The sequence below is a fragment of the Sphingobium sp. genome (assembly GCF_003248505.1).
GTDB lineage: Bacteria > Pseudomonadota > Alphaproteobacteria > Sphingomonadales > Sphingomonadaceae > Sphingobium.
On record NZ_QFOA01000016.1, the window covers coordinates 1 to 55,272 of the forward strand.

The following is a 55,272-nucleotide window of genomic DNA, read 5'->3' on the forward strand; positions in this document are numbered from 1 at the left end:
GCCTGCGCCGGGGCGGGCGCCATCAGCGCCAGAGCGATCGACCCCAGGAAAGCGGAAAGGATACGGTTCTTCATGATGCGCCCCGTTGGATTGCAAATGCCCATCTAGCAGGGCATGGCTGGCCTTGCCATGAACAAACATATCGCCGCAGCTCTGCTGTCCGCCCTCGCCCTGCTCGCCGCCTGCAATATGGGCGCGGGGGGGCATGCTTCCGGCGACAGCGCAGTCGGGGAACTGGCCGGAGCGAAGATCGGCGCGCCCTTCACCCTCACCAACCAGGACGGCAAGCCGACCCGCTGGGACGATTTCAAGGGCCAGTGGCGCATCGTCTATTTCGGTTATACCTATTGCCCCGATATCTGCCCGGTCGACCTGCAACGGATCATGCAGGGCTTCGCGCGGTTCGAGAAGGAAAAGCCCAAGCTCGCCGCCAAAGTGCAGCCGATGCTGATCAGCGTCGATCCCCAGCGCGACACGCCCGCCGTGCTCAAGACCTATGTCGCCGCCTTCCACCCCCGCCTCATCGGGCTCACCGGCACGAAGGACGAGATCGCGAAGGTAGCAAAGGATTTCGTCGTCATCTATTCGCCCGAGCAACAGAAAGGCGCGAGCGAATATCTGGTGAGTCACAGCCGGACGCCCTATCTTTTCGATCCCGATGGCAAGCCGGTCGCTCTTGTGCCCGTGGACGATCCGGCGACGGCGGACGTGGACGAAGGCGCGCCGGACAAGGTGCAGGCATTTCTGGACAAATGGATCAAGTGACCGCCTTCTGGGAAAAACCGTTGGACCAGCTCGACCGCGGGGAATGGGAAGCGCTGTGCGACGGATGCGGCAAATGCTGCCTGCACAAGGCCGAGGATGAGGATACGGGCCGCATCTATCCCACCAACGTCGCCTGCCGGCTGCTCGACCGCCAGAGCGGGCAGTGCTGCAACTACAAGGACCGGCGCAAGTTCGTGCCCGATTGCGTCCGGCTGACCCCGGCGAAGGTGCGGCAGATCGGCTGGCTGCCCCGGACCTGCGCCTATCGGCTGCGCGGCGAGGGATTGCCTCTGCCGCAATGGCATTATCTTGTCTGCGGAGATCGGGAGGCTGTGCATCGTGCGGGCGAATCGGTGCGCGGCTGGACGGTGGCGGAGGCCGATGCGGGCGACTGGGAGAATCATCTTGTCGACCGCGAGCTTTGAGAGCGCGGCGAGCATCCTGATCGACGGCGTGGCGATGCCGGTGCGTGTGCGGCGATCGGCGCGCGCACGCTTCTATCGGCTGACGATCGACAGTGCGCGCGGCGAGTTGCGGCTGTCCCTGCCGACGCGGGCGAACCTTCAAAAGGCGCTGGGCTGGGCGCAGGACCATGAAGGATGGGTCCGCGCGCAAATGGCGCGGCAGCCGGTCGCGACCCGGCTGGTGGACGGCGCGACCTTTCCGCTGGAGGGTCGGGAGGTGAGGATATGCTGGGCGGAGGGCGCGACGCGCACGATCCGGCTGGAGGGCGACCGGCTGACGCTCGGCGGGGCGGCGGAGTCCGTGGGGACGCGGGTCATGCGCTGGCTGCGCACGCGGGCAAAGCAGGTTCTGGACAGCGAAACCCGGGCGATGGCGCGGGACAACGGCCTGATCGTCGCGTCGGTGGGGGTGGGCGATCCGCGCAGCCGCTGGGGCAGTTGCACTGCGACAGGGGCGATCCGCTACAGCTGGCGGCTGATCCTCGCCCCGCCGGAGGTCCGCCGCGCGACCGTGGCGCATGAACTCGCGCATCTGCTCCATATGGACCACAGCCCCGCCTTTCATGCTGCCCATGCGCGCATCCTGGGTCACGACCCCCGCCCCGCCCGCGCCTGGCTGCGCGCGCACGGCGGGGGGCTTCATCGCTACAGCGAGTGAGACAGGTGGCGCGCCGCAAACGCTTCCTCACCGCGACCATGCCCGATGGCTATGTGAAGCGGATCGGCCCGACCGCCGATCCGCTGACGCATTATTGGCGCATCGTCGCCGTGCTGGAGAATGGAAAGACCGAAGTCTTCTGGGGCCACACGCGGTCGCTGGCGGAGGCGAAACGGTTGCAGGGCCCCGCTGCGCAAGGCGCGCGGATGCGCGGCTGGACCAGCTATGCGTTCGAGATCGCCGAGCTGGTCGAAAGCGACGCCTAAGCCTGCCCGTACCTTTCAGGAGCGGTGCGGCCAGGCGCCGTCACCGGGGCAGTCATGCGCCGCGTCGCGCGGGTGCGGCAGGCCGCATGCCTTGCAGGTGACATGATCGCCCGGCACCAGCCCATGGCCCACGCTCACCCGTTCGTCGAAGACATAGCATTGGCCCTGCCATCGGCTGTCGCTTGGCGGCATTTCCTCCAGATAGCGCAGGATGCCGCCGTTCAGGTGATAGACCTCGTCGAATCCGCGCGCCTTCACCAGCGCAGTGGATTTTTCGCAGCGTATGCCGCCGGTACAAAACATCGCGATCCTGGGATTGCGCCCCTGCGCGCGCAAGTCCCGGGCGAAAGCGTCGAACCATGCGGGAAAGTCGCGGAACGACCGTGTGGCAGGGTCGATGGCGTTTTCGAACGTACCGCAGGCGACTTCATAGGCGTTGCGGGTATCGATGACGACGGTATCCGGATCGGCGATCAGGGCGTTCCAGTCCACCGGGTCGAGATGGATGCCCGCATGCCGTGCCGGATCGAGATCGCCCGCGCCCAGCGTTACGATTTCCGCCTTCACCTTCACCTTCATGCGGGCGAAGGGGGCTTCGTCGCTGTGGCTGTATTTGACGTCGAGATCGGCGCATCCGGGCAGCGCTTTGATATAAGCGACCAGTCTGCCGATCGCATCCGCATCGCCAGCCACGGTGCCGTTGATCCCCTCCCCCGCGACGATCAGCGTGCCGCAGGTGCCGAGCGCCGCCGTTGTCGCGCGCAGGTCGGCGGCGATTGCGTGCGGATCGGCGAAGCGGGCGAAGCGATAGAGGGCGGCGATGGTAAAAGCGGGCATGGCCGCCCTATAGGCCGAGCCGCGCCCTCTTGAAAGGCACGGCGGACAGGCCCATAGGCAGGGGATGGTTCCCCTTTCGTTCGCTGGCCGGGATTTTCTGGCGCTGCCAGAAGCGGCGCTCTACTGGCCCGCCGAACAGGCGCTGCTGGTCGCCGATCTCCATTTCGAGAAGGCGAGCTGGTTCGCGCGCTTCGGGCAATTCCTGCCGCCCCATGACAGCGCGGCGACGCTCGACCTTATCGAAACGCTGGTGGCGCGCACGGGTGCGCGGCAGGTCTGGTCGCTGGGCGACAGCTTTCACGATGCCGAAGGCGCGGCGCGGCTCGACACGCGCTCGCGCGATCGGCTGGCGGCGCTCACGGCGCGATGCGAATGGGTTTGGATCACCGGCAATCACGACGCGGGCGTGGCGGCGATGCCCGGCGGGCGGCGCGTGGTCGAAGCGGAGGTGGCGGGCATCCGCCTGCGCCATCAGGCCGATCCGGCCGACCCGATGCCGGAGATTTCAGGCCATTTCCATCCCAAGCTGCGCCTGTCGCTGCGCGGGCGGCATGTGTCGCGACGCTGCTTCGTGGGATCGGCGACGAAGCTGATCCTGCCTGCCCTCGGGGCGCTCACCGGGGGGCTGGATGCGGGCCATGGCGAGATTCGGCGAGCCGTAGGGCCGGGTGCGGCTGCGTTGGTGCCGGTCGCCGACCGCCTGCTGCGCTTTCCGTTGGCGTAAACTTCCCCTACGGAAATCTTGCATCCATTTGTTGCAATCTAGCAACATATGTTTGCTATAGTTTTCCGCAACAGCGTAAAAGCCGCGGAAATGCGTGGCTCTTGCGTTCTGTCCTCTGTGTCAGCATAATCACCCCTTATCCCCGACCCGACACAAAGTCGTGCGGGGCAGGAGAGGATGGAAAGAGCATGACCGACAAGAGTCTCTGGCTGACGACCGTAGCGGCGATGGCGCTGGGCGTGGGCGCTCCGGCCTTCGCGCAGGACGATGCCGCCGCGCAGGCGACCGACGACAGCGGCGATGCGCAGATCATCGTCACCGCCACCCGCCGCGCCAGCCCGCTGTCCGACGTGCCCATCGCGGTATCGGCCGTGTCCGCGCAGGCGATGCAGAATAGCGGCGCGAGCGATATCCGCACCCTGAACCAGCTCGCCCCCTCGCTGCTGGTATCCTCCACCGGATCGGAAGCCAATGCGTCGGCCCGTATCCGCGGCATCGGCACGGTGGGCGACAACCCGGGCCTCGAAAGCTCGGTCGCTGTGTTCATCGACGGCGTCTACCGCTCGCGCACGGGCGCCGGGCTGAACGAGCTGGGCGAGATCGAGCGCGTCGAGGTGCTGCGCGGGCCGCAGGGCACGCTGTTTGGCCGCAACGCGTCGGCGGGCCTCATCAACATCGTCAGCAAGGCGCCGGAAAAGACATTCGCCGCGCGCGGCGAGGTCACCTACGGCAATTATGATTACTGGCGCCTCGCAGGCCGTGTGACCGGGCCGATCAGCGACAGCATCGCGCTGGCGCTCGACGGCGTGTGGAGCAAGCGCGACGGCTTCTACAAGCTGGTCGACAATGCCGGGAACAAGGTTGGCGACACCAATGACCGCGACCGTTATTTCCTGCGCGGACAGGCACTGATCGAACCGAACGATGCGTTGTCGATCCGACTGATCGGCGATTATACCAACCGCGACGAAAGCTGCTGCGGCGCGGCCTATGTCGAAACGCGCGAACGGCGACCGGCGGGCGGCAACGCCTACAGCACCGCGCCGTTCAATCGCATCGCCGCGATCCTCGCCGGGCAGGGCGGGATATTTCCCGCCGACCCCTACGACCGTGAGCTTTCGATCACGCCGGGGCGCGACTATGTCAGCAAGCTCAAGGACTGGGGCGTATCGGGCGAGGTCAATTACGATTTCGGCAATGCCAAGCTGACCAGCATCACCGCCTATCGCGACTATCGGTCGCGCGATTATGGCGACTATGACTATAACCGCGCCGACCTGCTCTATCGCGATCCCAACACCCAAAGGCAGTTCAAGACCTTCACGCAGGAGCTGCGCCTGCAGGGCAGCGCGTTCGGCGAGGTGCTCGACTGGCTGGTGGGCGGTTATTATGCCGATGAAAAGCTGACGCTTCAGGATAATATCCGGTTCGGGGCCGACTATGGCCGCTTCGCCGCCTGCCGCCTGATGGCGGGCGCAGCCGTCAACAGCAACTTCACCGCGCAGCAACTCGCCGCCTGCGGGAGCGGTGCGGCGACGCAGGCGCTCATCACCGGAACGCAGGCGCAGCTCAATGCCGGACTCGCGCCCGCGATCCGCTCCGGCCTGATCGCGCAGGGCATCCCCGCAGCGCAGGCGACCGCTATCGCGAACGGCCAGGCCGCGGCAATTTCCGGCGGTCTCGGCAACGGGCTGCGCGCGCTGGCGGCGATCCCGTCGGGGACGGGCGATACCGGTTCTCTTTATTACCAGCGCAGCAAGAACTGGGCGCTGTTCACGCACAATATCGTTCATATCACCAGGCGGCTCGATCTGACGCTGGGCCTGCGCTACACGCATGAGAGCAAGCGTTTCTCCGCCGATCTCAACAACAACAATGCGACCTGCGCGGCGCTTCAGCCCGCGCTCGCGCCGATCGCCACCAATGCGGCGCTGGGCAGCGCGGCGGCGCTTGCCGGGGGCATCCTGACATTGGGGTGCCTTGGCAACGCATCGACCAGCCTCAATGCGCTGGACCTCAACGACCGCATCAGCGATGGCCAGTTCAGCGGCACGGCGGTCCTGTCGTGGAAGCCCATCGACGATCTGCTGCTCTACGGCAGCTATTCGAAGGGCTACAAGGCGGGCGGCTACAATCTCGACCGATTCCAGCTGGGATCGACCGGTCTCAACGCAGTACCCGCCGTCTTTGCGCCGCGCACCAATGCGGATGCAGCCAGTCTGCGCTTCGCCCCGGAAAAGGTCGACGCCTTCGAAGTCGGCCTCAAATACGCGCAGCCCAAATGGAGCGTCAACGTCGCGGCGTTCCGGCAGGAGTTCAAGAATTTCCAGCTGAACACCTTCAACGGCACGAGCTTCGTCGTGCAGAGCATCAACGGGTGCGACAGCGCGCTCTCAGCCACGCGGACCTGCTCCAGGGACGATGTTGCGCCCGGCCTCATCAGCCAGGGCGTCGAGTTGGAACTGACCGCCAGCCCCGCGCGCCATGTTCGCCTGTCGGGCGGCATGACCTATGCCCGTGCCAAGTTCGCCAACCGGCTGGTCGGCAGCAGCGACGGTGGCGTGCCGCTCGACCCGGCGCTGTTCCTGCTGCCCGGCTCGATCAACTCCAACGCGCCGCAGGTGGTGACGACGGCGAGTGCATCCTGGACGCCTGAAATCGGGTCGAGCGGCCTGTCGGCGCTGTTCTACGTCGATGGACGCCTGACCAGCGATTTCAACACCGGGTCCGACCTGTTCCCGGAAAAGCGGCAGGACGGTTTTGCGGTGGTGAACGCGCGCGTGGGCATTCGCGGGCCTAACCAGCGCTGGGCTGTCGAATTCTGGGGTCAGAACGTCTTCAACGAAAAATACAGCCAGGTGGCGTTCTCCAGCCCGCTTCAGTCGAGCAGCCCGGCGACGTCGACCACCGGCCAGTTCGCCCTGGGCGCGCCGATGGCGAACCAGCTGATTTCTTCCTACCTCGCCGAACCGCGCACCTACGGCATCACCGTGCGAGGGAGTTTCTGATCATCCCCCGCCCGCTTCCCGGCACCGGGCGCGCGGGCGGGGGGCGGTCGCCGAACAGGGCGCTGCCGGCACGAATGTCGGTCGCACCCAGCATGATCGCGGTTTCATAGTCCGACGACATGCCCATCGACAGGCGCGGGAGGCCTTCTTCCCGCGCCATTTTGGCAAGCAGCGCAAAAAAGGGTGCGGGCTCCACATCGGCGGGCGGCACACACATGAGGCCGAGCAGCGGAATGTCTGCCGCGCGCGCCGCTGCGATGAGGGCGGGCGTCTGCGCGATCGGACACCCGCCCTTCTGCTCTTCCGCGCCGATATTGACCTGGATGAAGCAGGGCACGCGCCGATCCGCCTTGTCCATCGCGCGGGCGAGCGCGGAGAGAAGCGAGGGACGGTCGAGGCTGTGGATCGCATCGAACAATGCGACGGCGTCGGCAGCTTTGTTCGATTGCAGCTGCCCGACGAGGTGCAGTTCGATATCGGCATGATCCTCGCGCAAGGCGGGCCATTTGTCCTGCGCCTCCTGCACGCGGTTTTCGCCGAAGACGCGCTGTCCCGCTTCGATCAGCGGGCGGATGGCGGGGGCGGCGTGCGTCTTGGACACAGCGATCAGGCGGATATCCCCGCCCCGCCGATCCGTCAGGCGGGCGGCGCGATCCACGCCCTCGTGCACGGCGGCAAGGCGGTCGGCGGCTTGATGGGTGTCGGTCGTCATGCGCGCTGCTATAGGCGAGGGCCATGGACGCCCGCCACCGCAAAAATCCGCCTCTCCTCTGGTTGATGACCGACGAGCGGGTCGACATGGCGACGCTGATCGCGGCGGCACGGCGATTGCCCAAGGGGGCGGCGGGCATCGTCTTTCGCCACTACCGCACCCCGCCGCCCGAGCGGCGCGCGCTGTTCGCGAAGTTGCGCCAGATCGCGCGCCGGCGGCGGCTGGTGCTGCTCCTCGCCGGTCCTGCACGGCAGGCGGCGGCGTGGCGTGCAGACGGCGCGCACGGGCACGATCCGCGCCGCGTCAGCCGCCCGCTGCTGCGCAGCCGGCCTGTGCATGACGAGCGGGAAGCGCTGGCCGCGCGGCATGCGGACATCGCTTTCGTGTCGCCGCTGTTCCCCACCCGCTCGCATCCGGGCGGGCGGGCGCTCGGCCCCGTGCGGTTCGCCGCGTTGGCGCGCCGGGTCGAACCGATGGTAGTCGCCCTTGGCGGTGTCGGGCCGCGCCATCGCCATCGGCTGCGCGGGATCGGTGCGGCCGGGTGGGCGGCAATCGACGGGTTGACGCGTCAGGACCAGTCGACGCGGCGCCAACCCCTTGCCGCCGCCAGCCGGGCGAGCGGCTTGTGCGGATTGGCCGCAAACGGCATGTCTGCGAATTCCAGCATCGGCGCGTCCGACACATGATCTGAATAGGCGCGGATATGGGCATGGTCGCGGTCGATCGCCTCGCCCGCCATCCACGCCTTGATCATGCGCAGCTTGCCGGTGTCGTAGCAATTTTCGCCCGCAATCCGCGCACGCACATAGCGCAGGTCCTGGCTCAGATGATCCGTCGCGATCACCGCGTCAAAGCCCAGCCGCCGCGCGATCGGTTCGACATAGAGGCGGTAGGATGCGGTCGCGAGCACCAGCCTGTATCCGTCCGCCCGATCCTGCGCGATCTGTGCCAGCGCGCCTTGCCGCATGTTGGTGTCCATCACCTTGTCGGCATAGCTTTCGACATGGGGCATCAGCTTCGCACGCTCGACGTTGAAGCCGATCATCAGCGCCTGGTTGAGTTCCTTCAGCCGTTGGCGCGTGACGAGTTTCAGCACATAGGCGAGCATCAGCAGGACGACGCCGGGGAACAGCGCCAGCCGCCACGGAGCCATGCGCCGCGCGACGTGGATCAGAAAGCCGGTATAGGTGCCGGTCACCGTTACCGTGCGGTCCATGTCGTAGATCGCCAGTTTATGCGCCATCATGCCGTTTCCGAAACTTTTTCGCTTACCCTTCGTTCTGGCTTGCGGATGGGCCGTTTCGGCTTGCCGTGCAACCGATAATGGACCACTAATCCCACCGCATGAACAAGGCCGCCGAACTTGCCGAAGAAGTGCGCGAAGGCAGCAATGTGCTTCGCCTGTCCGGTTCGCTTGCTATCGCCTGCCTTCACGACCTGCCCGACCGGCTCGACGCCGTAAACGGCCCGGTCGCGGCTATCGACCTGAGCGGCGTCACGCACATGGATACGATCGGTGCGTGGACCGTGCACCGCACGGCGGGCCGCCTGGGTAGCGAGATTACCGGCGCGAACGAGGATACCAAGCGCCTGATCGATGCCGTGGGCGGGCTGGGCGATCCGGTGTCGATCCGCCCCGACCATGTCCCCGCGATCAGCCGCGTCGTCGGCCAGATCGGCGAGGCGGTGATCAATTCTTTCACGACGCTGCTCGGCCTGCTCGGCTTCTTCGGCGGAACGCTGGTCGCATCCTGGAACATTATCCGGCATCCGCGCCGGTTCCGCCTCAACGCGGTGGTCCAGCGGTTCGAGGTCGTGGGCGTATCCGCGCTCGGCATCGTCGGTCTCATGAGTTTTCTGATCGGTATCGTGATCGCGCAGCAGGGATCGGTGCAGCTGCGCCAGTTCGGGATGGAAATGTTGACGATCAACCTCGTCGGCCGCCTGACCTTCCGCGAACTGGGCGTACTGATGACCGCGATCATGGTTGCCGGGCGGTCCGGTTCCGCCTTCGCGGCGCAGCTTGGTACGATGAAGCTGACCGAGGAAGTGGATGCGATGCGGACCATCGGCGTGTCGCCGATGGAGGCGCTGGTTCTGCCTCGGACGCTGGCGGTGGTCGTGATGATGCCGTTGCTGGGCTTCTATGCATCGATCATGGCCGTCATCGGCGGCGGCTTCCTGTGCGCCGTGGCGCTGGAAATCCCGCCCATCACCTTCATTCAGCGGCTTCGCGAAGTCGTGCCGATCACGGACCTCTGGGTCGGCCTTATCAAGGCGCCGGTGTTCGGTATCATCATCGCACTTGCCGGCTGCTTCCAGGGTTTGCAGGTCGAGGGCAATGCCGAGGAAGTGGGCCTGCGCACCACGGCTGCGGTGGTGCAGGCCATCTTCCTCGTCATCGTCATCGATGCTTTCTTCGCGGTGTTCTTCACCTGGGTAGGGTGGGTGTGATGAGCGAAGACGAACAGCGCCGGGTCGAGGAGGAGCGGGTCGAGCACGCCATCGAGGCTGAGCAGATCGCGATCAAGGTGCGCGGTCTGCGCAACAGCTTCGGCGATCAGGCCGTGCACGAGAATCTCGATCTGGACGTGCGCCAGGGAGAGATATTGGGCGTGGTCGGCGGATCGGGTACCGGCAAGTCGGTGCTGATGCGGTCCATCATCGGCCTCCAGACACCCGATGCGGGCGAGATTCACGTCTTCGGCGAATCGATGATCGGCAGGCTCGATGACGAGGCGCTGGCGGTGCGCAAGCGCTGGGGCGTATTGTTTCAGGGCGGTGCGCTCTTTTCGACGCTGACGGTCGCCGAAAATGTCGAGGTGCCGATCCGCGAATATTATCCCAACATCGGGCCGCAGCTGCGCGACGAGATCGCCGCCTACAAGATTCGCATGACCGGCCTTCCCACCGAAGCCGGACCCAAATTTCCTTCCGAATTGTCGGGCGGCATGAAGAAGCGCGCCGGGCTGGCCCGCGCGCTGGCGCTGGACCCCGACCTCCTGTTCCTGGACGAGCCGACGGCGGGTCTCGACCCCATCGGTGCGGCTGCGTTCGACGATCAGACACGCAAGCTGCAACGAACGCTCGGCCTTACCGTTTTCCTCATCACGCATGACCTGGATACGCTGTATTCGATCTGCGACCGGGTGGCGGTGCTGGCGGACAAGAAAGTGATCGCGGTCGGCACGATCGAAGAACTGCTGGCAACGGACCATCCGTGGATCCAGGAATATTTCAACGGCCCGCGCGGTCGGGCCGCGACGGCTGCGGTTGAGCGTCAGAAGAACAGGGCGGCAGACGGTCCGCCGGATGGAAGGCGATAGCATATGGAAACCCGCTCCAACCACGTGCTGGTGGGCACCGTCACGCTGCTGCTGATCGCGGCGATCATGGCTGCTGCCTTCTGGTTTTCGCGCCTTTCGCAGGGGGACAACCAGGAATATGACATCTTCTTCAAGCAATCGGTGAACGGCCTCGCAAAGGGGTCGTCGGTGAACTATTCCGGCGTGCCGTCCGGGCAGGTCGAAAAGATCGAACTGTGGAAACGGGACCCGAGCTTCGTGAAGGTGCGCATTTCCGTGAAGGAAGGCACCCCCGTGCTTCGCGGCACGACTGCGACGATCTCCGGCGTGGGCTTTACCGGCGTCAGCGAAATCGTGCTGGACGGCGCGATCAAGGGCGCACCGCCGATCCTGTGTCCGGTCGACAATGTCCTTTCGGCCTGCCCCGACGGTGTCCCGGTCATCCCGACCAAGCCAGGCGCACTGGGCGAACTGCTCAACAATGCGCCGCAGCTGCTGGAGCGTTTGTCGACGCTGACCGAGCGGTTGACCGAATTGCTCAACGACAAGAACCAGCAATCGATTGCGGGCATCCTCGCCAATGTCGAACGGGTGTCGGGCGCGCTGGCGGATCGCAGCCCTGAAATCGCCTCGACCCTCGCCGAGGCGCGTATCGCGGTGCAGCGTACCGGCATCGCCGTCGAGCAGATCGGCAAACTTGCCGACACTACCAACACGATGCTCAACGAAGAAGGTCGTCCGCTGATGGGCGACCTGCGCAAGAGCGTTCAGGCGGCGACCCGCAGCATCGAAACGCTGGACAAGACCATTGCCGAAGCGCAGCCGGGCGTCCGCAGCTTCAGCAACCAGACCATGCCGGAAGTGAACCAGCTGGTCCGCGACCTGCGCGAAATGTCGCGGTCCTTCCGCGGCATCGCTGAAAAGCTCGACCAGCAGGGTGCTGGTTCGCTGGTCGGATCGCCCAAGCTGCCGGACTACAAGCCATGACGAGAGAGAGGCGGACGATGCTCCCCATGAAACAAGCGAGCGCCTTGGGCGCTCTGGTCGCGGCAACGATGCTGGCGGGATGCGTATCCATCGGCCCGAAGCCGCCGCAGCAGTTGCTGACGCTCGACGCGGCGCGCAAGGTGCCGTCCGGCACGCCGCAGCCGCTGGCCGGCGGCGGCACGCTCTATGTTGCCGATCCGGACGCGCCCCGGGAGCTAGACACCGTGCGGATACCGGTGCAGACCGGGCCAACGTCGGTCGCTTATGTGACCAAGGTGCAGTGGTCGGACACGCCGCGCCACCTGTTCCGCCGCCTTCTCGCCGAAACCATTTCAGCCAGCACCAATCGCGTCGTGCTGGACATCGGGCAATTGTCCGACGACGCCAGCGAACGGCTGACCGGGGAATTGCTTGCCTTTTCCATTGATAAGTCGAGCGGCAGCGCCGTCGTCACCTATGACGCGGCACTGACCGATCATGCAGGCAAGGTGCTGGCGCGGCAGCGTTTTACCGCCAGCGCTCCCGTGGGTGGGAAGATCGACGCGGCGACGGTCGGTGCGCCGCTCAACGCGGCGGCCAACCGCGTCGCTGCCGATGTCGCCGCCTGGGTCGCTGCCGCCCGCAAATGACGCGCTAGGGCCGTCTCAGTCGAGGCTTTTGCCCGCCTGCTCGGTCACGTCCTTGGACAGGACCGGTGCGGCGAGGATGCGTTGCAACTGCTCCCGCATCCTGACGGCGCGGTCATTGTCGAACCGCCGCCAGCGGCCCAGCGGCGGAACGAGTCGTGCGGCGGCCTGCGGATTGAGCCGGTCCAACGCGACGATACAGTCGGCCACCAGCGCGTAGCCCTGCCCCGATGCCTGATGAAAGCCCCACTGGTTCGCTGCGAACGCTCCGAACAACGCTCGCACCCTATTGGGGTTCGCCAGCGTGAAATCCTTGTGACGGGCAAGCTCTGTGACCTGATCGACGATAGAGGGATGCAGGGCGACAGCCTGCGTCTGGAACCATTTGTCGAGCGTCAGCGGATCGGATGCATAGCGATGGTAAAAAATGTCGAGCGCCGCTTCCCGCTCGTCGCTGCTCCCGTTGGCGAGCGTGGCGAGCGCGGCCTGCCGCTCGGTCATGTTGTTCGCTTCGCTGAACTGCGTAAAGGCGATGGCCGGTCCATCCGCCGCTCCGGATGCCACAAGATAGTGCAGAGCCGCATTGCGCAACTTGCGTGCACCCTTGGCTGCGGGTGTCAGCAGGAAATCGTCCGTCCGTGTTCGGGCGTGAATCGCGCGCCATTGCGGTTCCAACGCTTTTCCGATCCGCTGCTGGAGCCTCTCTCGTTCCCCGTGGATTGCATCGGGGTCGACATGTTCCATCTGATCGCCAAGATAGGCTTCGCTCGGCAGGCGCACCGCTTCTGCAACGAACGCCGCGTCCAGCGCCGGGTCGGCAATGGCACCGCGGACCGCGTCGATCACGGCATCCTCGTCGACCGGCGCGCCAGCGATGCGACCGATGAGCGCGTTGACCATCAACCGTTGCATCGCTTCATAGCGGGCGAAGGGATCGTCATCCTTCGCCGCCAGGAATGCGAGATCCTTTTGACTGAGGTCGGTTTCGACGATCACAGGTGCGGAAAATCCACGATTGATCGACAGGATCGGCGGTCGCACAACATCGTCGAACCGGAAGCTCTGCCGCGCTTCTGTCATCAGCAGCACGTCGTCCCCGCCATGTGTTCCTGTTTCGGCATCGAACAAAGCCGTGCGTAGCGGGATCGCCATCGGTTTCTTGTCACCCTGACCCGGCGTAGGCGGCAGATGCTGTTCCAGCGTCAAAGTGGCAGTCGCGGTCGCAGCGTCATGCGACAGCAGCGCCTTGACACGTGGCGTACCCGCTTGCTCATACCATAGCCTGAACTGCCCGAGATCGATGGCCGCGCCTTCCTCCATTGCGACCACGAAATCTTCGCAAGTGGCGGCCTGGCCGTCATGTCTCTCAAAATACAGGTCGGTGCCAGCGCGGAATCGCTCCGGCCCCGCCATCAGAGCCATCATGCGGATCAACTCTGCCCCCTTGTTATAGATGGTAGCAGTATAGAAGTTATTGATTTCCAGATAGGATTCGGGCCGGACGGGATGTGCCAGCGGGCCGCTATCTTCCTGGAACTGCCCGGCACGCAGGATGCGGACATCCTCGATCCGCTTGACAGCATGGCTGCCCATGTCGGCGGAAAAATTCTGATCGCGAAAGACGGTAAGGCCTTCCTTCAGGCTAAGCTGGAACCAGTCGCGGCACGTAACGCGATTGCCCGACCAGTTGTGGAAATATTCGTGAGCGACGACAGCTTCGATCGCATCATAGTCGACATCGGTCGCCGTTTCCGGATTGGCCAGGATATAGCGTGAATTGAAGATGTTGAGGCCCTTGTTCTCCATCGCGCCGAAGTTGAAGTCCGCGACCGCCACGATGTTGAATACGTCTAGGTCATATTCCCGGCCATATACCCGCTCGTCCCACGCCATGCTATTCTTGAGCGCTTCCATTGCGTGGGCCGTGCGGGGGAGATCGCCTTCCTTGACCCAGATGCCGAGCGCTACCTTGCGACCGCTTTGCGTTACGAAGCTGTCGGTGTTGCAGGCAAGGTCGCCCGCGACCAACGCGAACAGGTAACAGGGTTTGGGGAAGGGATCGGTCCAGACGGCAAAATGGCGTCCGTTGGGAAGGTCGCCCCGATCGACCGGGTCGCCATTGGCCAGCAGGACAGGATAGCGCGCCTTGTCGGCCACCATCCGCACCCGATACCGCGAAAGCACATCTGGACGATCGGGGAAGAAGGTGATGCGGCGAAACCCTTCCGCTTCGCATTGGGTGCAGAGCAGCCCGCCGCTGGCGTAAAGGCCCATCAGCTTGCTGTTGTCCTGCGGCGCGATTTCGACCAGCGTTTCGACCCGATGGGTGTTGCCTTCCAGCTGGAGGACGAGCGCTCCGCCGTCCATATGCCATTGGTCCTGCGTCAATGCGACACCGTCCGCTTTGACTTCCAGCGGCATCAGCCCATCGCCGTCGAGCCGTAACGGGCGATCATGTGCGCCATTCCGCTCGACCGTCAGGACCGCACGCACCTGCGTATTTTCCGGGTCCAGCGCGAAATCGAGTTCGATTTCCGGAACCAGCCAATCGGGCGAACGATAGTCGGAACGGCGAATGACGGCGGGTGCCACAGCTTGGGTGGAAATCATGTCGGCCATATCCGCAACCTAGGTTGCGGACGGTCGAAATGCCATACCGGCGGGTGGGAAAAGCGTTGGCTTCGGGCGTCAGATACGCTCGCCCGACAACCGCTGACACAGCATGTCGAGCTGATCGAGATTGGAATAGCGCAGCGATAACATGCCGCCCCCGCACGCATCGTGCGCGATGTCGACACGTAGTCCCAATATGTCCGCCAGATGCTGTTCGAGCGCGGCGATATCGGGGTCCTTTTCGCCACCGGCGGAGGCTCGGGCGGAGCGGGAGGGTGAGGCATCGGAGCCGGTCTTCACGCGGCGCACCAACTGCTCCGTATCGCGGACGGACAGCCCCTTTTCTTCGACCTGACGTGCCAACCGTTCGCAATCCGGCGCACCGATCAGCGCGCGGGCATGGCCCATGCTGATCCGGCTGTGCATGACTTGCGCCTGCACGGACTGCGGTAATTCCAGCAAGCGCATGAGGTTGGCGACATGGCTGCGCGACTTTCCGACGATCCGTCCCAACGCTTCCTGGCTGTGATGGAATTCGGCAATCAGCTTGCGATAGGCCTCCGCCTCTTCGATTGGGTTCAGATCCTCGCGCTGGATATTCTCAATCAGCGCGATTTCGAGGGTTTCCTGCTCGTCGAAGTCGCGCACGATGGCGGGGATACGATGCAGATGTGCGCGCTGCGCGGCGCGCCAACGGCGTTCGCCCGCGATGATCTGAAAACCGCCGCCGTGCGGACGCACGATGATGGGCTGGATAACGCCGCGCTTGGCGATACTGTCGGCCAGTTCCTGCAACGCGCCATCGTCGAAATGCCGACGCGGCTGTTCAGGATGCGGGTGGATCAAGGATACTTCGATGCTCTGGACGGCTTTGCCGTTCGGCTGCGCGGCAGCGCTCGCCACCGGTTCTTCGCGTGCTGCATCGCCCAGCAAGGCGGACAATCCCCGCCCCAGCCCCTGCGGGCGCTTCGCGATCTTGGGTTTGTCGGTCGTTTCGTCGCTCACGCGGCAACCTCCTGCTGGGGGAGACGCGCGATCAGTTCGCGCGCCAGCCGCATATAGGCTTCCGAACCGGAGCAACGGAAGTCGTAGATGAGTGCGGGTACGCCATGGCTTGGCGCTTCGGACAGGCGGACATTGCGCGGGATCACGGTCGAGAACACAAGGTCGCCCAGACATGCCCTCACATCGTCCGCAACCTGATCGGTCAGGCGATTGCGGCGGTCATACATGGTGAGTGCAACCCCGAGGATGGAGAGCGCCGGATTGAACCGTCCACGAATACGTTCGACCGTTTGCAGCAATTGGGAAAGTCCTTCGAGCGCAAAAAATTCGCACTGTAGCGGCACCAACAGGGACTGCGCTGCCACCAGTGCATTGATCGTCAGCAGGCCGAGCGAGGGCGGGCAATCGATCAGGCAGATATCCCATCGGCCCGGCTGCGCTTCGGCAAGTACGCGTTCCAACCGATGGGTCCGCTCCTCATATTCGATGAGTTCGATCTCTGCGCCGGACAAGTCCTGGGTCGCAGGCACGATATCCAGTTTCGGCACGCGCGTCGTGACGATGCTGTCTTCCAATGCACAATTGCCGACAAGCAGATCATAGCTGGATTGCGCTCGCATCGATTGGTCGATCCCCAGCCCGGTCGATGCATTGCCTTGGGGGTCAAGATCCACCAACAGGACGCGCAAACCTGTGGCAGCAAGGCCGGTGGCGAGGTTGATCGCCGTGGTCGTCTTGCCCACGCCGCCTTTTTGATTGGCAATGGCGATGCGGATCATGATCGGCTTTTCCTTGTGCCTGCGGGAGCGACGCCCCGTGCGACGATGATGGCGCTGTCCGGGTCGGTCACGCTCGGTTCCACGTGGAACACACCTTGCCACGCCGGGCGCACGGCCTCCAGTTCATTCTGCGCCCCACGCCCTTTTGGCAGCACCCAAATCGTCTTGCAGTTCGCCAAATGCGTGGCGGAAGCCAGCAATTGTGGCAAAGGCGCATAGGCTCGCGCGCTGATGACAGCCGCCGCGCAAGGGGCACTGCTCTCGACGCGTGCACCGACCACCGTGGCATGTCGCAGCCCGACGCTATCGATGACATGACGCAGGAAATCGATCCGCTTGCGCCTGTTCTCGATCATGATCACAGGACGATCGGTCAGGCACGCGACGACAACGCCGGGAAGGCCAGCGCCTGAACCCAGATCGACCCATGGCCCCTGCCCCGCATTCTCCGTGTGCAAAAGCAATTGAGCGGAATCGACGATATGGCGTGCCCAAAGATTCGGGACGGTAGAAGCGGCGATCAGATTCTGCTCGCCCATTCCTTCCAACAACAGCGCTATGTAGCGTTCAAGCCGGTCCCAGGTTTCACGTGGAACATCGCAATGGGTGCCGAGCCATGCGCGGGCTTCATCTTCCGTCACGCGGCCTGACGCCTGACATGCACGAGGATCGCAGCCAGCGCCGCGGGGGTCACACCCCGTACACGCCCCGCCGCCGCCAGGCTTTCCGGCTGCGCAGCATCCAGCCGCTCGATCATCTCATTCGACAAACCGCCCACTGCCGCGAAGTGGAAACCGGGAGGGATCAGGACACGTTCGTTCCGGCGTAACTCTGCGATCTCGGCCTTCTGCCTTTCCAGGTAAGGGGCATAACGCGCGTCTTCCAGAATCTCCGCGCGCAAATCGCCAGGGGCATCGCGCAAGGCCGGGCTGGCATCCATCAAAAGCGATGCAGGCACTTCCGGAAACCGAGCCCACGCGAACAGCGATCGCCGCGCTCCGTCCTGACGCACGGCCGCACCTGCGCGCGCCATTTCGGTGGCGGTGGCGATGGTCGAAAGTTCGGTTTCGATCTGGCGGCGCAAGGTTTGACGACGCTGAATGCGCTTCGCTCTTTCCCCACCTATTAAACCGTGCGCCAGGCCGATATCCGCCAAGCGCGTTTCGGCGTTATCAGCACGCAGGCGCAATCGATACTCGGCACGGGCGGTCAGCATTCGGTAAGGCTCGGTCACGCCTTGCAGCACCAGATCGTCGATCATCACGCCGATGTATGAACTGGCGCGATCGAGGATCAACGCATCTTCCCGCGCAACCGATGCCGCTGCGTTCGTACCGGCGATCAGTCCCTGTGCCGCAGCCTCTTCATATCCCGTCGTGCCATTGATCTGCCCGGCGCAGAAGAGGCCGCTAACGGTGCGCGATTCCAGTGTCGAGAGGAGCGTACGCGGATCGACATGGTCATATTCGACCGCATAGCCCGGCACGGCGATTACCGCCCGTTCCAAGCCTGCCATCGACCGTATCATCGCGGTCTGCACGTCGACCGGCAACGACGTGCTGATGCCGTTGGGATAGACGAGGTGATCGTCCAGCCCCTCCGGCTCCAGAAAAACCTGATGACCATCGCGGTCGCCGAAGCGCAGCACCTTGTCCTCGATAGACGGGCAATAGCGCGGCCCCCGCCCCTCTATCGCACCGCTGAACAGGGGTGAGCGATCCAGCCCGCCACGAATGATGTCATGCGTCGCCGTCGTCGTACGTGTGATGGCGCAGGCGAGCTGGGGCAGCGCACGACCCTTCGACAGGGCCGACATGGTCCAGTTCAGCTGGTCCGAAGGCTGGGCCTCCAGCGCCGCCCAATCGACGGTGCGTCCATCGATACGCGGCGGCGTTCCGGTTTTCAGCCGGGCGATGGGCAAACCGAGCGCATGAAGTTGAAGCCCGAGCCGGGTAGCGGCGCGCTCCCCTATCCGACCGCCCTCTTCCCGTTCGGTGCCGCGGAACATGCGGGCCGCAAGGAAGGTACCGGTGGCGAGGACCACCGCACCGGCGGACAGCCGGCGACCGTCGGCAAGTTCGACGCCTGAGATGGAACCGAAGTCCAGCACAAGGCCTGCCGCTTCGCCCTCGACGATATCGAGATCGCGAAAATCTTCGAGCAGTGCATGGATCGCCTGCCGATAACGCGTGCGGTCGGCTTGGATACGCGGGCCTTGTACAGCAGCACCTTTGCTGCTGTTCAGCATCCGGTAATGGATCGCTGCGGCATCTGCGGCGCGCGCGATCAGGCCATCGAGTGCATCGACTTCCCGGACAAGGTGCCCTTTGCCTAAACCGCCGATTGCCGGATTGCACGACATGGCGCCCACGGTTGTGCGATCGAAGGTGACGAGCGCGACCCGCGCGCCCTTCCGCGCTGCCGCCGCCGCCGCTTCGCATCCCGCATGGCCGCCGCCGACCACGATCACGTCATAGCTTGTCTGCATGGCCTGCCCTTACCAGAACAGCGGCCATCGGGTCAAAAGCGTTCCACGTGGAACATGCATCATTTGCCGATGCAAAAACCGCCGAACAGTCGGTCGAGCATATCCTCGGTCCCGGCCTGCCCCGTCAGGGAGTCGATTGCATTCCGGCCCAGTCTCAGTTCTTCGGCCAGGAGAAGCATATCCGTATGACGGTGCGCGGTGGTGAGATGGCCGTGTAGCTGTCGCACTCGGTGTCTCTGTCTCTCATGCAGCGCATAGTCGCTGGGGCCGGGGAGCAGCCGGGCGGCGCTTTGCAGAATTCGGTCCGTCAGGCGATCCATTCCCTCGCCCGTTATTGCCGAAATGTTGAGCCCTGCCTCATCCGATGTCCGCCGGTCGCGTTGAGCGGCGACAAGGATCGCGTCCTCCCGGGGCATAGCATCGGCGTCGCCCAGCCACAGGATGATGTCCGCCGCGTCCAAGGCCGAACGCGCCCGGGCGACACCGATCGCTTCGACCGGATCGGCACTGTCTTCGCGTAAGCCTGCGGTGTCGGTGATAAGGAAAGCGACGCCCCCGATGGAGGCGGGCACCTCGATCCGGTCACGGGTGGTCCCCGCAATATCGGACACAATCGCAGCATCCCTTCTGACCAGTGCGTTAAGCAGGGTCGATTTCCCCGCGTTGGGCGGTCCGGCGAGCACCACACGCACGCCGTCACGCAATCGCTCTGCGGACGGCGCGGCCAATGTCCGCCCCACTTCGTCGGCAAGCACGGCGATGCCGTCCGCGATCTCCTCCTCTATCGCGGCGTCCGGTACATCGTCCTCGTCGGAAAAATCGAGCGCCGCTTCCGCCATCGCCGACAGGCCCAACAAGGCATTGCGCCAACCGTCCACTTTTCGGGAAAAATGCCCCTCCGCCATCAGCAACGCTGCGCGCCGCTGGCTCTGGGTCTCAGCGGTCAACAGGTCGGCAAGGCCCTCGACCGCATTTAGGTCCATGCGCTCATTGGCAAATGCCCGCCGCGTAAACTCTCCCGCCTCGGCCTTTCGCAGCCCGGCCATGCGCGAAAGCGCCGATTCCACCGCCGCGATGACGGCGCGACCGCCATGGCAATGCAACTCGACCATATCCTCGCCGGTGACGGTCGCCGGCCCTGGCATCCATAATACGAGAGCCCGGTCCAACGGCCCCTCTTCCGGGTCGGTCAGTAGGCGAAGGCTGGCGGTGCGCGGTGGCGGCAGGGCCCGACCCGACAGGCGTCTAAGCGCCTCCCCCGCCTGCATGCCGCTGATCCGAATGACGGCAATCCCCGCAGGCGGTGCGCCGCTCGACAAGGCGAAGATGGTGGCATTCGGCACAGTCGGTGGCGTTACTTCTTGTCGTCCTTCGACGACGATCCCATGCCCGACAGCCCCAGATTGACCATCTGCTGGAAAAGACGCATCCCGGCGTCGCCCATGGGCGAAAAGCTTTTGAACAGCGTTTCCATCTGTTCGGCGCTGCCGATGCCGTCGAACCCGTCGAGCATTGTCTTGATATATTTGTCATGGATGGGCGTCACGTCCGGCAGGCCCAGAAAGGCACGCGCCTCCGCCGGGGAGCAATCGACATCGACGGTAACCTTCATAGCCCTGACCTTTCCTGCACCGGCGTGACCGCCATCGTCTCCATGCCGCAAATGCCGCGCTCATGGCAAATTTTTAACGCGCTCTCGCGGTTGCAAGCGGGCGGCGGCCCGCCAATATGCCAGCCTGCATCAATGGCGAGAGGCGACGGCAAAATGAGCGAATTCCAATCGATCAAGACTCTGGCGGGCGACAAGAGCTTCGACACCTATGTCGCTCTGCCGGACGGCGAAGCGACAGCGGCAATCGTCGTCGTGCAGGAAATTTTCGGCGTGACCGAAGGCATCCGCCGCAAATGCGACAGTTGGGCCAAGGCAGGTTACGCCGCTTACGCGCCCGATCTTTTCTGGCAGTTCGAACCGCATATCGAGCTTGACCCGGACGTACCGGATGAGATGGAAAAGGCGCTGGGATATCTCCCCAAATTCGACCAGGATCAGGCGATCCGCGATATCGAAGCGACGATCAAGGTTGCGCGCGATGCGATGGGTAGCGAAGGCAAGGTCGGCGTCGTGGGGTATTGCCTGGGTGGGCGGCTTGCTTTCATGTCGGCGTGCCGGACCGATGGCGATGCTTTTGTCGGCTATTATGGTGTCGGCATCGACAATCTGCTGGGCGAGCAGCAGGCCATCGGCAAACCGACGATGTTGCATATCCCGACCGATGACGGTTTCGTTCCCGCCGACGTTCAAAAGGCGATGCACGAAGGGTTGAAGGACAATCGGCATGTGACGTTGCACGATTATGAGGGGCTGGATCACGGCTTCGCATCCGAAATGGGCAAGCGCCGGGTCGAGGAAGCGGCCCAGCTTGCCGACCGCCGCACCGCCGATTTCTTTGCGCAGGCGCTGGCATGACCGACCGGGGCTCGCGGATCGTCATTCGCAGCCACGGCGGACCGGAGGTGATGGAGGAGGAGCGGTTCGACGTCGCCCCTCCCCCCGCCGGGCATGTCGTCGTGCGGACCGAAGCGATCGGGCTGAACTATATCGACACTTATTTCCGCAGCGGTCTCTACCCTGCCGACCTGCCTTTGACCCTCGGCTCGGAAGCGGCAGGCCGGGTGGAGGCGGTGGGTGACGGCGTCACCGGCTTTCGCGTCGGGGATCGGGTGGCGTGCGGAACGGCGCGGGGCAGCTACACGACGCACTGGACGGTACCCGCCGCGCAATTGGTTGCCCTCCCCGAAACCGTCAGCGCGCAAAGTGCCGCCGCCCTGATGCTCAAGGGCATGACGGCCTGCTTCCTGGCGGAAGATATTTCGCCGCTCAGCGCCGGTCAGGTCGCGCTCGTCCATGCGGCGGCAGGCGGGGTCGGGTCGGTTCTGGTGCCATGGCTTCGTGACAAGGGCGTGCGGGTCATCGCCCATAGCGGCTCCCCGGCCAAGGCGGCGACGGTCGACGCCGACCACAGTTTGCACGGGGATTTGGCCGATCTGGCGTCGAGCGTGCGGGATCTGACCGGGGGCGAGGGTGTCGACATCGTCTACGACGGCGTCGGAAAGGACAGCTGGACCGCTTCGCTGGCCAGCGTCAGGCGACGCGGTATGATTGTCAGCTATGGCAACGCGTCGGGAGCGGTGCCGCCCATCGGCCTGCTCGACCTCAGCCGCGGCGGTTCGTTGTTCGTCACTCGACCGACCTTGTTCGACTATGTCGCCACGCGCGAGGAACTGGAGCGCACGGCGGCACGATTGTTCGACCGGATCGAACGGGGCGTCGTGACGGCGGCAGTGAACCAAAGCTTTGCACTGTCGGATGTCGCGGACGCGCACCGCGCGCTCGAATCGCGCAGCACGACCGGCGCGACGGTGCTTATCCCCTGATCGTGGCCAAGCGGGCGACGCCGCCCACATCTCGGTCGGCGGCGTTGTCCCGTCAGGCAAACAGGGTGAGCAAACCTACATTCTGATCCACAAAACCCTCGTAGATCATCTTGACCGCCACATAGACGATAACGGCAAGGCCGATATAGGCGATCCACCGGAAGCGCTCGATATAATGAGCGATGATATTCGCGGCGAGACCCATCAGTGCGACCGACAGTACCAGGCCGATCATCAGAATGCCCGGATGATCGCGCGCAGCGCCCGCAACCGCCAGAACATTGTCGAGGCTCATCGACACGTCGGCCACCGCAACCGCCCAGGCCGCTCCGGCGAAGCTCTTGGCCGGGCGAAGGCCCGACACATCGTCGTCGCTGGCGTCATCGGGCGTGTCCGCCCCGCGCTTGGGATGCAACTCGCGCCACATCTTCCAGCTCACCCACAGCAGCAGCAGCCCGCCTGCAAGGATCAGGCCGACGATCTGCATCAGCTGGCTGACCACCAGGGCAAAGGCGATCCGCAGCACCAGCGCCGCCAGAATGCCTATCAGGATGACCTTCTTGCGCTGGTCGGCGGGAAGGCCCGCTGCCAACGCACCGACGACGATGGCGTTGTCGCCCGCCAGCAGCACGTCGATCATCAGCACCTGTACGAAGGCGGATAGCGCCGACGGTGACGTGATATTGCTGAAATCGTTGAGGATATGCTGCCAGATATCGGCAGGTGAGCCGATACCTTGAGCAGCGGACGCAGCAGAGGCGAGCAGGTCGAACATCGCGGCCTAACGTCCTTTGCGCTTACTGGTTCATCGTCGCGAAGAAATCCTCGTTGGTCTTGGAGTCCTTCATCTTGTCGAGCAGGAACTCCATCGCATCGACCGTACCCATCTGCATGAGGATGCGACGCAGAACCCACATCTTGCTGAGCGTCGGCTTTTCGACCAGCAGTTCCTCCTTGCGGGTACCGGACTTGCCGACGTCGAGCGCGGGGAAGATGCGCTTGTCCGCAACCTTGCGGTCGAGCACGATTTCCGAATTGCCGGTGCCCTTGAATTCTTCGAAGATGACTTCGTCCATCCGGCTGCCCGTATCGATCAGCGCGGTGGCGATGATCGAAAGCGATCCGCCCTCTTCGATATTGCGCGCCGCGCCGAAGAAGCGCTTGGGCCGCTGAAGCGCATTGGCGTCCACGCCGCCCGTCAGCACCTTGCCCGACGAGGGCACCACTGTGTTGTACGCACGGCCGAGGCGGGTGATCGAATCGAGCAGGATCACCACGTCCTTCTTGTGTTCGACCAGCCGCTTGGCCTTTTCGATCACCATTTCGGCGACCTGGACGTGGCGGGTGGCAGGCTCGTCGAAGGTGGAGGAAACGACCTCGCCCTTCACGCTGCGCTGCATGTCGGTGACTTCCTCGGGCCGTTCGTCGATCAGCAGGACGATGAGGAAGACTTCGGGATGATTGTCCGTGATCGCCTTGGCGATGTTCTGGAGCATCACCGTCTTGCCGACGCGCGGCGGCGCGACGATCAGCGTGCGCTGGCCCTTGCCCTGCGGTGATACGATGTCGATGACGCGTGCCGACTTGTCCTTGATCGTCGGGTCGAGCGTGTCGAGCCGCAGCTTCTGTTCGGGATAGAGCGGGGTCAGATTGTCGAAGTTGACGCGATGACGGACCGCATCGGGATCGTCGAAATTGACGGTGTTGAGCTTCGTCAGGGCGAAATAGCGCTCGCCGTCCTTGGGCGCGCGGATTTCGCCTTCCACGGTGTCGCCCGTGCGCAGGCCGAACTTGCGGACCTGGTTGGGGGATACGTAGATGTCGTCGGGACCGGCGAGGAAATTGGCTTCGGGCGACCGCAGGAAGCCGAAGCCGTCAGTCAGCACTTCGATCGTGCCTTCGCCCATGATCTGCTCGCCATTCTCGGCCTCGGCCTTGAGGATCGCGAACATCAGGTCCTGCTTGCGCAGCGTCGACGCGCCTTCCACGCCCAGTTCTTCGGCCATGGTGACGAGGTCGGCGGGCGCTTTTTTCTTGAGGTCCTTGAGATGCATGGTCGAATAGGTCCGATAAGGAAGGGAGAAGAGTGACCGGAGAGGAAGGAAAGAAATGCGGACGCGGGGCCCGTGGCGCATCCCGCTCCGGACGGGCGGGATGGATAGTTGGCCATTTACCGGTCCCCGCTATGCCAAGTCAAGGCGCGAGCTTAGCGGGAAGAGAGGAAATCCCGCGCGGCGAGGCGCGGCTCTGGCGAAGTGGGGGGCGATGGTGGTATAAGGCGGCATAACGGATCCGGGGACGAGGATATGGGCCGGTTGCACGTCCTGATCGGCTTGGCCATGGCGGCAGGCGCTTCGGTCTGTGCAGCGCAGGAAGCACCGCCGCTCGATCCCGCCGATCCGCCAGCGGTCGTTCGTACCGGCCCGGCTTCCCAAGACCGGAGGGTGACGATCCCCATACTGATCGATGGCAAGGGACCGTGGAACTTCGTTATCGATACCGGATCGCAGCGCACCGTCATCGCGCGCGATCTGGCGCGGGAGCTTGCCCTCCCTGCCCGCCGTTCCGTCACCATCCTCAGCATAACGGGGCGGTCGGAGGCTGGCACGGTCGCTTTGCCCGACATTGACTTCGGCGGCGGGCGCATCCGCGATATCGAAGCACCGGTGCTGGAGGGTGAGAATCTGGGCGCGGCGGGCCTGCTCGGCCTCGACAGCCTGCATGAAAAGCGGGTGACGCTCAATTTTCGCACCGGGCAGATGGAAATCGCACGCAGCGGCGCGCGCGCGCGCCCCGCCCCCGCCGACCGCAACACCATTGTCGTAGACGCGCGGCGGAAGCGTGGGCAGTTGATCCTGCTCGATTGCGATGTGAACGGGATGCGCGTCGCCATCATGCTCGACACGGGCGCCAGCGTCAGCATCGGCAATCTGGCGTTGCGCGACCGGCTGGTCGCGAAGAAGCGCGCGCCTGAATTGGTGACGGCCATACTGACCAGCGTCACCGGCGGCACGCTGGTGGGCCAGGTGGGGAAGATCCGGTCCGCGCGCATGGGTCGCGTCAATCTGACCGACCTGCCCGTCATCTTCGCCGACGCCAGCCCCTTTGCGGAACTGGGCATGAAGGATAAGCCCGCGCTGTTGCTGGGCATCGGCGCGCTACGGATTTTCGACCGCGTGGCAATCGATTTCGGGCGAGGCAAGGTCGACTTCCTGCTGCCCGACGCGATGGCGCCGGTCCGAACCCGGCTCGCGGCGGCTCCCTAGACGTACCCGAGGCAGGCGAGTCCGGGACCGCCTTTGTCAGGGATTGGGCGTGGGGCGCGGCGGCGGCTGGCGCTGACGGTCACGGCCCAGCACATTGTCGATCCACTGCTGGTCTATGCGCGGCGGTTGCGGCCTGTCCTGCGGATCGACCTCCATCTGCGGATCGTCGCCCTGCCCGTCCGTCTCGCGGGACTGCGGGCGTTCGACGGGCAGGCCGTTCTCATCGACCATCATCCCAGGATCGGGCGTGTTGTAATAGGCCTCCTCGTCCGGCTCCAGCTGCCATTCGGGCAAAGTCACTTCGGTTTCGAACTGCTCGACAGGGCGTTTCGCGACGGCGACCTTCATGTAGTCGGCAAAGGCACGGGCGGGCGCGCGACCGCCTTGCAGCCCCAACACCGGGCGAGCGTCGTCGCGGCCCATCCATACGCCTGTGGTGATGCCGCTGGAGAAGCCGAGAAAATAGCCGTCCTTGTTGCTGCTGGTGGTGCCGGTCTTGCCCGCGACGGGCCGCCCGATCTGCGCGGCGCGGCCCGTGCCGGTGGAAACCGCAGTCTGCATGAGGTCGGTCATGCCCGCCGCCACCCACGGCGCGACCAGCACGCGGCTGGTATCGTCCTGGTGGTTGTAAAGCAGGCGACCGTCGGCGGTCGTCACTTTCGTGATGCCGTAGGGTGTCACCGCGATCCCCTTGCGCGCGATGGAGGCCGCCGCCCGCGTCATGTCGATCAGCCGCACGTCCGATGTGCCGAGCACCATGGAGGGATGCGTATTGATCGGCGTCGTGATGCCGAAGCGGCGGGCCATGTCGGCGATGGTGGGGAAGCCGACTTCCACGCCCAGCTTCGCCGCGACGGTATTGATGGAATAGGCAAAGGCAGTGCGGACATCGATGTCGCCGGCGAATTTGCCGTTGGCGTTGCGCGGGCTCCATCCGTTGATCGTCACCGGCCCGTCCGTGACGCCGGTGTCGGGGGTATAGCCCGCTTCCAGCGCCGCCATATAGACGAACAGCTTCCACGCCGAACCCGGCTGCCGCGTCGCCGTCGTCGCGCGATTATAGTTGGACGTGACATAGTCGAGACCGCCCACCATCGCCCGGACCGCCCCGTCGCGGTCGAGGCTGACGAGCGCGCCCTGCGTACCGGACGGCACGTTCGCCTTGATCGCCGCCGTCGCGGCATTCTGCATGCCCAGGTCGATGGTGGTATAGACCTCCAAAGGTTCGTTGGGTTCGTCGACCAGAACGTCGAGCTGCGGCAATGCCCAGTCGGTGAAGTATCGGACGCTGTTCTGCGGCGGTTCGGGTGCCATCTTGACGGAGGCGAGGTCGGCGTCCGCGTGTTCGGACGGCGAAATCTTGCCATTTTCCTGCATCAGGTCGAGCACGACGCCCGCGCGCCCGATCGCCGCTTCTGCGTCGGCGGTCGGCGAATAGCTCGACGGCGCTTTCACCAGGCCCGCGATGATCGCGGCCTCGGGCAGGCTGAGGTCGGTTGCGGGATGGCCGAAAAATTTACGGCTGGCAGCGTCGATGCCGTAGGCCCCGCCGCCGAAATACACCTTGTTGAGGTACAGTTCGAGGATTTGCTGCTTGGAGAATTTGCGCTCCATCGCCAGCGCCAGCACCATTTCCCGCAGCTTGCGGCCGAAGCTGTAGCTGTTGTTCAGGAAGATGTTGCGCGTCACCTGCTGGGTGATCGTCGATGCACCCTGCCAGCGACGCCCCGACCCGCGCCGCTCCACCGCGACCCAGGCTGCGCGCGCCATGCCGACGGGATCGACGCCCGGATGCATGTAGAAACGCTTGTCCTCGGTCGATATCATCGCGTCGACCATGACTGCGGGAATGCGGTCGTAGGATAGCCATTGTCCAAAGCTCGGCCCCAGGGATACGATCACACTGCCGTCGGCGGCATGGACACGGATCATCTGGCCGTTGGGCGAGGATTTGAGGCTGTCATATCCCGGCAGCGATTGCATCGCGATCGCCACTGCGACGACGATCGCCAACAGTCCCGCGACTGCCGCGCCCAGCGCGATTTTCGCGCCGCGCACCAGCCATTTTCTCGCGCCTGTCCGCGCCGCCCTGCTTTTACCTGATCCAGCCATCTGTGCCGCCTCGAATAGGCGCTAATCCCCGCGCTCGCCAGCGCAAATCACGGGAATATTGAAAGTCGCGCCGCGCGCCTTCATGCGCGGCGCCGCTTTATGCAGGCTGAACGGAGGGCCTTAGCCTTCACCCTCGCGTGGCTTGAAATCCAGGCTGGCGCTGTTCATGCAATAGCGCAGGCCGTTGACGCCCGGACCGTCGGGGAACACATGGCCCAGATGCCCCTCGCACTTGGCGCAGCGTACTTCGGTACGGATCATGCCATGGCTGGCGTCGCGAATTTCCTCGACCGCATCGATGTCGACCGGCGCAGTGAAACTGGGCCAGCCCGATCCGCTGTCATATTTCTCCTCGGCGTCGAACAGTTCCGCACCGCATCCGGCGCAATAATAAACGCCATCGGCCTTGTTGCCGTTATATTTGCCGGTGAAAGGGCGTTCGGTGCCCGCTTCGCGCAGCACATGATATTGTTCGGGCGAGAGGCGGTCGCGCCACTCCGTTTCGGAAAGATTGAGCTTGTCCATGACGGCAATATGGTGCCGCGCCGTTATGCGATCAAGCCCGCTCCCGCGCCGCCTGCCGGGCGATGGCGAGCAGTTCGTGCCGCACCAGAAGCTCGCCCGCGCCGCGTCCGCCCCGGCTTGCGCGCTCGGCGTCCAGCAGGCGCTGGATCACCCGCGCGGCGCCGGGCGCGTCCCAGATGCGCACTTGACGCGACACGGTGCCCTTTTCCTTCCAGAACACTGCCTTGCCCGCCGATTCGACGGCCGCTTCCAGCCGTCCGCTTGCGTCGAAATCGGCGCGGATGTTGGCGATCAGCATCGCGCGGGTCAGCAGCGGGCGGATGATCGACGCCATCGCTGCGCCACTTTCGTTGAGGCGCAACATTTCCTTGTGCATGGCTTTCAGATCGCCGCCGAGCACGGCATTCACCAGTGGCCCGATTTCGGTTTCGGGATTGTCGGCGGACAGCGCGTCGAGCGCATCCGCCGTGGCCTCGCGCGGACGGTCGGGTGCGGCGTCGAGGTAGAGGATCAGCTTCTCGACCTCGCCCGCCATCAGCGCCCGGTCGCCGTTGGCGAGGTCCACGATCCGGCGCGCCAGTTCGGTGGACAGGCGCAGTCCCCCTTCCCGTGCGATGCCGATGGCGATCTGTTCCGCCTCGCGGGCATCCGGCTGATAGGATATGCACGCCATCGCGCCCTTGTGGTCGAGTGCCAGCTTGAGCAGCTTCGACGTGGGCTTGAGCGTGCCGGTGACGGCGATCACCGGATTGCCCGCCGCCTCCGCTTCCAGCAGCGCGGCGAGCGCGGGGGCCGATTCGTCGCCCATGCCGCTTACCCGCACCCAGCGTTTGTCGCCGAACATCGAAAAGGACGCGGCCTCGTCCGAAAGCCGGGCCGGGTCCTCCTTCAGGCTTGCGCCGTCGAGGTCGACGCGCTCGGCCTGCGGACCCATCGCGCGCTCCAGCCGCTTCGCGATAGCGGCGCTGCCCGCTTCGTCGGGGCCATACAGCAGGAAGAAGCGGATATCGGGCGGCGGGGCGTCGAGGGCGCGCTCGATCTGCCCCCGATTGGCCTTCATGGCGTGCCTTGCGCTCCGCCACGGCGGGAAAAGAGGGCGAGGCGAGTGACGATCTGGTCCGCCACCGTCTGCGACAGCCGTTCCAGCGCCGTGTCCTCCGCCGCGATGGTCGCATATTCGCTCGACGTGACGTCGATGCCGGCGTCCGATCCGGCGGTGTCGTCCAGCACCTGCGCGCCGGTCGCTTCGTCGATCAACTGGTATCGGGCACGCAGCGTCCGTCGTTCGCGCGTGATGGCGGCGTCGGCGCGCAATCCGAAACCGCTGATATCGTCGTCCAGCTTCACCACCAGCTTGTAGCGCGGGCCGCTGCCGCTCTGCATCGCCGCCAGCCGGTCGTTGAGCGCGTTGCGCACCAGCCAGCCACCCTTCCCCTGGATCGGTGCGACCTCGACATTGCCGAGCGCCCGCGCAACCGCGCCCTGGCTTCCGCCGCCATAGACAGGGCGGAGGCCGCAGGCGGTAAGCAGCAGCGGCAGGGCGAGCAGGGGCAGAAAGCGCTTCATGACAGCCAGTCCTATATCAAATGACCAGATTGACCAGACGGTCCGGCACGACGATGATTTTCTTCGGTGTCGCGCCGTCCAGGATGCGCGCCACATTGGGCGCGGCCATCGCCAGCTTTTCCAGATCCTCCCTAGCGGTGCCCTTGGCCACGGTGATGGTGTCGCGCAGCTTGCCCATCACCTGGCAGGCGATGGTCACTTCGTCCTCGACCAACAGTGCAGCGTCGACCTGTGGCCAGGCGGCGTCCGCGATCAGGCCGTCCTGCCCCATCTCGGCCCAGCCTTCCTCGGCCAGATGCGGAGTCATCGGCGCGACCAGCAGCGCCAGCGCCCGGATCGCGGCGGTGCGGCTCGCCGACGGCTTCGCCTTTTCGACGGCGTTCACCAACTCGTAGATCTTGGCTACCGCCTTGTTGAAGCCCAGCGCCTCGATATCCTTCGCGACGCCGTCGATGGTCTGGTGCAGCTTGCGCTCGATCGCCTTGTCCTGACCCTCGGCGCTGGCGTCCGCCTCGCCGAACAGGCGCCAGACGCGGTTGACGAAGCGCCAGCTGCCCTCGATCCCGCTGTCGGTCCAGGGCAGGTCGCGCTCGGGCGGGCTGTCGGACAGCATGAACCAGCGCACTGCGTCCGCGCCATATTGAGCGATGATATCGTCGGGATCGACGACATTCTTCTTGGACTTGGACATTTTTTCGACGCGACCGACCGTGACCGGCGCGCCGCTTTCGATATGGGTGTAATCGTCGCCCGATTTCTTGACCTCGCCCGGCGACAGCCAGCTTCCGTCACCCGCCTTGTAGGTTTCGTGCGTCACCATGCCCTGCGTGAACAGGCCCGTGAACGGCTCGGCAAAGCCCAGCTGCCCCATATGCTGGAGCGCGCGGGTCCAGAAGCGGGCGTAGAGCAGGTGCAGGATCGCATGTTCCACGCCGCCGATATATTGGCCAACCGGCAGCCATCGTTCGACCGTCGCGCGATCGAACGGCCTGTCCTGGGGCTGGCTGGCGAAGCGGATGAAATACCAGCTCGAATCGGCGAAGGTGTCGAGCGTATCGGTTTCCCGCCGCGCCGCCTTGCCGCAAACCGGGCACGGCACATGCTTCCAGGTCGGATGCCGGTCGAGCGGGTTGCCGGGGATGTCGAAGCTCACATCCTCGGGCAGCACCACGGGCAGCTGGTCCTTGGGCACCGGCACCACGCCGCATGCGTCACAATGGATGACGGGGATCGGTGTCCCCCAATAGCGCTGGCGCGACACGCCCCAGTCGCGCAGGCGGAACACGGTCTTGCCCTGTCCCCATCCTTCCGACTCGGCGCGGGCGATGACGGCGGCCTTGCCTTCCTCGACGCTCATCCCGTCGAGGAAGCGACTGTTCACCAATTTGCCGGGGCCGGTATAGGCTTCGTCGTGGATCGGCTTGTCCGCCTCGCCCTCGGCAGCGACGACGCGCTCGGCAGGGAGCATATATTTGCGCGCGAAATCGAGGTCGCGCTGGTCATGCGCGGGCACCCCCATGACAGCGCCCGTGCCATAATCCATAAGCACGAAATTGGCGATGAAGACGGGCAACTGCCATTGCGGATCGAACGGGTGCGTCACGGATAAGCCGGTGTCGAAGCCGAGCTTTTCCGCTGTTTCCAGCTCTGCGGCGGTGGTGCCGCCTTCCTTGCACGTCTCGATGAAAGCTGCGGCATCCGAATCGTTCGCCGCCACCGCCTGCGCCACCGGATGGTCCGCCGCGATCGCGACGAAGCTCGCGCCGAAGATGGTATCGGGCCGGGTCGAATAAACCTCTATCCCCGCGCCTGCGTCCAGCCCTTCCAGCGCCTCGCGCTCGGGAAAGGGAGCGAAGTCGAAGCGGAATTGCAGGCCAACCGATTTGCCGATCCAGTTTTCCTGCATGGTCCGCACCTTGTCGGGCCACTGATCGAGCGATGCCAGCCCCTCCAGCAGGTCGTCGGCAAACTGGGTGATCCTGAGGAACCACTGGCTGAGCTTGCGCTTCTCCACCAGCGCGCCCGATCGCCAGCCGCGCCCGTCGATCACCTGTTCGTTCGCCAGCACGGTCATGTCGACCGGGTCCCAGTTGACCGCACTTTCCTTGCGGTAGACGAGGCCCGCTTCCAGCATGTCGAGGAACAGCGCCTGTTCATGGCCGTAATAGTCCGGCTCGCAGGTCGCCAGTTCCCTGGACCAGTCGATGGCGAAGCCCAGCTTTTTCAACTGCGCACGCATATTGGCGATGTTGGACCGGGTCCATTCGCCCGGATGCACCTTCTTTTCCATCGCCGCATTTTCGGCCGGCATTCCGAACGCATCCCATCCCATTGGGTGCAGCACTTCGTGCCCGGTCATCCGGCGAAAACGCGCCAGCACGTCACCCATCGAATAGTTGCGGACATGGCCGATATGGATGCGCCCGGACGGATAGGGGAACATCTCCAGCACATAGGAGCGCGGCTTGGGCGACGCGTCGTCCGCCCGGAAACTCTGCCTTTCGTCCCAGGTCGCCTGCCAGCGGGCGTCGGCCTCCATCGGGTTGAAGCGCCTTTGCATGTCTCGTCCTTCAAAATGCGAACGGGCCGGGCCTTGTTCAAAAGCCCGGCCCCGGATTGCTGTCGATGGCGGCCGGGCGGCGAAAAGGCCCGCCGCCGGGGGTGGGATCAGCCCGCGATCGCCGAGCGGCGAAGGTCGCGCGCCTTGGTGAGGATGATCTCTTCCAGCTTCTGCGTCGTTGCGGCCTTGACCGGAGCGTCGATCCACTGGCCGTTCTGGTTCACCTGGCGGCTGGCTGCCACCCGCACGGCATCGGCGCGCAGGTCCTGGTCGAGGACCGAGACGGTAACCTTCATCCGCTCGCCGGGCGTGTTGGGATTGGCATACCAGTCGGTGACGATGACGCCGCCGTTCGAATCGGTCTGCACCATCGGCATGAAGGACAGCGTATCGAGCGCCGCGCGCCACAGATAGGCGTTGACGCCGATGGTCGTCACCTTCGATGCGGCGAGGTCCGCCTTCGGGCGATCCTTCGATCCGCCCCCGCACGCCGCGAGCGGCAGGAGCGCGGCCAGCAGCAGGCCGGTGGAAAGAGCAGTGGAAGGGCGGCGGACCATCAGGCATGTCCTAGCTTGAAAAGACGAAAAACTGCCCGCTTCTATAGTGGTCGCGCGGGGAGGAGCAAGGGGGCGCAGCGCGCGGACGGCGACAAGGTGCCTTCGGGCGCGTCGTCCGGTTGTGTGTTCCATGCAACAGCTTGGCGAAAAAGGCGTTGGGGGCACTATTCATTTGCGGCTTTGACGGTGTAATGCGTTATCAAACATGTGTGAGCGGGGACGGACAGGATCGATGCGCTTGAAACGGGGATATTTGGCAGGAGCGGGCGCGGCGATCGCCGTGGCCGGTTTCACGCTGTCTCCCGCGTTCGGCGCGGCGACCGACCTCGTTGGAGCGCGCGGCGACGCCGTTTCCTTGGGCGCGCTCGGCAGCATTTCTTCCTTCACGCCGACGATTCGCGATCCGCGTCTCGCGGCAGCCTATGCGCGGATCGCCGCGCGGGCGAGCAATGACGGCTTTCGCTTCACCCCGACCAGCGGATCGCTGAGCGGCCAGCGTTCGATCACTGTGATGGTCCGCGCGAGCGAGGATCGCACCGTGGACCGTCCGCTTGCGCAGGTCGACATCAAGCCCGTGGCCTTCAGCCTGAACAGCGGCGGCCACAACTGGCGCAAGTTCGCCCTGCCCGAAAGCGTCGGCCGCAAGGCGCTCGATCCAGTGCCGGTCGAAACGATGGCCGACTCGAAGAATTTCGCTCTGGAAGACGGCAAGAAGGATCGCTTCAGCACCAAGGTGCTGTTGGAAACGCGGCGTGAGCCCGGCGCGACGGCCAGCGTTCGCAATCCGTCCGCCGACAAGGATTATTCGCTCGACCTTGCCAGTTCCTACTCGCTGACGCGCAACCTCAACGTCACGGCGGGCGTGCGCTACAACAACAGCGTGGCGGGTCGCCTTGCCCCGATGACGGACGAGCGGCAGGACAGCCAAGCCGTTTATCTCGGCACCATCTTCAAATTCTGATCGGATGACCGCTCTCTCCCGATTGGGAGAGAGCGGTCGTTTTTGCGTCACGCCATCTCGGGCACTGGCTGCGGCAGCGGCTGCCCAGAGAAATGCGCGGCCAGATTGCCCATCAGCGTTTCCGTCATCCGCGCCACCGCTTCGTGCGTGGCGCCACCGGTATGCGGCGTCAGGATCACATTGGGCACGCCGCGCCATCGAACGGGATCGGTGGGTTCGGGATCGAACACGTCGATGGCTGCGCCGCCCAGACGCCCGGCTTTCAGCGCGGCGATCAGCGCGTCTTCCTGCACCAGTTGCCCGCGCGCGACATTGACGAGCAGCCCTTGCGGTCCGAGCGCATCCAGTATCGCGGTATCGATGAGACCGCGATTGCTATCGTCCGCGCGGCACGCGACTAGCAGGATGTCGCTGTCTGTCGCCAGCGCGATCAGGCTGTCGGCGCGCGGCCAGCCCAGCCCCGGCTTTTCGCGCGGCCCCCACCATCCGACTGTCATTTTCATCGCCTGCGCCCGTTCGGCAGCCGCGATGCCGATGGAACCCATGCCGACGATGCCCAACCGCGCACTGCGCATCGAATGAGTCCGCGTCTTCGTCTCGATGGTCCACCGCCCCTCACGCAAGTGGCGGTCGCCTTCGACGATCCATCGACGATGGGAGATCATGAGGCCGATGGCATGATCCGCCACATCCTCCGCATTGGCGCTACCGCCATGCGCGACCGCGATTCCGCGCTCCCGAGCGAGGGCAAGGTCTACCCCATCATAACCCACGGTGAAGCAGGCGATGAGGCGCACCGACGGCATCCGGTCGAGCAGTGCGCGTTCCAGCGGGAATTCCCCCGCCCATACGACCGCATCGACACGCGCCAGCGTTTCTCCGTCCGGTTCCTCCCATAACGGCATGACGTCATAGGCCGGGCGCAGGAGCGGCAGAAGCGGGGCCAGCAGCGGCTGGCCCACCATCAGGACAGGCTTCGCCACGGTTCAGCCGACCTGCCGGAGCGCCTGCGCGAAATCGGCGATCAGGTCGTCCGCATCCTCGCACCCGATGGAAATGCGCACCATATTGTCGCCGATGGCGAGCGCCTTCTTGCGTTCGGCTGGCACCGACAGGTGCGTCATCGCGGCGGGATGACTCGCCAGCGTTTCCGTACCGCCCAGGCTCACCGCCAGCTTGGCGATCTTGAGCGCGTCGAGGAAAGCGAAGGCCTCCGCCTCCCCGCCCTTCAGGTAAAGACAGAAGGTCGAGCCCGCGCCGGTGCAATGGCGGCGATAGATGTCCGCCTGTCGCTCGGTCTCCGGGAAGCCAAGATAGACCACCTTTTCCACCTGCGGCTGGTCCTTGAGCCAGGCGCATACCTTCGCCGCATTCTCGCCCGCCCGGCTCATCCGCAACTCGAGCGTTTCCAAGCTGCGCAACAGCATCCAGGCGCTATGCGGGTCGAGGATCGTGCCGATGGTGTTGCGCATCAGGCGGATGGCGTTGATGAGCGTATTGCTGCCCAGCACCCCGCCCGCGACGAGGTCGCTATGCCCACCTGCATATTTGGTGAGGCTGTAGATGACGAGGTCTGCGCCATGCGCCAGCGGCTTGTGCCACAACGGGCCGAGGAACGTATTGTCGATGGCGATCGGCGGCACATGCGCACCACCTTCGAACAGCGAATCGCGCCGCGCGACAACCGCTTCCAGATCGACCATCACGTTGGTCGGATTGGCGGGGCTTTCCAGATAGATGAGCGCGACCCGGCCCAATCCCTTCGCCTTTTCGACGACGGCGCCGATCTCCTCTTCGGTCGCGCCGGCGGGGAAATCGAGCCACTGCACGCCGAACTTGCCGAGGATGCGTCCGATCAGGGATTCGGTTGCGGCGTAGAGCGGCGCGGAATGCACGATCACGTCGCCCGGCTGCACCAGCGCCAACAGCGTGGTCGCGATCGCCGACATGCCGCTCGAAAACAGCAGCGCATCCTCCGCTTCCTCCCACACCGACAGGCGATCCTCGCAAATCTCCTGATTGGGACCGTTGAAGCGGGAATAGACAAGGCCTTCCGCACCGCCCGGCCGGATACCGGTGACGCCCTCGAAATGGCGCTTGCCCGCCGCCGCATTCTCGAATGCGAAGGTGGAGGTGAGGAAGATCGGGGGTTTGAGCGACCCTTCCGACAGCGTCGGATCGTAACCATGGCCCATCATCAGCGTCGCGGGCTTCAGCTTGCGGCCTTCGATTTCCATGATGGGGGCCTTGGGGCGGCGACGGTTGGGGGACGGTGCAACGCCCGTCAGGTCGGCTTCGGTTTCGCCGGTCATGTCAATCTCCTGGAACGAGGATCGCGGCGTCTCATGCGCCGCTCATAGGAACGGAGTGTAACGCAGGTGGGCGGAGCGACGCCAGAGGGAGCGACATAATATTTCCGGATTCGGCATCTATATTCCACAACAACGCGCCGTCTTCCCCTGCCGCAAGGGCCGCCCTACATGCAGGGCATGGCTGGTCTTCCCCCGATAGTGCAGAGCTGGTTCGACGGTCGGGGATGGCGACCGCGCCGTCATCAGCTGGAGATGCTGGATGTGGCGGAACGCGGCGACCACGCGCTTTTAGTGGCGGCCACGGGGGCGGGCAAGACTTTGGCGGGGTTCCTGCCTACGCTCATCGACCTTATCCGATACCCCGCCGAAGGGCTGCACACCCTATACGTATCGCCGCTCAAGGCGCTGGCGGTCGATGTGCGGCGCAATCTGCTGACCCCGATCGAGGAGATGGGCCTTCCCATCCAGGTCGAAACCCGCACTGGTGACACGCCGTCCGACCGTAAGGCGCGGCAACGGATCCGCCCGCCGCATATCCTGCTGACGACGCCCGAATCGCTTTCGCTGCTCTTAAGCTATCCGGACGCCGCCTTGCTGTTCGAGTCGCTGAAGACCGTCATCGTCGATGAAGTCCATGCCTTCGCGACGCAGAAGCGCGGCGACCTGCTCAGCCTGTCGATGGCGCGGCTTCAGGCGATTCAGCCTGCCTTGCGTCGGGTGGCGCTGTCGGCGACGGTCGCCGATGTCAACGCCTATCGCGCCTGGCTCGCGCCCGATGGAGACATCGAACGTGTGACGGCGGTGATGGGGGAGGACGGCGCGGACCCCGATGTCGCCATCCTCATACCCGAAGGGCGCGTCCCATGGTCGGGCCATTCGGGCAAATATGCCGCGAGACAGGTGATGGCGGAGATCGAAGCGCGGCAGACCACGCTGGTTTTCTGCAACACGCGTGGCCTTGCCGAACTGATCTTTCAGGAGTTGTGGCAGGCGAACGAAAATAATCTCCCCATCGCCATCCATCATGGCAGCCTGTCGATCGAGGCGCGGCGTAAGGTCGAATCGGCAATGGCGGCGGGCAAGCTGCGCGCGCTGGTCGCGACGGCCTCGCTCGATCTGGGAGTCGATTGGGGCAATGTCGATTGCGTCATCCAGATGGGCGCGCCCAAGGGCAGTTCGCGCCTGCTCCAGCGCATCGGACGCGCCAATCACCGGCTCGATCAGGCAAGCGAGGCGATCCTGATTCCGGGCAATCGTTTCGAATATCTCGAAGCACGCGCGGCGCTGGATGCGGTTGAGGCAGGCGAACGCGACGCCGACGACTTCCGCCCCGGCAGTCTCGACGTGCTTGCCCAGCATGTCATGGGCCTCGCTTGCGCAGGCCCCTTCCACACCGACGCGATGCTGGCGGAAATCCAGTCCGCCACGCCCTACAGCGCCCTGACCGCCGAAGCGTTCGACACCGTACTGCATTTCATCGAGGGCGGCGGTTATGCCCTGCGCGCCTATGACCGGTTCAAGCGGCTGACGCACGACGCCGACGGGACGTGGCGCGTGTCGCATCCCCGCTTCGTGCAGCAACATCGGCTCAACGCGGGCATCATCGTCGACCGGCCCGCACTCACGGTTCGCTTCGCCAACGGGCGTAAGCTCGGCACGGTGGAGGAAGGGTTCGCGTCGCAACTTCGCCCCGGCGACAGCTTCTTCTTTTCCGGCGCTGCGCTGGAGGTCGTGCGGATGGAAACCAGCGACCTGCTCGTGCGCGCGACATCGAAACAGGCGCGCATCCCCAGCTGGGGCGGCACCCGCATGGCGATGTCGACACGCCTTGCCGACCGGGTCCGCCACTTCCTGGCCGAACCTGGCGAATGGCACCGCTTTCCGAACGATGTACGCGAATGGCTGGAGATGCAGCAAGCCCGATCCGCCCTGCCCCAGCCCGGCCAACTACTGATCGAGACGTTTCCTCATGAGGGACGGCATTATCTCGTCTGCTACAGTTTCGAGGGCTGGAACGCCCATCAGTCGCTCGGCATGTTGCTGACCCGCCGGATGGATGCGCAGGGGCTGATGCCGCTCGGCTTCGTGGCCAACGACTATTCCTTGGCGGTCTATGGCCTCAAGCCTATCACCGATCCCGCGAGTCTTTTTTCCGCCGATATCCTGGACCACGAGTTCATCGACTGGGTCGAACAGTCGAGCCTCCTGAAGCGCGCCTTTCGCGACGTGGCGGTGATTTCGGGCCTGATCGAGCGGCAGCATCCCGGCAAGCGCAAGACGGGGCGGCAGGTCACCTTTTCCACCGATCTCATCTACGACGTCCTGCGTAAATATCAGCCCGACCATATGCTGCTCAAGGCCGCATGGGCCGACGCGCGGGCGCGGATGACGGATGTGGGGCGGCTGGGCGATCTGATCGACCGGGCGGCGGGCACGATGCTGCATGTGACGCTCGACCGCGTCAGTCCTCTCGCGGTGCCGGTGCTGATCCTGATCGGGCGGGAACAGGTCGCGCAAAGCGCGGCGGAGGATGCGTTGCTGATGGAGGCTGAAGCGCTCGTCAACGAAGCGATGCGCGCCGATTAGAAGCCGTCGTCGCCGCCCCGCTCGCCGCCGCAGCCTTTGAGCGTTCCGTCCCCGAACGCAACCTGCACGCGATCCGACCAGATCGCGTCGCTCATGCCGTCGCCGCACGGCCCCTCGCTGACGATCATCGAAAAACCGTCACCGCTGTAGCGTATAGCGCGCCCGACGTCGTTACGGGTGACCCGGTAACGCCGGGGCGGCTGATCGGGGCGATCCAGCACCAGCGAATCGCCCCTGACGCTTACCGCCCAGAAGGGTTCCGTTCCGATGGCCCGATAATCGGGTTCGGATCGATGCGATGGGGGTGTTCCACGTGAAACCAGAGGCTTGCGAATGGCCGGGACCGCCGCCTCAAGCGATTTCGGCGCGAGATCGGGTGCTGTCGCAACAGCGATCGGCGCGACGATTGCCTTCTGCGGCGCGGCCGTGGACCCGTTCGCCATGGTCGGCGGCGTCGGTTCCCCGCCGCAGGCGGACAGGCACAGCACGACCAGCGCAGCGCGCCTCACTCTTGAAGCTCCACCCTGCAATAGCAGTCCGCCGCATGGTCGTTGACCATGCCGACCGCCTGCATCCACGCATAGACGATCGTCGGCCCCACGAACTTGAAGCCCCGTTGCTTGAGATCCTTCGAAATCGCCGCCGAAAGCGGTGTCTGCGCGGGGATCGCTATGCCGTCCCCTTGGATCGGCTTTCCGTTAACGAAGGACCAAGCGTAAGCGGCAAAATCCTCGCCCGTGTCGCGCATGGCGCAGAAGATGCGCGCGCCCGCAACTGTCGCTTCGATCTTGGCCCGGGCGCGCACGATGCCCGGATCGCCCATCAGCCTGTCGACATCGTCCGGGCCGAACGCTGCAACCCTGTCGGGATCGAATCCGGCAAAAGCGGTGCGAAAGGCCGCGCGCTTGCGCAGGATGGTGATCCAGGACAAGCCTGCCTGAAACCCTTCCAGCATCAGCATTTCCCACAACATCCGCGAGTCGCGCTGCGGGACGCCCCATTCCTCATCGTGATAGGCGCAATAGAGCGGGTCCTTCCCGGCCCAGCGGCAACGGACCCGCTCTTCCATGCGTCAGACGTCCAGATTGGCGACGTTCAACGCGTTATCCTGAATGAATTCGCGCCGCGATTCGACGACATCGCCCATCAATTGCGAGAATATCTCGTCGGCGATGTCCGCCTGCTCCACCTCGACGCGCAGCATCGAGCGGTTGTCGGGGTCGAGCGTGGTTTCCCAAAGCTGTTCGGCATTCATCTCGCCCAGCCCCTTGTAGCGTTGGATGGCCAGGCCCTTGCGCCCGGCGGCGAGGATCGCGTCGAGCAGGCCGGTCGGCGCGGCAATCGTCACGCCCTTGGTCGTGACCGGCAATTCGTCCTCGCCCGCCTCCTCGGCCGCTGCCGCCGCCTTGGCCGTAACCAGTCGGCTGACGGTCGCATAGCTGGCCGCTTCCTCGCTCGCGATGCTGTGCAGCTTGCGCGCTTCGGCCGACCCGACGAAGCCGCCTTCGATCACATGGTGATCGGTGACGCCGCGCCACAGGCGCTCGAAATGGAAGCCGCCTTCCTCGGCGATGCGGCCCGACCAGCGGCCCTCGGCGTCCTGCGTGTCCATCCATGCCACCGTCGCGGCCAGCCGCTCCGCCTGCGCGTCCTTCGACAATTCGGGGTCGAGCGCGCCGTTCAGGCTCAGCGCTTCGATGATCTGCGAGTTATAGCGACGCGGCACATAGCGCATCACCGCACGCATCCGGCGGCTATGCTCGATCAGGTGGCGCAGGTCGTCACCGCTGCGCCCGCCGCCGCTCGTTTCCAGCACCATCGTGTCGACGCCGTTGTCGACCAGATACTGCTCCAGCGCCGCTTCGTTCTTGAGATAGACCTCCGACCGTCCCCGCGTCGCCTTGTAAAGCGGCGGCTGCGCGATGTAGAGGTGCCCGGCCTCGATGATCTGCGGCATCTGGCGATAGAAGAAAGTGAGCAGCAGCGTGCGGATATGGGCGCCGTCCACGTCCGCGTCGGTCATGATGACGATCTTGTGGTAGCGTAGCTTGTCCAGGTTGAAATCGTCGCGGATGCCCGTCCCCATCGCCTGGATCAGCGTCCCGACTTCCTTGGACGACAGCATCCGGTCGAACCGGGCGCGCTCGACATTCAGGATCTTGCCCTTGAGCGGCAGGATCGCCTGGTTGTGGCGATTGCGGCCCTGCTTGGCGGAACCGCCCGCCGAATCGCCCTCGACCAGGAAGAGTTCGGACTTGGCAGGGTCTCGCTCCTGGCAATCGGCCAGCTTGCCGGGCAGCGAAGCGATGTCCATCGCCCCCTTGCGCCGGGTCAGTTCGCGCGCCTTCTTCGCCGCCTCGCGCGCGGCGGCGGCGTCGATCACCTTCTGCACGATCATCTTGCCGTGGCCGGGATTTTCTTCCAGCCACTCGGCCATCTTGTCGGCCATCAGGCTTTCGAGCGGCTGGCGCACTTCGGAGGAGACCAGCTTGTCTTTGGTCTGCGAAGAGAATTTCGGATCGGGCAGCTTGACCGACACGATTGCGGTCAGTCCCTCGCGCATGTCCTCGCCGGTAAGGCTCACCTTCTCCTTCTTGAGCGAGCCCGACTTTTCCGCATAGTTGTTGAGCGTGCGCGTCAGCGCCGCGCGGAAGGCGGCCAGATGGGTGCCGCCGTCCCGCTGCGGAATGTTGTTCGTGAAACACAGCACATTTTCATAATAGCTGTCGTTCCATTCCAGCGCGACGTCGATGGTCACGTCGTCGCGCGTGCCCGCGATCGCGATCGGATCGGGCATCAGCGCCGTCTTGTTGCGGTCGAGATATTTGACGAAGGCCGCGATGCCGCCCTCGTAGAAAAGTTCGACTTCCTTCTTTTCCTCATGCCGCGCGTCGACCAGAAACAGCCGCACGCCGCTGTTGAGGAAAGCCAGTTCGCGATAGCGATGCTCCAGCTTGTCGAAATCATATTCGGTCTGGTTCTTGAAGGTGCCGCCGTCGCCGGGCGCTTTCTCTGTCGAGGCGAGGAAGGTTACGCGCGTGCCCTTCTTGGGCGTTCCGTCTTCCCGGGCGGGCGCGTCGCCGATGATCTTGAGCGGTGCGGTCGCATCGCCATAGGCGAAGCGCATATAATGTTCCTTGCCGTCCCGCCAGATATTGAGGTCCAGCCATTCGCTGAGCGCATTGACGACGGAAACGCCTACGCCATGCAGGCCGCCAGACACCTTGTAGGCATTGTCGTCCGACGTGTTCTCGAACTTGCCGCCCGCGTGCAGCTGGGTCATGATGACCTCGGCCGCCGATACGCCCTCTTCCTTGTGGATGCCGGTAGGAATGCCGCGACCATTGTCCTCCACGCTCACCGAACAGTCGGGATTGAGCGTGATGACGATCCGGTCGCAATGCCCGGCCAGCGCTTCGTCGATGGCGTTGTCGCTCACCTCGAACACCATGTGGTGCAGGCCGCTGCCGTCGTCGGTATCGCCGATATACATGCCGGGCCGCTTGCGCACGGCGTCCAGACCTTTCAGCACCTTGATGCTGTCGGCGCCATAATCGTTGGTGTTGGGGGAGTTCACGGGTTCTTCGCTCATGGGCCAGCATATAGGGAAAGCGACCGTGAAACTAAAGCGAAACATGGCGTCTTCCGGCGGGAGCCGGGGCGGTCTATGACCATGTCATGCGCGCGCTTCTGATCCCGTTCCTGCTCCTGTCGGCCTGTTCCAGGAGCAACGACATCTATGAGGAGCTGCCCAACAGCTCGCTGGCCGGTGCGGCGCGCGACGATGTGCCCGAAAGTCGCATGGACGCGCCGGTCGCGCGCGCCGTCACCGTTGGCGAAGACGGTCCCCGGCTCGACGCGTGCGGGGGGCTGGGACAAGTGACGCGCGCGGGGGCCGCCGGGCTCAGCCTGCGGGCGGCTCCCTTCGCCGACGCGCGCGAACTGGCGCGCCTGCCCGACGGCCAGCGCGCATGGATCTGCACCCGCAGCCTCGACCAGAGATGGCTCGGCGTGGTGGTGCAACCCGCGCCGACGCGACCCGATGCGGCGGATGCGCCCGATTGCGGCGTGTCGTCGCCAGCGGATCGCCGCCAGCCTTATGACGGCCCCTGCCCCAGCGGCTGGGTGTCGAGCGCCTATGTGCAGTTGATTGCGGGCTGAGGGCATTTACGGAACGCGGGTAAAGGGAAATGCCGCGTACGGCACCGATCAGGCTAGTTGAATCCAACTGGCCTTTTCATCGCAAGCCATTTTCAGGTAAGTGGATGCGCGAAAGCCTGACGGCAGGAGCCAATTCCATGTCCACTTCGCTGCTTCGTCCCCCTTCCCTCCTTCGCCTGCTCGGCGCATGGCGTGCGCAGGACAGCGCCGAACCGGCCTATCGACAGCTCGCGCAGGCGCTGCGGATGCTGGTGCTCGACGGGCGCGTAGGGCTGAATGTCCGGCTGCCGGGGGAACGGGAACTGGCCGCCGCGCTCGGCCTGTCGCGCACCACCGTCGCCGCCGCGTTCGACCGGCTCCGCGACGAGGGGTTCCTCGAAAGCCGGCAGGGTTCGGGCAGCGTGACGCGTCTCCCCGCGAGCGGCACCGCCCCGCCGGCGATCGACATCGACACGATGCCGGGCGGCGACATCCTCAACTGGACCCATGCCGCCCTGCCCGCCGCGCCGGGCGTGGCGCGCGCTTATGCCCATGCGGTCGAGGCGCTGCCCGCCTATCTCGGCGACCTGGGCTACGATGCGCTCGGCGTTGCGGTGCTGCGCCGGTCCATCGCCGCGCATTATGAGCGGCGCGGCTGCCCGACCGCGCCCGACCAGATCATGGTGACCAACGGCGCGCAGCAGGGTTTCTCGCTGATTCTCAAATGGCTGGCGGGGCCGGGCGACCGCGTCGTCGTCGATCATCCGACCTATCACAATACGATCCAGGCCTTGCAGCGCAACCATGTCGTGCCCGTGCCGGTCGGCCTGCCCCGCACCGGTTGGGACGTGGACGCGATGGAGGCCGCCTTCCGCCAGACCAGCCCGCGCTTCGCCTATGTGATCGCCGATTTCCACAACCCGACCGGGCGCAGCATGGATCCGGCGACGCGCCGCGCGCTGGTGGCCGCGGCGACGCGCACGCACACCCCGCTCGTCATCGACGAAACGATGGTTGCGATGGGCCTCGACTTCGCGCCGCCGCCTCCGGTGGCGATCCACGACCCTGCGGGACGGCAGGTCATCTCCATCGGATCGGCGAGCAAAATCTTCTGGGGCGGGCTGCGCGTGGGCTGGGTCCGCGCCGATGCGCAGACCGTCGCGGCGCTGGGCCGCCTGCGCACCACCATGGACATGGCCAGCCCGGTCGTCGAGCAGATCGCCGCAGCGCAGCTGATCGACGCCGACGTGGGGCTTGGCGAGCGCGCCGCCATGCTGCGCGCGCGGCGCAACCACCTCATGCGGCTGATCGAGCGGCGGCTGCCGCACTGGCAGGTCGATGTGCCCGCAGGCGGCCTGTCGCTCTGGGCGGAACTGCCGCGCGCCGAAGCGACCGCGCTCGCCGCGCTTGCCGAAAGCATGGGCGTACGCGTCGCAGCGGGACCCAAGTTCGGCGTCGGCGGTGCGTTCGAACGCTTTCTGCGCCTGCCCTTCACGCTGGACGAGGCGATGCTGGAGATGGGCGTCGAACGACTGGCGCAGGCGGACGCGCGCCTCCATGCGCGGATGCCCCGAATGCGCGATTCGCTGGCGCTCGCGCTGGAGGCTGACCGACTGATCTGAAAGGCCGGAACGGAAAAGACCGCGCGGACCTTTGCGGTCCACGCGGCCTTTTTGAGATCGCGATGAAGAAGCGGATCAGGCCGCCTTCTTGTTCGCCTGGTAACGCTCGATCGCCTCGATCGTGATACGCTTGGCATCCTCGGCCCCGCCCCAGGTGCCGACGCGGACCCACTTCTTCTTTTCCAGATCCTTGTAGTGGGTGAAGAAATGCTCGATCTGCTCCATCACGATACCGGGCAGGTCGTCCTTCTCCGTCACGTTGGAATAATAGGGAAAGACCGAATCGGCGGGCACGCAGACCAGCTTTTCGTCGCCGCCCGCTTCATCCTCCAGGTTCAGCACCGCAATCGGGCGCGCGGCCACGACCGCGCCGGGGATGAAGGGAGACCGCGCGATCACCAGCGCGTCGAGCGGATCGCCATCGGGCGAGAGCGTGTGCGGCACGAAGCCGTAATTTGCGGGATAGCGCATCGGCGTATGCAGGATGCGGTCCACGAACAGCGCGCCCGAAGCCTTGTCGAACTCGTACTTCACCGGCTCGCCGCCGGTCGGAACCTCGATGATGACGTTGAGGCTGTGGGGCGGATCGTCGCCGACGGGGATCAGTTCGATATTCATGGAAAGAACGCCTTGTCCTGACTGTTGCGTGTAAAAGCGATTATGTCCTGGGCTTTAGCAACCGATCGAGGCTGCCCTCGCCCGCGCCCGTCTTTTCGAGGCGCGGATAGCGCAGGCCACCGGAATAATCGAGGGTCAAAGTGCGGTAGTATTTGTCCTGCTTGAGGATGACCTGGATCGGCCCCTTCGCCTTGATGGCGGCTTTCCAGGCGTCGCCCGAAAATTCGTCGCCATTGACCGCGAGGATCTTGGCCCCGACCGTCAGCCCCGCCTTGAACGCTGCGCTGTCCCAGATGACGCTGCTGACTTCGCCGTCATTCTTGACGACCGCGCCCAGCCCGAAGCTCTGGTCGACCATCTTGTTCGCGCCTTCCGCCGCCTTGGTGATGCTGTTGGGTTCCTCGCCGTAGACGAGGTTGTAGCCGCCCAGGATGAACCCGCCCTTGGGCGTTTCGCGTGTCGGCTCGTCCACATATTTGCGGAAGAACCCGGCCCAGTCGTAGGGCGCGATGCCGTTCAGCGTCCGGATGACATCGTCGCGATTGTAGACCACCTGCCCCCAGTCGCCCGGATTGATGCCGAAGAAGGCCTTGGCGAAATCGTCCAGCCCCTTCTTGCCGCGTGTCGCCTTGGCGATGATCGCATCGGCTTCCAGCCAGATCATCAGGCCTTCGTTGTAATAATCCTCCGACCGCTGCCAGCTCGGCCAGCCCTTGGGTCGGCGGGCGGAGATGATCGGGTCGTGCGTCGTGTCCTCCATGGGGCGCCACTGGCGCCCGACCGCCGTGTCCAGCTTGGCTGCGATCTGGGCATAGGCGTCGAGCGTTTCCTGCTTGGTGAACATCCCCGACCGCGCGCCCAGCACATAGCCCCAGAATTGCGTCTGTCCTTCATAGACCCACAGCAGATTGTCCTGCATCGGCACGGTGAAGTCGGGCGTCCAGAGCAAGTCGGGGCGGCGGAACTTGCCGTCCCAGCTATGCGTGAATTCGTGCGGCAACAGGTTGCGGTCCAGCAGCGCGTCGCCCTTGTCCCAGCTTTTGAAATAGCCCGGTTCGACCTGATTTTCCGAACTGCGATGATGTTCGAGGCCAATCCCGCCCATTTCGTCGGTGATGGCGAGCAGGAAGTCGTAATGGTTGAAATGATATGTGCCGAACAGCGCGCCCGCTTCGTCCACCAGCTTGCGGTGCTTTGCGATCTGCTCGGGCTTGAATTCCAGCTCGTCGGGATCGTCGGCGACGATGTTGAGCGTGACGTTGTGGCCAAGGTCGACCGGCTTGAAATAGCGTCCGGCAAAGACCGGCGAATCCTGCAGCGCTTCGTAATCGATCGTCTCATAGGCGATGGCATTGCCCTGCCGCGTGCCGCGCAGTGCGCTCGCCGCCTGCCATCCGGCGGGATAGGTGACGGTCGCCTGCACCGGAATCTGCCGCGTAAAATAGCCTGCGGGATAGAGCGACACGCTTTCCCACTGGATGTTGAGCATCTTGGGCGTCACGACGACGCGGCCCTGGTTGCCTGCGGTTGCGGACAGGAACTGGAACTGCGCCACCACCTCGGTCGCGCCCTGGGGGACGTCGATCTTGAAAGCGTAGACGTTCAACGGATCGCGCTTCCATGCCACCGGCTGTCCGTTGGCGGTGAAGGTAAGGCCGGCCAGCTTTTCGATCTGTCCGCGCGGCGCGTGGTTGCCGGGCAACCATTGCGGCATTGTCAGCGTCATGGGGCCGGCGGCGGCGACCGGGATCGTTTCCTTCACGCGGAAAATCCGCTGCACGGTATCGCTGGCGTCGACTTCCAGCCGGATGGTGCCGCCCGGATAGGGGATGTCCTTTGGTGCAGGGGCGGCGCTGTCCACCGGCAGAGCGGCGGGCTTCGAACGGATCGCATCCTGCGCCATCAGGGGCGAGGCGAGAACGGCGGACAGGCCCGTGGACAGGCAGAGTGCGGCAGCAAGGCTGCGGATCATGGAGGTCTCCGACAGGATGATGGAGGCGGGGCGCCTTATGCCGTCTAGCATGGCGCGGGCGACGGCCCCTTGTCCACCCCCCTGCTTCGAGCATGGCGAACGCCGCTAAAAAGCGCGTTTCCATAGGGCTGCTTTACCGTTAAAGGCGCTGCCCCATGGCAAGACAAGAAACCCCGCGCCCGAGCACTCCCAAACCCGTGCGCGGCACGCAGGATATGTTGGGCGGCACCGCCGACGCGTTTCAGGAGCGGTTCGCGCATGTCGTCGCGACCTTCGATCGCGTGCGCCGCCTCTACGGTTTCCAGCGGGTCGAGGTGCCGGTGTTCGAACAGACGGCGGTATTCGCCCGCTCGCTCGGCGAAAGCACCGATGTCGTGTCCAAGGAAATGTACACGTTCGAGGATCGCGGCGGCGACAGCATCACGCTGCGCCCCGAATTCACCGCCGGGATCAGCCGCGCCTATATCACCGAGGGCTGGCAGCAATATGCGCCGCTCAAGGTCGCGACCCACGGCCCCCTCTTCCGCTACGAGCGTCCGCAAAAAGGCCGTTTCCGTCAGTTTCACCAGCTCGACGCCGAAATCATCGGCGCAGCCGAGCCGGGCGCGGACGTGGAACTGCTGGTCATGGCCGACCAGTTGCTCAAGGAACTGGGGATTGCGGACGGGGTCACGCTGACGCTCAACACGCTGGGCGATGCGCAGAGCCGCGAAGGCTGGCGCGCGGCGCTGATCGCCCATTTCGAGGCGCATCGGGCCGACCTGTCGGAGGATAGCGTGGCGCGACTGGCGAAGAACCCGCTGCGCATTCTGGACAGCAAGGACCCGCGCGACCGCCCCATCGCCGACAATGCGCCCGACATCGACGCCTATCTGACCGACGAAGCGCGCGCCTTCTTCGAAAAGGTGACGGCGGGCCTCGACGCGGCGGGCGTCGCGTGGGAGCGCAACGCCCGCCTTGTGCGCGGCCTCGATTATTACCGCCACACCGCCTTCGAATTCGTGACCGACCGCCTCGGCGCGCAAGGCACGGTGCTGGGCGGCGGGCGCTACGACGGGTTGATCGAGAATCTGGGCGGGCCGAGCACGCCTGCGGTCGGCTGGGCCGCGGGGATCGAACGGCTGGCGATGCTGGTGGACGGAAATTTTTCTGACGCACCAGAAGTTGCAGTAGTTGCAGTCAATGATGACGCCCGCCTCGCGGCGCATGTAGCATCGACGTTCTTGCGTCGTAAAAATGTAGCTGTGAACACTTTCTTTAGAGGAAACTCTAAAAAGCTTTTTGAGAAACTAAGGAGTGCGGGAAAGCCGATTATTCTTATGGTTCATGCAGGTCACTACGATGACCCTCATTCGTTTTATATCGACGTTAAGATTGGCCCGAAGGGTCAGCCGGAACGCTACAAAGATATTGAAGAGCAGGTGATAAACTGGTTTTCTCCCGAATGTCAGGTTACGCTGGGCGATTACCTTGAGCGACTGACTTTTCGGCCTGACCTGCACGTATTGGTGCCGAGCCGCTTCTAATGCACATTTCCGCCGAACGCATCGCGCAGATCGAGGCGCGCCGGGATGAGGTGCAGGCGTCGATGACGCGTGCCGACCTGCCGGCCGATGCGTTCGTCAAACTGTCCAAGGAATATGCCGAGATCGAGCCGGTCGCCGTCGCCGCGCGGGAATTGCGGCGGTTGCGGCAGGAACTCGCCGCGCTCGAAGCGATGACCGGGGGGGAGGAAGCCGACCCGCTGATGCGCGAAATGGCGCAGGAGGAGATGCTGCTGCTCAAGGGGCAGCTTCCCGCCGCCGAACGTGCGCTGGCGCTGCAACTCCTGCCCCGCGATTCCGCCGACGCGCGCCCCGCAATGCTGGAAATCCGGGCTGGCACCGGGGGCGACGAAGCCGCGCTTTTTGCCGGCGACCTTTTCCGCATGTATCAGCGATACGCCGACGCGCAGGGATGGAAGCTCGAACTCCTGTCCGCCAATGCGTCCGAACAGGGCGGCTTCAAGGAAGTGGTCGCGTCCATCAACGGCACCGGCGTGTTTGCCAAGCTCAAGTTCGAAAGCGGCGTCCACCGCGTCCAGCGCGTGCCCGTCACCGAAAGCGGCGGGCGCATCCATACCAGCGCCGCCACCGTCGCCATCCTGCCCGAACCGGAGGAAGTCGACGTGCAGATCGCCGATTCCGACCTTAAGATCGACATCTACCGTGCGTCTGGCGCGGGCGGGCAGCACGTCAACACCACCGATTCGGCGGTGCGCATCACGCACCTTCCCTCGGGCATCGTCGTCACCCAGCAGGACGAGCGGTCCCAGCATAAGAACAAGGCGAAGGCGATGCAGGTGCTGCGCGCCCGGCTCTACGAAGCCGAGCGGGAACGCACGCAGAGCGAACAGGCAGGCGCACGCAAGGCGATGGTGGGATCGGGCGACCGTTCCGAACGCATCCGCACCTATAATTTCCCGCAGGGACGCGTCACCGACCACCGCATCAACCTGACGCTCCACCGCCTGCCCGAAATTCTGGAAGGCCCCGGCCTTGCCGAAGTCATCGACGCGCTGGTGGCGGAGGATGAGGCCGCACGCCTCGCCCAGCTGGACGGAGTGGGGTGAGCGTTCCCGACGCGATTCGCGCCGCAGCTGTCCACATCGCTGTCGCAGGCGATACGCCCCGCCTCGACGCCGAACTGCTGATGGCCCACGCGCTGGGCCTGTCCCGCGCCGACATGCTGCTGCGCCAGCGCGATCTTGCGGTGCCGCAGGGTTTCGACGCGCTGGTGCGCCGCCGCGTCGCTGGCGAGCCGGTCGCCCATATTCTGGGCACGCGCGACTTCTGGACGATCACCCTCGCCGTCACGCCCGATGTCCTGATCCCGCGTCCCGACAGCGAAACGTTGATCGAAGCGGCGATAGCGTATTTCGGTGCATCGGGGCCTGCGCGCATTCTCGACCTGGGCACCGGGTCGGGGGCGCTGCTGCTCGCGGCGCTGAGCGAATGGCCGCGCGCGCGCGGGATCGGCGTCGATGCGTCGCCCGCTGCGCTGACGGTTGCGCAGGGCAATGCCGAACGGCTGGGGCTGGCGGGGCGCGCCCGCTTCCAGCCGGGCGACTGGGCGGCGGGGCTGGACGGCGCGTTCGACCTGCTCCTCATCAACCCGCCCTATATCGGCACCGAAGAGCCGCTAGACGGCGACGTGCTGCACGATCCGCCGTCCGCCCTTTTCGCCGGTGCGGACGGGCTGGACGATTATCGGCGCATCGTTCCCGACCTCCCGCGCCTGATCGCGTCGGGCGGCTGTGCGGCGATCGAAATCGGCCACCGCCAGGCGAACAGCGTCGCCGCGCTCGTCGCCGCGCAGGGGTTGCGATCGGCGGTGCGACAGGATCTGGGTCAGCGCGATCGCTGTCTGCTCGTCACCCGGTCCTAAGATGAAAAGCGCGTCATGAAAGCAGGAAAGCGCGAAAATGGCTTGGTTTATAGTATAAAAGCCACTACATCTGCGAAAGAGACGGTTTATCTGGCGACATGGTCTGACAGGCCATTGAAGGAAAAGGCCGTTTTCCAAGCTCCTAAAAGTCATGACGGCGCTCGCTGCGCAGGCGCCGCTGGCGGTCGGGGAATGGCCGGGAACGGTCACGCCGTGGCGGAGCTATATCCGGCCTCCTGGGGCGGGCCATGCGTAGGGATGGCGACTGAACGGTGTTTTCAGTGAATTTTGACAAAGCGAACGCAAGGATCATGTCTTGATCAACAATCGGCAGGCCGGCCGCCGCAATCGGGGCCGGAACAACAATAACGGACGTCCCAACGGCAATAACCGGGGTGGCGGCGACAATGGCAACCGCATCGACAACCGCTCGCGCGGCAACGCGGCCCAGCTTCTTGAAAAATACAAGAATATGGCCCGCGACGCGCAGATGGCAGGCGACCGGGTGAACGCCGAATATTATCTTCAGTTCGCCGACCATTATTTCCGCGTTCTTGCCGACAATCGCGCACGCCAGGAAGAGCAGCAGCAGCGCTTCCGTCCGCGCGACGACAATTACGACGACGATGCCGACGACTTTGACGGAACGGACGATTCGAGCGACGATTTCCGTGTCGACGCTTCGGCGCAGGATCGCGCCTCGTTTCAGGATCGCGCACCGCGCGACCAGGGCCGCGAACAGCAGGCCCGCGATCAGGATCGCCGGAACGACGATCAGCGCGAACGTCGCGACGATGGCCGCTCCAACCGCCGCGACCGTAACCGCCGCGACCGGTTCGGGCCGCAGGACGGTGCGCCCGCGCTGGAAATGGGCGCGGAAGGCCCCGCTGGAACGCCCGCCGAACCCGCGCCCGCGCCGCAGCCGGTAGCCCAAGCGGCCCCCGCCCCCGCTCCCGCGCCGGAAGCGGAGGGCGAAGCGCCCCGCCCGCGTCGCGGTCGCCCGCGCAAGACGCCCGCGCCTGCCGAAGCGGCGGACGGGTTCGATGCCGCGATCCTGCCGCCCGCCATCGGTCGCGCGGACAATGACGCCGACGCATCGGTCGAAGCGGAAGCGCCCAAGAAGCGCGGTCGCCCCCGCCGCGCCGCTGCGGCCGAAGCCGCCGAATAATCTCCGCCTTCGACGGAACGCAAAAAGGGGACGGCCAGTCGATGGCCGTCCCCTTTTTCATGCGCCTTGTCTGGCAACGCAGCGCCGTGACGCACGGATAGTTCGTCGCCCGGCTGCGCCTCAGGCGGGCAGGGGGCGTGGTCTCTGATTTTCGTCCAGCGCGACGAAAGTGTAGACGCCGCTCGTTACCGGCACCTCCTCCTGTCTGCTGCCGCGCGTCGCAACCACTTCGATCCGGATCGCCAGCGATGTCCGCCCGCGTCGTTCTTCGACCGCGTAGACGGATACGATATCGCCCAGCAGGATGGGACTGATGAATTTCATCCCCTCGATCGCGACCGTCGCGACCGGGCCTTGCGCGATCCGGTGCGCAACGATGCCCCCGGCGATATCCATCTGGCTTAATACCCATCCGCCAAAAATATGGCCGTTGGTGTTGATGTCGGTCAGATGCGGCATCACCCGCAACATTGCCTCGCCCCGTTGTTCAGTCATCCAGCGGTACCTCTTCCTTCAACCTGTCCATCACCTGTTCGTCATGCCCGGTCCCGCTCGATAGGAACACAAGCGCCATCAGCCCCGTCCCCAGCATGAAGGTCAGCCACACGCCCAGCACCGTCGCAATGACCATGTGGACAGGCAACTGCCCCGCCCGCCAGTATAGGAAGAGCAGCGCCAGTCCTACGCACAGCGCGCCGCCCAGTGCCATCCACGCCATGATGCGGCGAAACCGCGCCCAAGCGGTGGCCGCGATCGCCGGATCGTCGAGAGCTTCTCTGCGCGTCATCTCTTTTCATTGGGGCGCGAAAGTGGGATCATCAAGTCCCGATAAGGGGATCGAAACAATATAGGAGAGCAGCCATGACCATCGCGGCGATTTTGCAGCGCAAGGGAAGCGACGTGATCCAGGTCGGTCCCGGCGACAGCGTGCTGGCCGTCGTGCGCCTGCTGGCGGACCGGCGGATCGGCTGCGTCCCGGTGGTGGAGGACGGGCAGGTCGTCGGCATCTTTTCGGAGCGGGACTTCATCCACCGCGTCGCGCGCGATGGCGCATCCGCGTTCGACCATACGATCGGCGAAGTGATGACGACTCCCGCCATCGTCATCGACGAATGCACGCCCGTGCTGCACGGCCTGTCGCTGATGACGAAGCGGCGCATCCGGCATCTGCCGGTGGTGACCGAGGGGCGGCTGGTCGGCATGATCTCGATCGGCGATCTGGTGAAGTTCCGCATCGATACCATCGAATCGGAAGCGGCGTCGCTGCGCGATTATATCCAGACTGCCTGAACGGCACGAATCAGCCTGCGCTGGCGGCAGGCGGCGCGCGCCGGACGACCAGAGCGATCAGTTCGCTTAGCGTCCCGCGCGCGCACACCAACAGCGCGGCAAGGAACGCCAGTCCGCCCGCCGGCACAAGAATGCCGAGCCGCACGGGTGCGGGCAGGGGGGGCAGCATCTGTCCCAGCGCCATCACCACGCCTGCCATCAGCATCGAACAGCCCACCCCCGGCGCCGCCGCCCGGATGAGATCGCCGGCGCGCAGCGCCATGGGCCCGCCTGCCAGCCTGACCGTCGCCGCCGTCAGCAGAGGAAAGCCCGCGAGCCAGGCCCATGCCAGCCCGATCGCGCCGAATCGGATGCCGATGAGGAAAGCGATAGGCATCACCACCGCGCCTACCGCTGCGACTCGCGCGGTCGTGCCGGGTCTGCCCAGCGCGTTGCTGACCGGCGCGAACATCACCTGAAGCGTCATGAACGGCATCGCCAGCGCCAGGATGGATACGAACGGCGCCATCTCCAGCCATTTCGCACCGAACAGCGTCTCGACCAGCGGCTGCGCCGTCACCGCCATGCCGAAATAGACCGGGCAGGTGAGTAGCAACAGCAGCTTCACCGCCTTGCAGAAGGACGTGGCGACACGCCGCACATCCTTTTGCATCCGTGCATAGGCGGGAAAGGCGACATCGTTGAGCGGCGGCACGAACTTGCTGACGAAAATCTGCGTCAGGAACAGCGCTTCGGCATAGAGGCCCAGTTCATGCGGCGGCAGCGTCCGCCCGCCGATGAAGATGTCCGCTTGGCTCTGCACGATCCAGAACAACTGGCCGCCCAGCAGGGACGCGCCATAGGTCACCATCGCGCCGGTTCCCCGGAAATCGAAGCTCGGCACAGGGCGAAATCCCGTCACGATGACATAGCCCGCCGCCTTCACCCAGAATCCGGTGATGGGGGCCCATATCAGCGTCCATACGCCCCAGCCCGACAGCGCGCCCGTCAACGCCATTGCCGCCGAAGCCGCCGCCGCGATTAGGTTGACGATTGCAGGCCGCCTGAAATCCAGCGCCCGGCCCATGATCGCTTCGGGCACGGAAATGAAGGGGGTGGACAGATAGAGCAGTGCCTGCACCCGCAGCAGGTCCGCGACCATCGGCTGGTCGTAATAGTCAGCCGCCAGCGGTGCGATCGTCAGTTGCAGCAGGGCCAGCGCACCGTTCAGCAGCAGCATGATGCCAAAGGCCTGACGAAGCCGGTGCGGCTCGACCGAATCGGACTGGACCAGAGCGCTCACCAGCCCGTAGCCATTGAGGAAGGTCGCGAAATTCAAGATCACCTGGGTCATCGCGAACAGGCCGTAATCGGCGGGATCGAGCAGGCGGATGACGGCCAGCGTCACGCCCCAGCTGATCACCTGGGACACGATCTGGCTGCCCGACCGCCAGAAGATCGCGCTGCGTATGCGCGCGCCAAATCCCGCGTCGCTGGCGTCGGCGTCGGCAAGGCTCATCGTCTGGTCTTCTCAATGCTGCGATCCGTCATGGCTGTCGGCTCTAGCGCGGAACCTTTCAAAATTTCTGAAACAAAATTGCAAAAAGGGTTTGACGGTCGCGGAACCCCTCCATATATGCCGCTTCACCGGACGGGACGCTGCCTTGAACGAGGCGCTGACGGGACGGTCGCTGACATAGACGGACACCAGTCCCCCGGAACGCAAGGATCGGGGGCGGATGGTTGTCCGCCTTTCCCTGTCGGTTGGTTCTTTGACATTGTTGATTGATGAAGGGACATGTGGGCGGCGGCTCGGTTTGTCTGGCGACATAGGCGCTGGGTGGATCGTAAAAGCTTAAGTCGTTCGTATGTCCTTATACATATCCATTCGTAATATGTATTTGTGCAGGAACGGCTCCTATGAATGAGCGGATTGTGTT

50 protein-coding genes and 1 pseudogene are annotated in these 55,272 nt (G+C 64.8%); 23 read left to right on the forward strand and 28 right to left on the reverse strand.

All coding sequences use genetic code 11. The features are described 5' to 3' along the window. Positions 1-114 precede the first annotated feature (114 nt). Genes DI606_RS08075 through DI606_RS08090 form a run of 4 tightly spaced genes read left to right on the forward strand, consistent with a single transcriptional unit; the run spans position 115 to position 2,153 of the window. The gene (locus DI606_RS08075) at positions 115-765 is read left to right on the forward strand and encodes an SCO family protein (RefSeq protein ID WP_293981370.1); all 651 of its coding nucleotides are present in this window, start codon (positions 115-117) and stop codon (positions 763-765) included. Then, positions 753-1,190, forward strand: a complete 438-nt coding sequence (locus DI606_RS08080; RefSeq protein WP_293981373.1) for a YcgN family cysteine cluster protein — start codon at positions 753-755, stop codon at positions 1,188-1,190. The genes DI606_RS08075 and DI606_RS08080 overlap by 13 nt, the downstream gene beginning before the upstream one ends. Further along, the gene (locus DI606_RS08085) at positions 1,171-1,887 is read left to right on the forward strand and encodes a M48 family metallopeptidase (RefSeq protein ID WP_293981376.1); all 717 of its coding nucleotides are present in this window, start codon (positions 1,171-1,173) and stop codon (positions 1,885-1,887) included. Before DI606_RS08080 ends, DI606_RS08085 begins: the two co-directional genes overlap by 20 nt. A gap of 5 nt (positions 1,888-1,892) precedes the next feature. Continuing rightward, a complete protein-coding gene (locus DI606_RS08090) occupies positions 1,893-2,153 on the forward strand; it encodes a hypothetical protein (protein ID WP_293981378.1) in 261 nt (86 codons plus the stop codon). 15 nt (positions 2,154-2,168) lie between these two features. On the opposite strand, the gene DI606_RS08095 is transcribed toward DI606_RS08090, so the two are convergent. Continuing rightward, a complete protein-coding gene (locus DI606_RS08095) occupies positions 2,169-2,990 on the reverse strand; it encodes a rhodanese-related sulfurtransferase (protein WP_293981380.1) in 822 nt (273 codons plus the stop codon). A 64-nt stretch (positions 2,991-3,054) separates the two neighbouring features. On the opposite strand from DI606_RS08095, the gene pdeM reads away from it, so the two are divergent. Next, the gene (gene pdeM / locus DI606_RS08100; RefSeq protein ID WP_293981383.1) at positions 3,055-3,714 is read left to right on the forward strand and encodes a ligase-associated DNA damage response endonuclease PdeM; all 660 of its coding nucleotides are present in this window, start codon (positions 3,055-3,057) and stop codon (positions 3,712-3,714) included. 188 nt (positions 3,715-3,902) lie between these two features. Further along, the gene (locus DI606_RS08105; protein ID WP_293981385.1) at positions 3,903-6,722 is read left to right on the forward strand and encodes a TonB-dependent receptor; all 2,820 of its coding nucleotides are present in this window, start codon (positions 3,903-3,905) and stop codon (positions 6,720-6,722) included. On the opposite strand, the gene DI606_RS08110 is transcribed toward DI606_RS08105, so the two are convergent. Continuing rightward, positions 6,700-7,434, reverse strand: coding sequence for a YggS family pyridoxal phosphate-dependent enzyme (locus tag DI606_RS08110; protein ID WP_293981387.1), 735 nt, complete (start codon positions 7,432-7,434; stop codon positions 6,700-6,702). The genes DI606_RS08105 and DI606_RS08110 overlap by 23 nt on opposite strands. Before the next feature lie 23 nt (positions 7,435-7,457). Here DI606_RS08110 and DI606_RS08115 point away from each other — a divergent pair. Beyond that, positions 7,458-8,000: pseudogene (locus DI606_RS08115) on the forward strand (thiamine phosphate synthase); the annotation flags it as partial. Positions 8,001-8,002: 2 nt separating this feature from the next. Here DI606_RS08115 and DI606_RS08120 read toward each other — a convergent pair. Then, positions 8,003-8,677, reverse strand: a complete 675-nt coding sequence (locus DI606_RS08120; protein WP_293981500.1) for an HAD family phosphatase — start codon at positions 8,675-8,677, stop codon at positions 8,003-8,005. Positions 8,678-8,778: 101 nt separating this feature from the next. On the opposite strand from DI606_RS08120, the gene DI606_RS08125 reads away from it, so the two are divergent. Genes DI606_RS08125 through DI606_RS08140 form a run of 4 tightly spaced genes read left to right on the forward strand, consistent with a single transcriptional unit; the run spans position 8,779 to position 12,355 of the window. Continuing rightward, positions 8,779-9,888, forward strand: coding sequence for an MlaE family lipid ABC transporter permease subunit (locus DI606_RS08125; RefSeq protein ID WP_293981390.1), 1,110 nt, complete (start codon positions 8,779-8,781; stop codon positions 9,886-9,888). Further along, entirely contained in the window at positions 9,888-10,760 is an 873-nt protein-coding gene (locus DI606_RS08130) for an ABC transporter ATP-binding protein (protein WP_293981393.1), read from the forward strand. The genes DI606_RS08125 and DI606_RS08130 overlap by 1 nt, the downstream gene beginning before the upstream one ends. 3 nt (positions 10,761-10,763) lie before the next feature. Further along, positions 10,764-11,726 carry an MlaD family protein gene (locus DI606_RS08135; RefSeq protein ID WP_293981396.1) on the forward strand — a complete coding sequence of 321 codons (963 nt, stop codon included), beginning with the start codon at positions 10,764-10,766 and terminating at the stop codon, positions 11,724-11,726. 26 nt (positions 11,727-11,752) lie between these two features. Further along, positions 11,753-12,355: an ABC-type transport auxiliary lipoprotein family protein gene (locus tag DI606_RS08140; RefSeq protein ID WP_293981399.1), complete on the forward strand. Its 603-nt coding sequence runs from the start codon at positions 11,753-11,755 to the stop codon at positions 12,353-12,355. 15 nt (positions 12,356-12,370) lie between these two features. Here DI606_RS08140 and pepN read toward each other — a convergent pair whose 3' ends face one another. From pepN to DI606_RS08175, 7 genes are all read right to left on the reverse strand, one after another. After that, positions 12,371-14,971 (reverse strand): aminopeptidase N, encoded by a 2,601-nt coding sequence (gene pepN, locus DI606_RS08145; protein ID WP_293981402.1) that lies wholly within the window; start codon positions 14,969-14,971, stop codon positions 12,371-12,373. Between the two features lie 69 nt (positions 14,972-15,040). Continuing rightward, positions 15,041-15,970, reverse strand: a complete 930-nt coding sequence (locus DI606_RS08150) for a ParB/RepB/Spo0J family partition protein (RefSeq protein WP_293981404.1) — start codon at positions 15,968-15,970, stop codon at positions 15,041-15,043. After that, the gene (locus tag DI606_RS08155; protein ID WP_293981407.1) at positions 15,967-16,749 is read right to left on the reverse strand and encodes a ParA family protein; all 783 of its coding nucleotides are present in this window, start codon (positions 16,747-16,749) and stop codon (positions 15,967-15,969) included. The genes DI606_RS08150 and DI606_RS08155 overlap by 4 nt, the downstream gene beginning before the upstream one ends. Then, on the reverse strand, positions 16,746-17,390 hold the full coding sequence (gene rsmG / locus DI606_RS08160; RefSeq protein ID WP_293981410.1) for a 16S rRNA (guanine(527)-N(7))-methyltransferase RsmG: 645 nt from the start codon (positions 17,388-17,390) through the stop codon (positions 16,746-16,748). The genes DI606_RS08155 and rsmG overlap by 4 nt, the downstream gene beginning before the upstream one ends. Continuing rightward, positions 17,387-19,237 carry a tRNA uridine-5-carboxymethylaminomethyl(34) synthesis enzyme MnmG gene (gene mnmG, locus DI606_RS08165; RefSeq protein ID WP_293981412.1) on the reverse strand — a complete coding sequence of 617 codons (1,851 nt, stop codon included), beginning with the start codon at positions 19,235-19,237 and terminating at the stop codon, positions 17,387-17,389. Before mnmG ends, rsmG begins: the two co-directional genes overlap by 4 nt. 59 nt (positions 19,238-19,296) lie before the next feature. Beyond that, positions 19,297-20,580, reverse strand: a complete 1,284-nt coding sequence (mnmE, locus tag DI606_RS08170; RefSeq protein ID WP_293981415.1) for a tRNA uridine-5-carboxymethylaminomethyl(34) synthesis GTPase MnmE — start codon at positions 20,578-20,580, stop codon at positions 19,297-19,299. An 11-nt stretch (positions 20,581-20,591) separates the two neighbouring features. Beyond that, positions 20,592-20,849 carry a DUF6489 family protein gene (locus DI606_RS08175; protein WP_293981417.1) on the reverse strand — a complete coding sequence of 86 codons (258 nt, stop codon included), beginning with the start codon at positions 20,847-20,849 and terminating at the stop codon, positions 20,592-20,594. Positions 20,850-21,002: 153 nt separating this feature from the next. Between DI606_RS08175 and DI606_RS08180 the strand changes: the two genes are divergently transcribed. Both DI606_RS08180 and DI606_RS08185 read left to right on the forward strand, forming a co-directional pair. Beyond that, on the forward strand, positions 21,003-21,704 hold the full coding sequence (locus DI606_RS08180) for a dienelactone hydrolase family protein (RefSeq protein WP_293981419.1): 702 nt from the start codon (positions 21,003-21,005) through the stop codon (positions 21,702-21,704). After that, the gene (locus tag DI606_RS08185) at positions 21,701-22,672 is read left to right on the forward strand and encodes a quinone oxidoreductase (protein WP_293981422.1); all 972 of its coding nucleotides are present in this window, start codon (positions 21,701-21,703) and stop codon (positions 22,670-22,672) included. The genes DI606_RS08180 and DI606_RS08185 overlap by 4 nt, the downstream gene beginning before the upstream one ends. 52 nt (positions 22,673-22,724) lie before the next feature. On the opposite strand, the gene DI606_RS08190 is transcribed toward DI606_RS08185, so the two are convergent. Both DI606_RS08190 and rho read right to left on the reverse strand, forming a co-directional pair. Further along, entirely contained in the window at positions 22,725-23,447 is a 723-nt protein-coding gene (locus DI606_RS08190; protein WP_293981425.1) for a YjbE family putative metal transport protein, read from the reverse strand. A 22-nt stretch (positions 23,448-23,469) separates the two neighbouring features. Then, positions 23,470-24,726, reverse strand: a complete 1,257-nt coding sequence (gene rho / locus DI606_RS08195; protein WP_293981428.1) for a transcription termination factor Rho — start codon at positions 24,724-24,726, stop codon at positions 23,470-23,472. 252 nt (positions 24,727-24,978) lie between these two features. Here rho and DI606_RS08200 point away from each other — a divergent pair, with 252 nt between their 5' ends. Continuing rightward, a complete protein-coding gene (locus DI606_RS08200) occupies positions 24,979-25,938 on the forward strand; it encodes a retroviral-like aspartic protease family protein (RefSeq protein WP_293981431.1) in 960 nt (319 codons plus the stop codon). Between the two features lie 36 nt (positions 25,939-25,974). On the opposite strand, the gene DI606_RS08205 is transcribed toward DI606_RS08200, so the two are convergent. From DI606_RS08205 to DI606_RS08230, 6 genes are all read right to left on the reverse strand, one after another. After that, positions 25,975-28,050 (reverse strand): transglycosylase domain-containing protein, encoded by a 2,076-nt coding sequence (locus DI606_RS08205; protein WP_293981434.1) that lies wholly within the window; start codon positions 28,048-28,050, stop codon positions 25,975-25,977. A 120-nt stretch (positions 28,051-28,170) separates the two neighbouring features. Next, positions 28,171-28,575 carry a peptide-methionine (R)-S-oxide reductase MsrB gene (gene msrB / locus DI606_RS08210; RefSeq protein ID WP_293981437.1) on the reverse strand — a complete coding sequence of 135 codons (405 nt, stop codon included), beginning with the start codon at positions 28,573-28,575 and terminating at the stop codon, positions 28,171-28,173. 31 nt (positions 28,576-28,606) lie between these two features. Next, entirely contained in the window at positions 28,607-29,635 is a 1,029-nt protein-coding gene (holA, locus tag DI606_RS08215; RefSeq protein ID WP_293981440.1) for a DNA polymerase III subunit delta, read from the reverse strand. After that, positions 29,632-30,141 (reverse strand): LPS assembly lipoprotein LptE, encoded by a 510-nt coding sequence (gene lptE, locus DI606_RS08220; protein ID WP_293981443.1) that lies wholly within the window; start codon positions 30,139-30,141, stop codon positions 29,632-29,634. Before lptE ends, holA begins: the two co-directional genes overlap by 4 nt. 16 nt (positions 30,142-30,157) lie before the next feature. Beyond that, positions 30,158-32,701 (reverse strand): leucine--tRNA ligase, encoded by a 2,544-nt coding sequence (gene leuS / locus DI606_RS08225; protein WP_293981446.1) that lies wholly within the window; start codon positions 32,699-32,701, stop codon positions 30,158-30,160. Between the two features lie 107 nt (positions 32,702-32,808). Continuing rightward, positions 32,809-33,258 (reverse strand): DUF3576 domain-containing protein, encoded by a 450-nt coding sequence (locus DI606_RS08230; RefSeq protein WP_293981449.1) that lies wholly within the window; start codon positions 33,256-33,258, stop codon positions 32,809-32,811. Between the two features lie 232 nt (positions 33,259-33,490). Between DI606_RS08230 and DI606_RS08235 the strand changes: the two genes are divergently transcribed. Beyond that, entirely contained in the window at positions 33,491-34,219 is a 729-nt protein-coding gene (locus DI606_RS08235) for a hypothetical protein (protein WP_293981452.1), read from the forward strand. A 47-nt stretch (positions 34,220-34,266) separates the two neighbouring features. Here DI606_RS08235 and DI606_RS08240 read toward each other — a convergent pair whose 3' ends face one another. After that, a complete protein-coding gene (locus DI606_RS08240) occupies positions 34,267-35,202 on the reverse strand; it encodes a 2-hydroxyacid dehydrogenase (protein WP_293981454.1) in 936 nt (311 codons plus the stop codon). A gap of 3 nt (positions 35,203-35,205) precedes the next feature. After that, on the reverse strand, positions 35,206-36,531 hold the full coding sequence (locus tag DI606_RS08245) for a cystathionine gamma-synthase family protein (protein ID WP_293981457.1): 1,326 nt from the start codon (positions 36,529-36,531) through the stop codon (positions 35,206-35,208). A 177-nt stretch (positions 36,532-36,708) separates the two neighbouring features. Here DI606_RS08245 and DI606_RS08250 point away from each other — a divergent pair, with 177 nt between their 5' ends. Continuing rightward, on the forward strand, positions 36,709-39,117 hold the full coding sequence (locus tag DI606_RS08250; RefSeq protein ID WP_293981459.1) for a ligase-associated DNA damage response DEXH box helicase: 2,409 nt from the start codon (positions 36,709-36,711) through the stop codon (positions 39,115-39,117). On the opposite strand, the gene DI606_RS08255 is transcribed toward DI606_RS08250, so the two are convergent. From DI606_RS08255 to gyrB, 3 genes are read right to left on the reverse strand one after another with little or no spacing between them, the layout of a single operon-like run. Further along, a complete protein-coding gene (locus tag DI606_RS08255) occupies positions 39,114-39,626 on the reverse strand; it encodes a membrane-like protein (protein WP_293981462.1) in 513 nt (170 codons plus the stop codon). The genes DI606_RS08250 and DI606_RS08255 overlap by 4 nt on opposite strands. Further along, positions 39,623-40,186, reverse strand: coding sequence for a DNA-3-methyladenine glycosylase I (locus DI606_RS08260; protein ID WP_293981464.1), 564 nt, complete (start codon positions 40,184-40,186; stop codon positions 39,623-39,625). The genes DI606_RS08255 and DI606_RS08260 overlap by 4 nt, the downstream gene beginning before the upstream one ends. 3 nt (positions 40,187-40,189) lie before the next feature. Next, positions 40,190-42,709, reverse strand: coding sequence for a DNA topoisomerase (ATP-hydrolyzing) subunit B (gyrB, locus tag DI606_RS08265; protein WP_293981467.1), 2,520 nt, complete (start codon positions 42,707-42,709; stop codon positions 40,190-40,192). A gap of 86 nt (positions 42,710-42,795) precedes the next feature. On the opposite strand from gyrB, the gene DI606_RS08270 reads away from it, so the two are divergent. After that, complete coding sequence (locus DI606_RS08270) at positions 42,796-43,278, forward strand: hypothetical protein (protein ID WP_293981470.1); 483 nt, start codon at positions 42,796-42,798, stop codon at positions 43,276-43,278. Between the two features lie 137 nt (positions 43,279-43,415). After that, complete coding sequence (locus DI606_RS08275) at positions 43,416-44,879, forward strand: PLP-dependent aminotransferase family protein (RefSeq protein WP_293981472.1); 1,464 nt, start codon at positions 43,416-43,418, stop codon at positions 44,877-44,879. Between the two features lie 75 nt (positions 44,880-44,954). On the opposite strand, the gene ppa is transcribed toward DI606_RS08275, so the two are convergent. Both ppa and DI606_RS08285 read right to left on the reverse strand, forming a co-directional pair. Beyond that, positions 44,955-45,497, reverse strand: coding sequence for an inorganic diphosphatase (gene ppa, locus DI606_RS08280; protein ID WP_293981475.1), 543 nt, complete (start codon positions 45,495-45,497; stop codon positions 44,955-44,957). Positions 45,498-45,537: 40 nt separating this feature from the next. Next, the gene (locus DI606_RS08285; protein WP_293981478.1) at positions 45,538-47,469 is read right to left on the reverse strand and encodes a peptidase M61; all 1,932 of its coding nucleotides are present in this window, start codon (positions 47,467-47,469) and stop codon (positions 45,538-45,540) included. Between the two features lie 155 nt (positions 47,470-47,624). On the opposite strand from DI606_RS08285, the gene hisS reads away from it, so the two are divergent. The 4 genes from hisS to DI606_RS08305 all read left to right on the forward strand — a co-directional run bounded on the left by hisS (position 47,625) and on the right by DI606_RS08305 (position 52,063). Continuing rightward, positions 47,625-48,995 (forward strand): histidine--tRNA ligase, encoded by a 1,371-nt coding sequence (hisS, locus tag DI606_RS08290; protein ID WP_293981481.1) that lies wholly within the window; start codon positions 47,625-47,627, stop codon positions 48,993-48,995. Next, complete coding sequence (gene prfA, locus DI606_RS08295) at positions 48,995-50,080, forward strand: peptide chain release factor 1 (RefSeq protein ID WP_293981483.1); 1,086 nt, start codon at positions 48,995-48,997, stop codon at positions 50,078-50,080. The genes hisS and prfA overlap by 1 nt, the downstream gene beginning before the upstream one ends. After that, a complete protein-coding gene (prmC, locus tag DI606_RS08300; protein ID WP_293981485.1) occupies positions 50,077-50,895 on the forward strand; it encodes a peptide chain release factor N(5)-glutamine methyltransferase in 819 nt (272 codons plus the stop codon). The genes prfA and prmC overlap by 4 nt, the downstream gene beginning before the upstream one ends. Before the next feature lie 316 nt (positions 50,896-51,211). Beyond that, the gene (locus DI606_RS08305; RefSeq protein ID WP_293981487.1) at positions 51,212-52,063 is read left to right on the forward strand and encodes a DUF4167 domain-containing protein; all 852 of its coding nucleotides are present in this window, start codon (positions 51,212-51,214) and stop codon (positions 52,061-52,063) included. A 120-nt stretch (positions 52,064-52,183) separates the two neighbouring features. Here the strand turns inward: DI606_RS08305 and DI606_RS08310 are convergent, their stop codons facing one another. Further along, positions 52,184-52,558 (reverse strand): hotdog domain-containing protein, encoded by a 375-nt coding sequence (locus tag DI606_RS08310; RefSeq protein WP_293981490.1) that lies wholly within the window; start codon positions 52,556-52,558, stop codon positions 52,184-52,186. Then, a complete protein-coding gene (locus DI606_RS08315) occupies positions 52,551-52,850 on the reverse strand; it encodes a hypothetical protein (RefSeq protein ID WP_293981493.1) in 300 nt (99 codons plus the stop codon). Before DI606_RS08315 ends, DI606_RS08310 begins: the two co-directional genes overlap by 8 nt. A 74-nt stretch (positions 52,851-52,924) precedes the next feature. Between DI606_RS08315 and DI606_RS08320 the strand changes: the two genes are divergently transcribed. Further along, entirely contained in the window at positions 52,925-53,353 is a 429-nt protein-coding gene (locus DI606_RS08320) for a CBS domain-containing protein (protein ID WP_293981494.1), read from the forward strand. A gap of 10 nt (positions 53,354-53,363) precedes the next feature. On the opposite strand, the gene DI606_RS08325 is transcribed toward DI606_RS08320, so the two are convergent. Continuing rightward, positions 53,364-54,851 (reverse strand): lipopolysaccharide biosynthesis protein, encoded by a 1,488-nt coding sequence (locus DI606_RS08325; protein WP_293981497.1) that lies wholly within the window; start codon positions 54,849-54,851, stop codon positions 53,364-53,366. Positions 54,852-55,272 lie beyond the last annotated feature (421 nt).

Excerpts from the sequence above, each read along its gene's own strand:
- DI606_RS08075 (WP_293981370.1), top strand. The coding sequence starts at position 115 with ATGGCTGGCCTTGCCATGAACAAACATATCGCCGCAGCTCTGCTGTCC.
- DI606_RS08080 (WP_293981373.1), top strand. The coding sequence starts at position 753 with ATGGATCAAGTGACCGCCTTCTGGGAAAAACCGTTGGACCAGCTCGAC.
- DI606_RS08095 (WP_293981380.1), bottom strand. The coding sequence starts at position 2,990 with ATGCCCGCTTTTACCATCGCCGCCCTCTATCGCTTCGCCCGCTTCGCC.
- pdeM (WP_293981383.1), top strand. The coding sequence starts at position 3,055 with ATGGTTCCCCTTTCGTTCGCTGGCCGGGATTTTCTGGCGCTGCCAGAA.
- DI606_RS08105 (WP_293981385.1), top strand. The coding sequence starts at position 3,903 with ATGACCGACAAGAGTCTCTGGCTGACGACCGTAGCGGCGATGGCGCTG.
- DI606_RS08110 (WP_293981387.1), bottom strand. The coding sequence starts at position 7,434 with ATGACGACCGACACCCATCAAGCCGCCGACCGCCTTGCCGCCGTGCAC.
- DI606_RS08120 (WP_293981500.1), bottom strand. The coding sequence starts at position 8,677 with ATGGCGCATAAACTGGCGATCTACGACATGGACCGCACGGTAACGGTG.
- DI606_RS08125 (WP_293981390.1), top strand. The coding sequence starts at position 8,779 with ATGAACAAGGCCGCCGAACTTGCCGAAGAAGTGCGCGAAGGCAGCAAT.
- DI606_RS08130 (WP_293981393.1), top strand. The coding sequence starts at position 9,888 with ATGAGCGAAGACGAACAGCGCCGGGTCGAGGAGGAGCGGGTCGAGCAC.
- DI606_RS08135 (WP_293981396.1), top strand. The coding sequence starts at position 10,764 with ATGGAAACCCGCTCCAACCACGTGCTGGTGGGCACCGTCACGCTGCTG.
- DI606_RS08140 (WP_293981399.1), top strand. The coding sequence starts at position 11,753 with ATGAAACAAGCGAGCGCCTTGGGCGCTCTGGTCGCGGCAACGATGCTG.
- pepN (WP_293981402.1), bottom strand. The coding sequence starts at position 14,971 with ATGGCCGACATGATTTCCACCCAAGCTGTGGCACCCGCCGTCATTCGC.
- DI606_RS08155 (WP_293981407.1), bottom strand. The coding sequence starts at position 16,749 with ATGATCCGCATCGCCATTGCCAATCAAAAAGGCGGCGTGGGCAAGACG.
- mnmG (WP_293981412.1), bottom strand. The coding sequence starts at position 19,237 with ATGCAGACAAGCTATGACGTGATCGTGGTCGGCGGCGGCCATGCGGGA.
- DI606_RS08175 (WP_293981417.1), bottom strand. The coding sequence starts at position 20,849 with ATGAAGGTTACCGTCGATGTCGATTGCTCCCCGGCGGAGGCGCGTGCC.
- DI606_RS08180 (WP_293981419.1), top strand. The coding sequence starts at position 21,003 with ATGAGCGAATTCCAATCGATCAAGACTCTGGCGGGCGACAAGAGCTTC.
- DI606_RS08185 (WP_293981422.1), top strand. The coding sequence starts at position 21,701 with ATGACCGACCGGGGCTCGCGGATCGTCATTCGCAGCCACGGCGGACCG.
- DI606_RS08190 (WP_293981425.1), bottom strand. The coding sequence starts at position 23,447 with ATGTTCGACCTGCTCGCCTCTGCTGCGTCCGCTGCTCAAGGTATCGGC.
- rho (WP_293981428.1), bottom strand. The coding sequence starts at position 24,726 with ATGCATCTCAAGGACCTCAAGAAAAAAGCGCCCGCCGACCTCGTCACC.
- DI606_RS08200 (WP_293981431.1), top strand. The coding sequence starts at position 24,979 with ATGGGCCGGTTGCACGTCCTGATCGGCTTGGCCATGGCGGCAGGCGCT.
- DI606_RS08205 (WP_293981434.1), bottom strand. The coding sequence starts at position 28,050 with ATGGCTGGATCAGGTAAAAGCAGGGCGGCGCGGACAGGCGCGAGAAAA.
- msrB (WP_293981437.1), bottom strand. The coding sequence starts at position 28,575 with ATGGACAAGCTCAATCTTTCCGAAACGGAGTGGCGCGACCGCCTCTCG.
- holA (WP_293981440.1), bottom strand. The coding sequence starts at position 29,635 with ATGAAGGCCAATCGGGGGCAGATCGAGCGCGCCCTCGACGCCCCGCCG.
- lptE (WP_293981443.1), bottom strand. The coding sequence starts at position 30,141 with ATGAAGCGCTTTCTGCCCCTGCTCGCCCTGCCGCTGCTGCTTACCGCC.
- leuS (WP_293981446.1), bottom strand. The coding sequence starts at position 32,701 with ATGCAAAGGCGCTTCAACCCGATGGAGGCCGACGCCCGCTGGCAGGCG.
- DI606_RS08230 (WP_293981449.1), bottom strand. The coding sequence starts at position 33,258 with ATGGTCCGCCGCCCTTCCACTGCTCTTTCCACCGGCCTGCTGCTGGCC.
- DI606_RS08235 (WP_293981452.1), top strand. The coding sequence starts at position 33,491 with ATGCGCTTGAAACGGGGATATTTGGCAGGAGCGGGCGCGGCGATCGCC.
- DI606_RS08245 (WP_293981457.1), bottom strand. The coding sequence starts at position 36,531 with ATGACCGGCGAAACCGAAGCCGACCTGACGGGCGTTGCACCGTCCCCC.
- DI606_RS08250 (WP_293981459.1), top strand. The coding sequence starts at position 36,709 with ATGGCTGGTCTTCCCCCGATAGTGCAGAGCTGGTTCGACGGTCGGGGA.
- DI606_RS08260 (WP_293981464.1), bottom strand. The coding sequence starts at position 40,186 with ATGGAAGAGCGGGTCCGTTGCCGCTGGGCCGGGAAGGACCCGCTCTAT.
- gyrB (WP_293981467.1), bottom strand. The coding sequence starts at position 42,709 with ATGAGCGAAGAACCCGTGAACTCCCCCAACACCAACGATTATGGCGCC.
- DI606_RS08270 (WP_293981470.1), top strand. The coding sequence starts at position 42,796 with ATGCGCGCGCTTCTGATCCCGTTCCTGCTCCTGTCGGCCTGTTCCAGG.
- DI606_RS08275 (WP_293981472.1), top strand. The coding sequence starts at position 43,416 with ATGTCCACTTCGCTGCTTCGTCCCCCTTCCCTCCTTCGCCTGCTCGGC.
- ppa (WP_293981475.1), bottom strand. The coding sequence starts at position 45,497 with ATGAATATCGAACTGATCCCCGTCGGCGACGATCCGCCCCACAGCCTC.
- DI606_RS08285 (WP_293981478.1), bottom strand. The coding sequence starts at position 47,469 with ATGATCCGCAGCCTTGCTGCCGCACTCTGCCTGTCCACGGGCCTGTCC.
- hisS (WP_293981481.1), top strand. The coding sequence starts at position 47,625 with ATGGCAAGACAAGAAACCCCGCGCCCGAGCACTCCCAAACCCGTGCGC.
- prfA (WP_293981483.1), top strand. The coding sequence starts at position 48,995 with ATGCACATTTCCGCCGAACGCATCGCGCAGATCGAGGCGCGCCGGGAT.
- DI606_RS08310 (WP_293981490.1), bottom strand. The coding sequence starts at position 52,558 with ATGACTGAACAACGGGGCGAGGCAATGTTGCGGGTGATGCCGCATCTG.
- DI606_RS08315 (WP_293981493.1), bottom strand. The coding sequence starts at position 52,850 with ATGACGCGCAGAGAAGCTCTCGACGATCCGGCGATCGCGGCCACCGCT.
- DI606_RS08320 (WP_293981494.1), top strand. The coding sequence starts at position 52,925 with ATGACCATCGCGGCGATTTTGCAGCGCAAGGGAAGCGACGTGATCCAG.
- DI606_RS08325 (WP_293981497.1), bottom strand. The coding sequence starts at position 54,851 with ATGAGCCTTGCCGACGCCGACGCCAGCGACGCGGGATTTGGCGCGCGC.